The organism is Xanthomonas sp. XNM01 (genome assembly GCF_014851915.1).
Lineage (GTDB): Bacteria > Pseudomonadota > Gammaproteobacteria > Xanthomonadales > Xanthomonadaceae > Pseudoxanthomonas.
On sequence record NZ_JACVAP010000004.1, the window covers coordinates 512,563 to 569,785 of the forward strand.

Below are 57,223 nucleotides of genomic sequence, written 5' to 3' on the forward strand. Positions count from 1 at the left end.
CGACGATCACCTGCGCAGCGCCGATTTCTTCGACGCCGGCAAGTTCCCGAGCGCCACCTTCAAGAGCACCAGCGTGCAGGCTGCCGGCGCCAACAAGCTCACCGTCACCGGCGACCTGACCGTCAAGGACATCACCAAGCCGGTGACCCTGGACGTGACCCTGAACGGTGCCGGCGAGCACCCGATGAAGAAGGTGCCGGCGATCGGCTTCGACGCCACCGCCACCATCCTGCGCAGCGACTTCGGCGTCGGTGCGTACGCGCCGAACGTCAGCGACGAGGTCAAGCTGCGCATCACCACCGAGGCGACCGCGGCGAAGGCCGAGTAAGCCGACGCGATCGACCGATGTGCCAGGACGCCGGTTCCGCATGGAGCCGGCGTCTTCGTTTACGGCGCTGGAAATGCCCGGCGCTGCTAGAATCCGTCCCAGCTTCCCGCCACGAACGACCCGCCATGACTGCCACCGCCACCGCGCCCGCCAATGCCGAAAAGCGCTACACCGTGCACCGCGCGGACCTGCCGCTGAGCTGCCCGACCCCGGAGATGGCGCTGTGGAACTCGCATCCGCGGGTCTACCTGCCGATCCAGGACGAGCCCAACGGCGAAGCGCTGTGCCCGTACTGCGGCGCGGTCTACGTGCTGGTCGACTGAGACCGCGCCTGGTGTCTGGCGGCGCCTGCCAGCCGGCTTCCGGGCGGTCCCCGACCGTCGCGTCCACCGTGTACGCGTCACGCCGCGCGCGGGCGCATGCCGCAGGCCCGGACCTGATCGTGGCCGTGGCCGGTCGATGCGCCGCCTGACCGTGGTGCAGCTGCTGCCGGCGCTGGACGCCGGTGGTGTCGAGAAATCCACCATCGAGATCGCCGCCGCGCTGGTCGCGGCCGGCCATCGCGCGATCGTGGTGTCCGCGGGCGGCCGCCTGCTTCCGGTCCTGCAGGCCACCGGCGCCGAACACCTGGCCCTGGACATCGGCCGCAAGTCGCTGCTGACGCTGCGGCATGTGCCGGCCCTGCGCCGGCTGCTGCGGCAGGTCGATGCCGACATCGTCCACGCACGCTCGCGCCAGCCGGCCTGGCTGGCGCGGCTGGCGTTGCGCGGCCGCCCCGCCGGCGCGCGGCCGCATCTGGTCACCACCGTGCACGGGCTCAACTCGCCCAGCCGCTACAGCGCGGTGATGGCCAGCGGCGAGCGCGTGATCTGCGTGTCGCAGACCGTCCACGACTACGTGCTGGCGCATTACCCGCGGACCGACCCGGCCCGGCTGCAGGTGATCGCGCGCGGCATCGATCCGGCCCGCTTCCCGCGGCACGCCTGGCCCGATGCGGGCGCGCGCGCGGCGGTCGCCGCGCGCCATCCTGCGCTGGCCGGGCAGGGGCCGCTGCTGCTGCTGCCCGGGCGTGGCACCCGGCTCAAGGGACATGCCGACGCGCTGGCGCTGCTGGCACGGCTGCGCGATGCCGGCAGCGATGCGCGGCTGTGGTTGCCGGGCGCGCGCCAGTCCGGGCGCGAGCGCTACATCGATGAACTGGAACGGCAGGCGGTGCGTCTGGGCGTCGCGCAGGCAGTGGCGTTCACCGAGCCGACCGCGGCCATCGTCGAGGCCTACGCCGCCAGCGACCTGGTCCTGCAGCTGTCACGCAAGCCGGAGGCGTTCGGGCGGACCGTGATCGAGGCGCTGGCGGTCGGCCGTCCGGTGCTGGGCTGGCGCCATGGCGGCGTCGGCGAACTGCTCGACGCACTGCAGCCGGCGGGTGCGGTGGCGCCGTTCGATGCGGATGCGCTGGCGGTCACGGCCACCACCCTGCTGCGACACCCGCCGGCGCTGCCGCCGGCCATCCCCCATACGCTGCAGGCGATGCAGCAGGCCACCCTCGATCTGTATGACCAGCTCGCCCGCCGCTGAACCACGCAGCCCTGCGCCGCGCTGGCTGCCCTGGTGGCTGCTGGCGATGGTCGCGCTGTGGCCGGTGCCGGGCATCGCCGAAGGCGTGCTGGCGCTGGGCGCGCTGGCGCTGGCGCTGCAGTTGGGCGTGCGGCGCCTGCGCGGCTGCCCCGCCACGCTGGGTGCGGGGCTGGCGCTGCTGACACTGGCGCTGTTCCTGGCGTACTGGCTGCCGCAGCTGCTGTCGGCGCCCGATGCGCTCGACGCGCGCCGCGCCTGGGGCGAGGTCGCCGGCGACCTGCGCTATCTGCCGTTCCTGTGGGCGGTGGCGCTGGCGGTCTCGGAACCGCAGGGCCGCGCCCGCGTGTTCACCGGCCTGGCGCTCATCGTCGCGGCCTGGGCGCTGGATGCGCTGGTGCAGGCGCTGTCCGGCACCAGTCCCTGGTTCTGGGCGCTGGATGCACTCGGCCGCGGGCTGGGATCGGATCCGTTGTGTCCGCTGCGGGAGGCCACGGCCGGCCGGCTCGGCGGCGCGCTCGGCGACTGCAATCCCAAGCTGGGGCAGGTCCTGGCCAGCCTGTCGCCGTTCGCGCTGTGGGTGGCGGGGCGGCGGCACGGCGCGGTCGCCTGGCTGGCCATGGCCCTCGCGGTCGGCGTGGTGATCCTGCTGGCGGGCGCGCGCGCGGCCTGGGTGACCTATGCCCTGGTCCTGCTCTGCAGCGGCTGGCAGCGGTTCGGTGCGCGCCGGACCCTGCTGCTGGCCGCGGCCGGCGCGCTGGCCGCCACCGCGCTGGCGCTCGCCTCGCCACAGATGCAGCAGCGGCTCGAGCGGACCGCGCAGGGATTGTCCGGCGATGCGGCCGGCCTGGATGCGGCGCTGTCCGGGCGCATGCGCATCTGGCAGGCGTCGCTGTGCATGGTCCGCGAACATCCGCTCAACGGCGTCGGCGTGCGCGGCTTCCGCGTCGCCTGGCCGGCCTGCGATCCGGCGGCGGAGCAGGCGCCTGCCTGGGGGGCGGGCGGCGCGTTCCATGCGCACCAGCTGGTTCTGGAGATCCTCGCCGAAACCGGCATCCTCGGCCTGCTGCTGTGGCTGGCCGGCGCGGCCACGGCCTGGCGCGCGTGGCGCCGGTCGGCGCCCGCGCAGCGCGAGCAGGCCCATCCGGCGATGCTGGCGCTGGGGCTGACCCTGTTTCCGTTCAATACGCACCTGGCGGTCTATTCGACCTTCTGGGGCGGCGTGGTGCTGTTGCTGGCCGGCCTCTATGCCGGCAGCCTGCTCGGGCCGCGCCATGCTCCGCTGCGGGACGCGCGCTGATGGCCTGCCTGCATGCCCGCTCGATGCGCGTGGTCGGCCGCCTGCTGGCCCGGCTGTCGCCGCGCGCGACCGTGCGCCTGGGCCGGCTGCTGTCGCGGATCCCGATGTTGAACGCCCGCCGCCGCCGGATCGCGGCGGCCAACATCGCCGCCTGCTTCCCGGCGCTGGACGCGGCAGGCCGACGCGACCTGGTCGCGCGCACGCTGGCATCCAACACCACCGGCGTGCTGGAAACACTGCAGGCCTGGTTCGCGCCGCCGGGACGGCTGGCCGGGCGCGCACGCATCGACGGTCTCGAGCACCTGCACGCGGCGCTGGCCGACGGGCACGGTGCGGTCCTGGTCTGTGCGCATTACGACGGCGTCGAACTGGCGGGACGCCATGTCGCCGAGGCATCGGGGGTACGGATGGTCGCGCTGGTGCGCCGCTACAACGATCCGTGCATCGAGGCCGAGGTGTCGGCCGGACGCAGCAGCTACGGCGGTGCCACCTACGACAAGAAGGACATCGCCGGCTTCGCCGACGAGGTCAGGGCCGGGCACGCGGCCTTCTACGTGCCAGACCAGGATGCCGCGCGGCGGACGGTGTTCGTGCCGTTCTTCGGCGTGCAGGCCGCGACGCTGGGAGCCATCGGCGGCGTGCTGCGCCGCAGTGGCGGCCGCGTGCTGCTGATGTGGTGCCACCGCGAGGACGACGGCCGGCAGCGGATCGCGCTGCAGCCGGCGCCTGCGACGTGGCCCTGCGACGACGATGCGGCCACCGCCGCCGGCTACATGGCCTGGGTGGAATCCTGCGTGCGGCAGGCGCCGGAGCAGTACCTGTGGGTCCATCGCCGGTTCAAGACGCGGCCGCCCGGCGAGCCGCCGTTCTACCGGTAGAGCGCGTTGTCGTCCTGGTCGGGCTGGCGCTTGAAGCGCCGGTGCAGCCAGAGGTACTGCTCGGGTGCGGCCCTGACCATGTCTTCGATCGCGGCCATCACCCGTGCGGTGTCGGCGGTCGCGTCTTTGGACGGAAACCCGGGGAAGGCCGGCGACAGGGTCAGTGTGTAGCTGCCGTCGTCGTGGCGGACGTGGGCGAAGCTCATCACCGCCGCGCCCGACAGCCGCGCCAGCTGGTGGGTGGAGGTGAGGCTGTAGGCCGGCCTGCCGAAGAACGGCACGTAGACGCTGTCGCCGCGCCGCGTGTCCTGGTCGGGCGCGAACCACAGCAGGCCGCCCTGCTTGAGATGCTTGAGCGCCGGGCGCAGCTCCTCGCGGGTGAACATCGCGGTGGCGTAGCGCAGGCGGCCGTGCAGCACGGCCCACTCCATCGCGCCGGTCTCGTGCGGGCGGTACATGCCGGCCAGCGGCGCGTGGTCGCACATCAGCCGTGCGGCCAGTTCCAGGGTCACGAAGTGCCCGGAGATGATGATCACGCCGCGGCCGCCGGCCCGCGCCGCGGCCAGGTGTTCCAGGCCTTCGACCTTGACCCGCCCCCGCATCGGCTCGACCGAGCCCCACCAGGCGCGCGCGAACTCGAACAGACCGATGCCGAACTGCTCGAAATTGCGCCGCAGCATGCGCTGCTGCTGGTCCGCGTCGAGGTCGGGATAGCACAGTTCGATGTTGCGCAGCGCCACCTTGCGGCGGCTGCCGAGCAGGCGCATCAGGACGATGCCGATGCCGCGTCCCAGCCCCTGCTGCACCGGCCATGGCAGCCGTGCGAGCAGGGCGCCCAGGCCGATGCCCAGCCAGGTCGGCCATTCGCGGGGCCCCAGCGGTGGGCGGGAGCCGGACAGGTGCTGATCGTTCGCCATGGTCCCGATTTTAGAGGCTGCGACGCGCGATGAGGTGAGTGCGCGGCGCCGGCACCGCCAGATCCCCACCCGCGACCGCCGACCACGGCATCGGCGTGGGTGCATGCACGGCGCCATGCCGGGCTCCGCTATGCTTCCCCGATGCGAAACGACATTGCCGAAAACGTACTGCGCGATCTCTATTCGGCGATGCTCTATGTGCTGTCGCCGCTGACCCTGTACCACCTGGTCTCGCGCGGTTTCCGGGTGCGCGAGTATTTCCGCCGCTGGGACGAGCGCTACGCCGCCTATGGTTCGGCCTGCCGCCCGCCCTGCGTGTGGCTGCATGCGGTCTCGGTCGGGGAGGTCAACGCCGCCGCGCCGCTGGTCAACGCGCTGCGCGCGCAGCGTCCCGACATCCGCTGGGTCATCACCACGATCACCCCGACCGGCTCGGAGCGGGTGCGCGCGCTGTGGGGCGACAAGGTCCGCCACGTCTATCTGCCCTACGACCTGCCGGGCAGCGTCGGCCGGTTCCTGCGGCATTTCCAGCCGAGCCTGGCGCTGATCATGGAAACCGAGCTGTGGCCCAACATGCTGTTCGGCTGCCGCGACCTGCGCATCCCGGTGTACATCATCAATGCGCGGCTCTCGGCGCGTTCCCTGCGCGGCTACCGGATCCTGCGGCCGCTGATCAAGCGCGCGCTGCGCACGGTCAAGCGCGTGGCCGCGCAGTCGGTCGCCGATGGGCGCCGCTTCCAGAAACTGGGTGCCGCGCCCGAGCAGGTGGAGGTGCTGGGCAACCTGAAGTACGACATCGACGTCCCCGACGGGCTGGCGGCGCTGCGGACCGCGTTCGGCGCTTCGCTCGGCGGTCCGCGCCCGGTCTGGATCGCCGCGAGCACGCACGAGGGCGAGGAAGCGGCGGTGATCGCGCTGCATCGGCGGCTGCGCACGCGCTGGCCCGACCTGCTGCTGCTGTGGGCGCCGCGGCATCCGGAGCGTTTTCCGCGGGCGCGGGCGCTGGCCGCCGATGCCGGCTGGCAGGTCGCCACGCGCCAGCGCGAGGGCTGGCCTTCCGCACGCAGCGACGTCTTCGTGGTGGACACCCTCGGCGAACTGATGGGCTTCTACGCCTGTGCCGATGTCGCCTTCGTCGGTGGCAGCCTGCAGGCGATCGGCGGGCACAACCTGCTGGAGCCGGCCGCGGTCGGCACGCCGGCGGTGACCGGGCCGCATCTGCACAATTTCGCGGAGATATCGCGGCGGATGGACGAAGCCGGGGCGGTGTCGATCAAGGCCGACGTGCAGGCGGTCGGCGATGCGCTCGAGCACCTGCTGGCCGATCCGGAGGCGCGCGCGCGCATGACCGGGGCCGGCAAGGCGTTGATCGACCAGGGCCGTGGCGCGCTGCAGCGCACGCTGGCGCTGATCGATGCGGACCTGCCGCCACCGCTGGCCGCGCCAGACCCCGGAGCCAGCGACGCGGACGCGCCGGCTGGCGCATGAAAAAACGGGCGCGCATCGCTGCGCGCCCGTCCTCGATTGCTCGTGGTGCCGGACCCGCCCGCGACGCGGGCCGGAACCGGCTGCACCGATGCCTTACTGCTGCGTGGCGCCGTTGCTCAGCTGCGATTCGGCGTCGACCGTCAGCAGCTGGTTGACCTCGCGCAGCTGGTCCACGCCCAGATCGCCGGTCGCCTGGCCGAGCAGAAGCCGGTTGAGCAGGAAGCTGTACTTGGCGCGGGCGTACTCGACCTGCGCCGAGAACAGCGTGCGCTGGTTCTGCACCACGTCCAGCACCGTGCGGGTACCGACTTCCAGGCCGACCTGCGATGCGTCGTAGGCGCTCTGCGCGGACACCACCGCCAGGCGACGCGCCTCGACCTCGCTGATACCGGCGACCAGCGCCTGGTAGATGTTGCGGGTATTGCGGTCCAGCAGGCGGCGCTGCTGCTCGTAGCGGTCCTGCGCGATGTCGCGCTGGGCGATCGCCTGGCGCACGCGCGACTGGGTCGCGCCGCCGGAGAAGATCGGCACGCTCAGCGACAGGCCGATGCTCGAGCCGGTGGTGTCGCCCGCGCCGCTGCCGGTGCTGACGGTGTCGCCCCAGGCCGCGTCCTTGCCGTAGCTGCCGCTCAGCGACAGCGTCGGCAGGTGGCCGGCGCGTGCGGTCTGCACGCTGGTGTTGGCGGCATCGGCCTGCAGCTGGATCGCGCGCAGGGCCGGGTTGTTGTCGATCGCGGTGGCGACCCAGGCGTTGGCTTCGGTGTGCAGGGCCGGCAGCTCGGGGCGGAAGTCCTCCGGCAGCGCACGCAGGTTGCGGACCGGCTGGCCGGTCAGCGACGCCAGCGCCTGGTAGGCATCCTCCAGCGCGTTGCGGGCGAGGATGGTGTTGGCGCGCGCGTCGTCGTACTGGGCGCGGGCCTCGTGCACGTCGGTGATCGGGGCCAGGCCCACTTCCAGGCGCTTGTCGGCATAGTCGAACTGGCGCTTGCCGGCCGCTTCGTTGGTCTCGGCGGCGGCCAGCGATTCGATCGCCACCAGCACGTCGAAGTACGCGCTCGCGGTGCGCACCATCAGGTCGTCGTTGGCGGCATCCAGGGTGAAGTCGGCGGCCTGGCTCAGCGAACGCTGCGCGCGCAGGGTCGAGAACTGGCCCCAGTTGAACAGGGTCTGGCTGGCGCCGACGCTGTAGTTACGGCTGGTGCTGGTGCGGGTGCCGGAAAGCCCTTCGAACTCGGTGCGGCTGCGGCGGAGGGTCGCATCGCCGGACACCTGCGGCAGCAGTGCCGCGCGGGCCTGCACGGCACCTTCCTTGTCGTTGAGCGAAGTCGACTCGGCGATCGCCAGTTCGGGGTCGCCGCTGCGGGCCATCTCGTAGGTCTGCAGCAGGTCGGCGGCGCTCGCGTAGGCGGGGACCAGGGCGGCCGCCAGGGCCAGGACGAGGGAACGGCGGATCATTGCGGCTTCCTTTCTAGGAGATGCGGCCCGGCAGCGGGGCGCCGGGATGGGGACGGGACGCGACCGGCGCTGCGCCGGCCTCAGAAGCGGAACTGCGGCACCGGCTCGGCGCCCTGCAGGTAATCCAGTTCGGTTTCGAACAACGATTCGACGGCCGCCGCGTTGACATCGCCGCCGTGGCGGACCAGCACCGCTTCCATCACCGGCGCCTGGCCGCGGACCACGAACAGGCGGCCACCCGGGCGCAGCCACTGCAGGAAACGGGCCGGCAGCTGGGCGACCGCAGCGGTCACGCAGACCACGTCGAACTGGCGGTCGGTCGTATACTGCAGCGCGTCGGCGACCTCGACCCGGACATTGGTGCCCAGGCCGGTGGCGTCGAGGCGCGCGCGCGCGGCGGCGGCCAGTTCGGGATGGATCTCGAGGCTGACGACCTCGCGTGCGAGCGCGCCCAGGCAGGCGCTGAGATAGCCGCTGCCGGTGCCGATCTCGAGCACGCTCTCGCCGCCCTCGACCTTCAGCGCCTGCAGGGTGCGGCCCTCGATCACCGGCTTCATCATGCGCACGCCGTGACCCAGCGGCAGTTCGATGTCGGTGTAGGCCAGCGCGCGGTGCGCGTCCGGCACGAAGGCTTCGCGCGGCAGGCGTGCGAGCACGTCCAGCACGCTCATGTCCAGCACGTCCCACGGGCGGATCTGCTGTTCCACCATCAGTTCGCGGGCGTGGGCGTAATCGATCGTCATGGCAAGGGTCATCCAACGCGGGAGGCCGGGCATTTTACCGGGGCCGGGCCCGTCTGTACGGATACAGCATGGCCGCCGCGACGGGCGGCCACGGAGTGCCGGAAGTCACCGCGACCAGGGGCAGGGCGCTCAGCCGGCATGGGCGCGCAGGAAGAAGTCCACCGTGGCGTCGATATGCCGCGCCACCTGCTCCGGGCCATGGTCGATGCACAGGCCGCAGGTCAGCATCGGATGCAGTTCGCCCTTGAGCAGGCAGAAGAACTGCGAGGAGGCCAGCGGCACGTCGTCGATCCGCAGCTGGCCCTGCTCGACCCGGTCCTGCAGGAAGCGCGCGAACACCTCCTGGGTGCGGCGCGGGCCGGCCTCCCAGAACAGCTCGCGCAGGCCGTTCTCGGCGGTGCCGGGCATGCTCATCATGCGGTGCATGCTGATCGCCTCGTCGCTGGTGATCAGCATGAAGAAGGCATGGCCGATCGCCTTGAGCTGGTCGCGCAGCGAGCCGGTGGGCGATGGCAGGAACAGGTCGTCCGGCAGCACTTCCTGGCATTTGGCGACGATCGCCGCCGAAAACAGCGAATCCTTGTCGCCATAATGGCTGTAGACGGTGAGTTTGGAGACCCCGGCCGCGGCCGCGATCTGGTCCATGCTGACGCCCTGGTAGCCCTGCTCGAGGAAAAGGCGCTTGGCCGCTTCCAGGATCGCGGCGCGCTTGCCCATGTCCTTCGGGCGGCCCGGGCCTGCCTGCCTGGCAGGCGTGCTGGCGTCGTTGGAGGTCGGCTGGCGAGTCATTCCGCTAATACTAGACTGTTTGGTTTTCTATTTATACCATACCGGCCGGTTCAAATATTAACCCCGCCCAAGGTGGCTCGTCATGAACAAGGGATTTCAGTCGGGTGGCAGGATGCTGGTCCTGCTCGGTGTCGCGCTGCTGGCCGCCTGCGGTGGTGAGGCGCCGCAGGCCGAGGAGCCGCGTCCGGTGTGGGTGGTGCAGCCGCAGGACGGCGTCGGGGCCGGCGAACTGGCGTTCCCGGGCGAGGTGCATGCACGCGAGGAAAGCCCGCTGGCGTTCCGGGTCGGCGGCAAGCTGGTGCGCCGTCTGGTCGACGCCGGCGCGCGCGTGACCGAAGGCCAGCTGTTGGCTGAACTCGATCCGCAGGACCAGGCGCTGCAGGCGCAGGCTGCGCAGGCGCAACTGGCGGCGGCCGAGGCCGAGCGCGTGCGCACCCAGGGCGATCTGGAGCGCTACCGCACGCTGGCCGCCCAGCAACTGGTCAGCCAGTCGGCGCTGGCCGCGCAGAAGACCGCCTACGAGGCCGCGCTGGGCCAGGAGCGTGCGGCCCGCGCGCAGTGGGAAGTCAGCCGCAACCAGTCCGGCTACACCGCGCTGCGTGCACCGACTGCGGGCGTGATCGCCAGCCGCGAGGCCGAGGCCGGGCAGGTCGTGGCTGCGGGGCAGACCGTGTTCACCCTGGCGGCCGATGGCGGCCGCGAGGTCGCGATCCACCTGCCGGAAGACCGGATCGAGACGTTCAAGGTGGGGCAGGCGGCGCAGATCGAGATCTGGGGCCGCGCCGGCGGGCGCCTGGCAGGCACGGTGCGCGAGATCGCGCCGGCGGCCGATCCGCAGACCCGCAGCTATCCGGCCCGGGTCGCGTTCGACGATGCGTCCGAGGCGGGCGACGAACTCGGCCGCAGCGCGCGCGTGCACCTCCAGGCGAGCACCGCGCCCGGCAGCCTGTCGGTGCCGCTGGCCGCGGTGCAGCGCGGCCAGGGCGATGCGACGGCCGCGGTGTGGGTGGTGCGGCAGGGGCGCCTGATTTCCGTGCCGATCACCGTGGGCACCTACGGCAGCAGCACCGTGCCGGTGGTCGGTGGACTGACCCAGGATGACTGGGTGGTCGCCGCCGGTGGCCATCTGCTGCGCGCCGACCAGGCGGTGACGCCGGTCGACCGAGACAACCGCCCGGTCGCCGCGGCGGCCGCACCGGCGAAGGCGGACTGAGCCATGCGCGGCTTCAATCTCTCCGAATGGGCGCTGCACAACCGCGGCCTAGTCCTGTACACGATGATCGCGCTGGCGCTGATCGGCTTCTGGTCGTACCGCGACCTGGGCCAGAGCGAGGACCCGCCGTTCACCTTCAAGGCGATGGTGGTGCGCACGATGTGGCCGGGCGCGACGGCCGAGGAAGTCTCGCGCCAGGTGACCGAGCGCATCGAGAAGGCGGTGATGAACACCGGGCAGTACGAGTTCGTGCGCTCGTACTCGCGCCCGGGCGAATCGCAGGTGATCTTCATGGCGCGCGATTCGATGCATTCCAAGGACGTGCCCGCGCTCTGGTACCAGGTGCGCAAGAAGGTCGGCGACATCCACGCGACCCTGCCCGAGGGCGTGATCGGCCCGTTCTTCAACGACGAGTTCGGCGACACCTACGGCAACATCTACGCGCTGACCGGGCCGGGCTTCGACTACGCCGCGCTGAAGGACTACGCCGACCGCATCCAGCTGGAACTGCAGCGGGTCAAGGACGTCGGCAAGATCGAGCTGATCGGCCTGCAGGACGAAAAGGTCTGGGTCGAGATCTCCAACGCGCGGCTGGCGACGCTGGGCATTCCGCTGGCGGCGGTGCAGCAGGCGCTGTCCGAGCAGAACGCGGTGTCGCCGGCCGGCTACTTCGAGACCGAAGGCGAGCGCGTGCAGCTGCGGGTCAGCGGCGAGTTCGCCTCTGTCGAGCAGATCCGCGAATTCCCGATCCGCGCCAACGGCCGCACGATCCGGCTCGGCGATATCGCGCAGGTGCATCGCGGCTTCGCCGATCCGGCCGGCCCGCGCATGCGCTTCATGGGCGAGGACGCGGTCGGCATCTCGGTGGCGATGAAGGACGGCGGCAACATCATCAGGCTCGGCGAGGCGCTGCAGGTCGAGTTCGACCGCCTGCAGAAGACGCTGCCGGCCGGCATGGAGCTGCGCAAGGTCTCCGACCAGCCGCATGCGGTGCGTGAGTCGGTCGGCGAGTTCGTCAAGGTGCTGGCCGAGGCGGTGACCATCGTGCTGCTGGTCAGCTTCTTCTCGCTGGGCTGGCGCACCGGCATGGTGGTGGCGGTGTCGATCCCGCTGGTGCTGGCGATGACCTTCGCGCTGATGCACTACTTCAACATCGGCCTGCACAAGATCTCGCTGGGTGCGCTGGTGCTGGCGCTGGGCCTGATGGTCGACGACGCGATCATCGCGGTGGAAATGATGGCCATCAAGATGGAGCAGGGCTTCGACCGCCTGCGCGCGGCCAGCTTCGCCTGGACCTCGACCGCGTTCCCGATGCTGACCGGCACCCTGATCACCGCGGCCGGGTTCCTGCCGATCGCCACCGCGGCGTCGAGCACCGGCGAGTACACGCGCTCGCTGTTCCAGGTGGTGACCATCGCGCTGCTGGTGTCGTGGGTGGCCGCGGTGCTGTTCATCCCGTACCTGGGCGACAAGATGCTGCCCGACCTGGCCCATCCGCAGCCGCCGAAGCCCGGCAGCCTGGCCGCACGCCGCCGCGCCTGGCGCGAGCGGCTGGCCGACCGCTGGCCGCAGTACGCGTCGGTGCTGGCGCCGGCGCCGGTCGGCCATCACCATGATCCGTACCAGACCCCGTTCTACCAGCGCTTCCGCGGCCTGCTCGACGCCTGCCTGCGCCATCGCTGGCTGGTGATCGCAGCCACGGTCGGCCTGTTCGTGCTGTCGCTGCTGATGTTCCGCTTCGTGCCGCAGCAGTTCTTCCCCGATTCGACCCGGCCCGAGCTGATGGTCGACATGGAACTGGCCGAAGGCGTGTCGCTGCGCGCGACCGAAGCGCAGGCGAAGAAGCTCGAGGCGCTGCTGCAGGACCGCCCGGGCATCACCAACTACGTGGCCTACGTCGGCACCGGTTCGCCGCGCTTCTATCTGCCGCTGGACCAGCAGCTGCCGGCGACCAATTTCAGCCAGTTCGTGGTGCTGGCCGACGACATCCAGGCGCGCGAGGAACTGCGCAACTGGCTGCTGCGCGAGGTCGCCCCGCAGTTCCCCGAACTGCAGATGCGGGTGACGCGCCTGGAGAACGGCCCGCCGGTCGGCTACCCGGTGCAGTTCCGCGTGTCAGGCGAGCACATCGAGCAGGTCCGCGCGATCGCCCACCGCGTCGCCGAGCAGGTCCGCGCCAATCCGCATACCACCAACGTCAATCTGGACTGGGACGAGCCCAGCAAGGTGGTGCGGCTGGAGCTGGACCAGGACCGCGCCCGCGCGCTGGGCGTGAGCACCGCGCAGCTCTCGCAGCTGCTGACCGCGCAGCTGACCGGCTACGGCGTCAGCACGTTCCGCGACGACAACGAGCTGGTCCAGATCCTGCTGCGCGGCGATGCCGACGACCGCGGTCGGCTGGAAGCGCTGGGCAGCCTGGCGGTGCCGACCGGCGATGGCGGCAGCGTGCCGCTGTCGCAGGTCGCGCGGCTGGAGCAGGGCTTCGAGGACGGGATCATCTGGCACCGCGACCGGCTGCCGACGGTGACGGTACGCGCCGATCTCGGCGACACCCTGCTGCCGGCCGCGGTGACCGCGCAGATCGACCCGACCCTGGACGCGATCCGCGACACCCTGCCGGACGGCTACCGGCTGGAGGTCGGCGGCTCGGTCGAGGACTCCAAGCGTGGCCAGGATTCGATCGGCGCCGGCATGCCGCTGTTCCTGCTGGTGGTGACCACGCTGCTGATGCTGCAGCTGCGCAGCTTCTCGCGTACCGCGCTGGTGCTGGTCACCGCCCCGCTGGGCCTGATCGGCGCGACCTGGTTCCTGCTGCTGTTCCGGATGCCATTCGGCTTCGTGGCGATGCTGGGCACGATCGCGCTGGCCGGCATGATCATGCGCAACTCGGTGATCCTGGTGGACCAGATCGAGCAGGACATCGCCGCCGGCCACGACCGCTGGCACGCGATCATCGACGCCACCGTGCGCCGCTTCCGCCCGATCGTGCTGACCGCGCTGACCGCGGTGCTGGCGATGATCCCGCTGTCGCGCAGCGCGTTCTACGGCTCGATGGCGGTGGCGATCATGGGCGGCCTGATCGTGGCGACCGCGCTGACCCTGCTGTTCCTGCCGGCCCTCTACGCGACCTGGTTCCGGGTGCGGCCGACGGAGGCCACGCCGGGCTGAGCCGGCCCGTGGGAACGGACGACGCGTGCCGCCGCAGGCACGCGTCGTCATGTGACCGGTGCCCCGTTTTTGGCATCATTGCCGGACCTGATCCGGGGGTCCGGTGTCCCGTCCTGCCTGTCGAACCGTCCGCCTGACGCTGCGCCGCCTGTTGGGGCTGGCGCTGCTGTGCCTGTCGCCGGCCGCGCTCGCGCTCGATCCGCAGCGCAGCGTCGACGAGTACACGGTGACCGCCTGGACGATGGAGGACGGGCTGCCGCACAACCTGGTCCATTCGATCGGCCAGGACCAGGCCGGCCTGCTGTGGATCGGCACCTGGGAAGGCGCGGCGCGCTTCAACGGCCGCCAGTTCAGCGCCTTCGACGCCACCACCGTGCCCGGCATGCAGATCGCCGGCGTGCGCAGCATCCTGCCCGAGGCCGATGGGAGCGTGCTGTTCGGCACCGCCCAGTTCGGCGTGCTGCAGCGTAAGGCCGGCCGCTGGACGCGAGTCGCCGAAGCCGCGCTCGGCGGACTGGCGGTGTCCACCCTGCACCGGGACCGCGCGGGCGAGCTGTGGATCGGCACCGAGAGCTCGCTGTTCCGGCTCGATGCCCAGGGGCGGGTGCAGGAACCCGGACAGGATCCGCGCCTGAACGGGGCGCTGACCTACGTCCTGCTGCAGGACACCGACGGCGCGATGCTGGTCGGCAACAGCCGCGGCCTGTTCCGGATGACCGCCGGCGGCATCGAGGATCTCGGGCGCCGCGTCGGCCTGCCTGCCGAGGCCGTGCGCGGTCTGGTCCGCGCCCGCGATGGCGGCCTGTGGGTCGCCGGCGATGGCGGCGTCTGGCACCTGCACGACGGGCGGGCGGTGCCGCTGCTGCGCGAGCGCGTGGAAGCGGTGCTCGACGACCGCGACGGCAACCTGTGGATGCTGCGCGCGGCCGGCGGTCTGGTCCGCCGCGGCGCCGACGGGCTGCAGGTGCTCGGTGAGCGCCACGGCCTGGTCGGACGCGGTTCGCCGGCGCTGTTCGAGGACCGCGAGGGCCTGATCTGGGCCGGTACCACCAACGGCCTGTTCCGGATCTCGGACGGCGCGGTCTATGGCATCGGTACCGCCGGCGGGCTCGGCGACGATTACGTGCGCACCATCCTGCAGGCGCGCGATGGCGGGATCTGGATCGGCCATGCCAGCGGGCTCGACCTGTGGCGCGACGGGCAGCCGCAGCGCGTGCGCCTGGCCGCCGACGGGCAGCCGCAGCCATCGGTGATGGCCTTGGCCGAGGACGCCGGCGGCCGCATCCTGGTCGGCACCTACGACCAGGGCGTGCTGGGCGTGCTCGCCGGCGACGGGGTGCGGACCCGGATCGACAAGGCATCCGGGCTGCCGTCCGACCATGTCCGCGCGATCCTGCAGGACCGCGATGGCAGCGTCTGGATCGGCACCGGCGGCGGCCTGGTGCGCTGGCGGGACGGACGTCCGGAACGGATCTATGGCGAGGCCGACGGCCTGCCCGCGCGGTTCGTGCGCACCCTGTACCAGGCCCGCGACGGCACGGTGTGGATCGGGACGTCCGGCGGCATCGCCGCGTTGCGGCGCGACGGCACGCTGCGTGGCTGGCGTCCGGCGGATGGGTTTCCCGCGGTCGGCAGCTTCGATTTCCTCGAGGACGCCGACGGCACGCTGTGGATCGCCAGCGACCGCGGCGTGCTGCGGATGCGCGACGGGCGCTTCAGCCAGTACGACCATCGCGTCGGCCTGCCGCGCGACACGGTGCTGCGGATCCTCGACGACGGTGCGGGCAACCTGTGGCTGTCAAGCAACTACGGCGTGTTCCGGATCCCGCGCGCAGGCTTCGACGAGGTCGACCGCGGGACGCGGACGCAGCTGGTGGTCGAGGTGTTCGACCACAACGACGGCATGCCCAGCAGCCAGGCCAACGGCAGCAGCGCACCGGCCGGCTGGCGCATGCGCGATGGCCGGCTTTGGTTTCCCACCGCGCGCGGCGTGGTGGTGATCGACCCGACGGTGGCCAGCCGCCAGCGCGCCCGCGACACGCCGCTGTTGATCGAGGCGGCCGAGGTCGACGGCCAGCCGCTGCCGCTGGACGTCACCCCGGTGCTGCCGCCGGACGCGCGCCGCCTGACCGTGCATTACGCCGCGATCAGCCTGCGTGCGCCCGGCAAGCTGCGCTACCGCTATCGGCTGTCCGGGTTCGAGCACGCCTGGGTCGACGCCGGCGGCGGTACCGAGGCCGCCTACACCAACCTGCCGCCGGGCCGGTTCCGCTTCGAGGTGCAGGCGACCAACGCGCCGGCCGACTGGAGCGGTACCGTGGCCAGCGCCGGCTTCGACCTCCAGGTCGAGCCGCCGTTCTGGTACCGCTTCTGGTTCCTGCTGTCGTGCGCGGCGGGCCTGGCGGTGCTGGCGGTACTGGTCCATCTGGGCATGACCGCGCGCCAGCGCGCGCACCGCCGCCGTCTGCGCGCGCTGGTCGAGCAGGGCACGCGCGAACTGCGGCTAAAGAACGAGGCGCTGGAACGCTCCGACCGCGAGCGCGAGGCGCTGATGCAGCAGCTGGCCTGGCAGGCCACCCACGACACCCTGACCGGGCTGCCGAACCGGCGCGCCGGCGACCAGCGGCTGGACCAGGCGATCGCCGCGGCGGAGGCCACCGGCGCACCGCTGTGCGTGGCCTTGATCGACATCGACCACTTCAAGCGGGTCAACGACCGCCATGGTCACGCCGCCGGCGATGCGGTGCTGTGCCGGGTCGCGGCGACGATGGGCGAGTTCGCGGAGCGGCAGGCGATCTTCATCTCGCGCCATGGCGGCGAGGAATTCCTGGCCTGCATGCCCGGCCGGCACCTGGCGCAGGCGGAGGCGGCGATGGCCATGCTGGCCGCCGCGATCGCCGGCCAGCAGCTGCGCCTGGACGACGGCGCCAGCCTGCACTGCACGGTCAGCGCCGGCGTGGCGGCACTGGTTCCCGGCCAGAGCGCGCACGCGCTGCTGGCGGTGGCCGACCAGCGCCTGCACGAGGCCAAGCAGCAGGGGCGTGACCGGATCGTCGCCGGCTGAGGCGTCGCTCAGGCGCCGTGATCCGGTGCGCTGCCCGGTGCCGGATCGGCATGCGCGTGCAGCAGCGCGGCGAACGCCACGGCCGCGCGCGACAGCGTGCGCCCGCCATGCACGACCACACCCAGTTTCCGTTCCAGCGCCACGCCGGGAACGGCCAGCACCCGGACCTGCGTGTCGACCATGGTGTCCGGCAGCGCGCTCCACGCCAGCCCGACCGAAACCATCATCTTGATCGTCTCCAGGTAGTTGGTCGTCATCCGCAACTGCAGCGACAGGCCGCGGCGGGCGAAGGTGTCGGCGACGATGCGGTGGGTGAAGGTGCCCGGGTCGGGCAGCACCGCCGGATGCGCGGCGATGTCGGCCAGACCCACCTTCGCGCGGCGCGCCAGCGGATGGTCGGGCGCCACCACGAAGCGCAGCGGATCGTTCCACAGCGGTGTCGCCTGCAGCGGCGGCTCGGTCGGTCCCAGCGTGGTCACCGCCAGTTCGGCCTCGCCCTGCAGCACCTGCGCATAGGCCTGCTCGGAATCCATGAAGCGGATGTCCAGCGCCACCTGCGGATGCGCGCCGCTGAACCGGCGCAGCAGGTCGGGCAGCCGGTGCAGGCCGACATGATGGCTGGTGGCCACCCGCAGGCGGCCGCCGATGTCCTGGCCGAGATCCTGCAACGCGCGCCGGGCCGCGTCGGCCTCGGCCAGCATCCGCTGCGCGCGCGGCAGCAGCAGGCGACCGGCCTCGGTCAGCACGATCTGGCGGCCGAGCCGGTCGAACAGGCGCTGCTCGAGCGACTGCTCCAGCAGGGCGATGCGCTTGCTCACCGCCGGCTGGGTCAGGTGCAGGTGCTCGGCCGCGGCGGAGAAACCGCCGTGCTCGGCGACGGCGACGAAGGCGGTCAGGCCGGTCCAGTCCATCCGGATTCCAGTTGGGAATCGAATGGATGAAAAATATGCATTTGAGTAATCGAAGGCAAGCCGGCAGGATGGCCGTCCAGCTGGCGGGAAGCGCTCCCGCGCGCCAGACACGCACCGAGGCAGCACGATGGCCGGCAAGACCCTGTACGACAAGCTGTGGGAGATGCACGAGGTGAGCCGTCGCGACGATGGCTCCTCGCTGATCTACATCGACCGGCACATCCTCCACGAAGTGACCTCGCCGCAGGCGTTCGAAGGCCTGCGTCTGGCCGGCCGCGCGCCGTGGCGGATCGACGCCAACATCGCTACTCCCGACCACAACGTGCCGACCACCCGCGCCGAGCGTCAGGGCGGGCTGGAGGCGATCGTCGACGAGGTCTCGCGGCTGCAGGTGCAGACGCTGGACGAGAACTGCGACGCCTTCGGCATCCTCGAGTTCAAGATGAACGATGCGCGCCAGGGCATCGTCCACGTGGTCGGCCCGGAGCAGGGCGCCACGCTGCCGGGCATGACCGTGGTCTGCGGCGACTCGCATACCTCCACGCATGGCGCGTTCGGGGCGCTGGCGCACGGCATCGGCACCTCCGAGGTCGAGCACGTGCTGGCCACCCAGTGCCTGATCGCCAAGAAGATGAAGAACATGCAGGTGCGTGTCGAGGGCACGCTGCCGTTTGGCGTCACCGCCAAGGACATCGTGCTGGCGGTCATCGGCCGCATCGGCACCGCCGGCGGCAACGGCCATGCGCTGGAGTTCGCCGGCAGCGCGATCCGCGATTTGTCGGTCGAAGGCCGGATGACGATCTGCAACATGGCGATCGAGGCCGGCGCGCGTGTCGGCATGGTCGCGGTGGACGAGAAGACCATCGACTACGTGCGCGGCCGTCCGTTCTCGCCGAAGGGCGCGGACTGGGACGCGGCCGTGGTCCAGTGGCGCGACCTGGTCTCCGACCCGGACGCGCACTTCGACACCGTGGTCGAGCTGAAGGCCGAGGACATCCGGCCGCAGGTCAGCTGGGGCACCTCGCCGGAGATGGTGCTGGCAGTGGACCAGAACGTGCCGGACCCGGCACGGGAATCCGATCCGGTGAGGAAGGATTCGATCACCCGCGCGCTGAAGTACATGGGCTTGCAGGCCAACCAGCCGATCACCGCGATCCGGCTGGACCGCGTGTTCATCGGCTCGTGCACCAACTCGCGGATCGAGGATCTGCGTGCCGCCGCCGAGGTGGCCAGGGGCCGCAGGGTCGCGGCGAGCGTGAAGCAGGCGCTGGTGGTGCCGGGCTCGGGTCTGGTCAAGGCGCAGGCCGAGGCCGAGGGCCTGGACAAGGTGTTCCTCGAGGCCGGTTTCGAGTGGCGCGAGCCGGGTTGCTCGATGTGCCTGGCGATGAACCCGGACAAGCTCGGCAGCGGCGAACACTGCGCGTCGACCTCGAACCGCAACTTCGAAGGCCGCCAGGGCGCCGGTGGCCGCACCCACCTGGTCAGCCCGGCGATGGCGGCCGCCGCGGCGGTGGCGGGCCACTTCGTCGATGTGCGCGAACTGATGCAGGCCTGAGGAGCAGACCATGAAAGCCTTCACCACCCACACCGGCCTGGTCGCCCCGCTGGACCGCGCCAACGTCGATACCGACCAGATCATTCCCAAGCAGTTCCTGAAGTCGATCAAGCGCACAGGCTTCGGTCCGAACCTGTTCGACGAATGGCGCTATCTCGATGTCGGCCAGCCCGGCCAGGACAGCAGCGCACGCCCGCTCAACCACGAGTTCGTGCTGAATTTCCCGCGCTATGCCGGCGCCAGCGTGCTGCTGGCACGCGAGAATTTCGGCTGCGGCTCCTCGCGCGAACACGCGCCGTGGGCGCTGGACGAATACGGCTTCCGCACCGTGATCGCGCCGAGCTTCGCCGACATCTTCTTCAACAACAGCTTCAAGAACGGGCTGCTGCCGATCGTGCTGGCCGATGCCGAGGTCGATGCGCTGTTCGCGCAGGCCGAGGCGACCGAGGGCTATACGCTGACCGTCGACCTGGCCACGCAGACCGTGACCCGCCCGGACGGCGTGCAGTACCGCTTCGAGATCGATGCCTTCCGCAAGCACTGCCTGCTGCACGGCCTGGACGACATCGGCCTGACCCTGCAGGAACGCGATGCCATCGCCGCGTTCGAAACCCGCCACAAGGCCGCCAGCCCCTGGCTGTTCGGCGCGATCCGCTGACAAGGAACACGTAGACAATGAGCAAGAAGATCCTGGTCCTGCCCGGCGACGGCATCGGTCCTGAAATCGTCGCCGAGGCGGTCAAGGTGCTGGAACTGGTCGACGCCCGCGACGGCCTCGGCCTGAGTCTGGAGTTCGACGACCTGGGCGGCGCGGCCTACGACCGTTACGGCACGCCGCTGGCCGACGAAACCCTGGCGCGCGCGCGCGCCGCCGATGCGGTGCTGCTCGGTGCGGTCGGTGGCCCGAAGTGGGACACGATCGACCCGGCGCTGCGCCCGGAGCGCGGTCTGCTGAAGATCCGCTCGCAGCTGGGCCTGTTCGCCAACCTGCGTCCGGCGCTGCTGTATCCGCAGCTGGCCGGCGCGTCCACGCTCAAGCCCGAGGTCGTGTCCGGCCTGGACATCCTGATCGTGCGCGAGCTCACCGGCGGCATCTACTTCGGCGCGCCGCGCGGGACCGAAGTGCTGCCCGACGGCCAGCGCAAGGCCTACGACACGCTGCCCTACACCGAGAGCGAGATCGCCCGCATCGCCCGGGTCGGCTTCGACATGGCGCGCGTGCGCGGGAAGAAGCTGTGCTCGGTCGACAAGGCCAACGTACTGGCGTCGAGCCAGCTGTGGCGCGCGGTGGTCGAGGAGGTCGCGAAGGACTATCCGGACGTGGCGCTGTCGCACATGTACGTCGACAACGCGGCGATGCAGCTGGTGCGCGCGCCCAAGCAGTTCGACGTGATCGTCACCGACAACATGTTCGGCGACATCCTGTCCGACCAGGCCTCGATGCTGACCGGCTCGATCGGCATGCTGCCGTCGGCGTCGCTGGATGCCGACAACAAGGGCATGTACGAGCCCTGCCACGGCTCGGCGCCGGACATCGCCGGCCAGGGCGTGGCCAACCCGCTGGCGACGATCCTGTCGGTGGCGATGCTGCTGCGCTACAGCCTGGGTGCGCCGGCCAGCGCCGATGCGATCGAACGCGCGGTCGGCCAGGTGCTGGATGCGGGCCTGCGCACCGCCGACATCTGGTCGGAAGGGACCCGCAAGGTCGGCACGGCGGAGATGGGCGCGGCGGTGGCCGCCGCGCTCTGATCGAACGGGAAACGGGTGCGCCGTGCCCGTGCGGGACGGCGCGGACCTCGCGCCGGCCGCCGCGTCGCCCGGCTACGGGCCAGCGCGTGGGACGGATGCTCGCACGCGACTGCCGCAGTGTGCCGGACATGCAGCAGCACGGCAGCCGGATGCGCGGATGCAGTCCGGTCGCGAACGGTGCGGAAGCGTACTTGCTGGCAGATGCGGTCGCGTGGCAGCACGCAGCCGCATCAGGGCAGCGTCAGGCCGGTGCGCCCACAGCGAACGATGCGGCGCTGGAGCCGGTGGACGCATCGCGGGCGTCCGCCACGTCGCCGGCCGTCGCGGCCGGGCGGAGGATCACGGTGGACCCGCTGTGCGGGTAGGGCGTATCGGACAGCCGGCGCGAGAGGGCACGGTGCACGGCCGCATCGAAACTGAGCGTGGCGGCCTGGGTACTTTCGGGGAGCGGCATCGACAACGATCCTCTGGACGGCCCCCTATGTAACCGGGTCCGCATGACAACGGCGTGGATGGATCCGCCCGCTGCGCAGGCCGCAGCGGCAACAGGAGGGAACGGCAACGCGCCCACGGCCGGATGACCGTGGGCGCGGAACAGCGGACTCAGGCGGTCGCGGCTTCCACCGCCACGCCGCGCCGCTGGCGCAGCAGGCGGTTGGCTACGTCCAGCCAGGCCAGCGCGCTGGCCTCGATGATGTCGCGGCTGGTGCCGGTGCCTTCGAATTCCTCGTCGCCCTGGCGCACGCTGAGGCTGGCCTCGCCGCGCGCGTCGGCACCGATGCCGACGCTGTGCACCTGGTAGCTTTCCAGGCTCAGCTGCACGCCGGTGGCCGAGGCCAGCGCGGCGAACAGCGCGTCGACCGGGCCGTCGCCTTCGGCCGTTTCCGACACGCGGCGGCCGTCCGGATCGGACAGTTCCACGGTGGCGCTGGCCTTCTGCCCGCGGTCGCTGACCGTCATCGACGCCAGCCGGTAGCCCTGGCCGTCCTGGCCATCCTGCATCAGCGTCTGCAGGTCGGCGTCGGTGACCACGCGCTGCTGCTCGCACAGCGCCTTGAAGTCGGCGAAGACCAGATCCAGGTCGCCTTCCTCCAGGTAGTAGCCGAGCGCGCGCAGGCGCGCCTCGACGGCGGCGCGGCCGCTGTGGCGGCCCAGCACCATCTGCGTGTCCGGCCAGCCCACGTCCTGCGGACGCATGATCTCGTAGGTGCCGCGGTGGCGCAGCATGCCGTGCTGGTGGATGCCCGACTCGTGCGCGAATGCATTGGCGCCGACCACGGCCTTGTTGCGCTGGACCGGCATGCCGACCAGACGCTGCAGCAGCTGCGAGGTCGGCACCAGGCGGCGGGTGTCGATGCCGCTGTCGGCATTGAAGAAGGCGCTGCGCACCTTCAGCGCCATCACGATCTCTTCCAGCGCGCAGTTGCCGGCGCGCTCGCCAATGCCGTTGATCGTGCACTCGACCTGGCGCGCGCCGCCTTCGATCGCGGCCAGGCTGTTGGCCACGGCCAGGCCCAGATCGTTGTGGCAGTGCGCGCTGAAGATCACCTTGTCCGCGCCCGGCACGTTGGCGATCAGGCGCTGGAACAGGCCGCGGATCTCCTCGGGCGTGGTGAAGCCGACGGTGTCGGGCACGTTGATCGTGGTCGCACCGGCGGCGATCGCCGCGGCGATGACCTCATGCAGGAAGTCTTCTTCGGTGCGCGTGCCGTCCTCGGTGGAGAACTCGATGTCGTCGATGTGGCGTTTGGCGTAGGCCACGCTCTCGACGATGCGGTCCAGCACCTGCTGCCGCGTCAGGCGCAGCTTGTGCTCGCGGTGCAGCGGGCTGGTCGACAGGAACACGTGCAGACGCGGGTTGGCGGCGGCTTCGAGCGCGCGCAGCGAGATGTCGATGTCCGACTGCAGGCAGCGCGACAGCACGGCCAGGGTCGGGCTGCGCACCTCGCGGGCGATCAGGGCCATCGCTTCGCGGTCGGACTGCGAACTGGCCGGGAAGCCGGTCTCGATGACGTCCACGCCCAGGTCGGCCAGGGCGCGGGCCATCACCAGCTTCTGCGGAGGGGTCATGCTGCAGCCGGGGGACTGTTCGCCATCGCGCAGCGTGGTGTCGAATACGCGGACGCGGGCCGGGGCTCCCCCCTCGGGGGTGGCGGTGTTAATGGGCGCGTTCACCAGGTGAGTTCCTCTTCGCTGACGGTCTGCGGGGCCGCTTGGGGCGCCGCGGGAATGACGGTGGAATGGGGGGATGGAGCGATGGTAGCCGCTTGCGGGGGCTTTGCCTTGGTCCCGGGTTCGAGCGGCTGCGGTCCGCTGGTCCGGCGGCGCGGTTTGCGCGGCGGCCGGGGCCGGACCTCGGACAGCAGGGTGGCCAGCGCGCCGGCGTCGATGTTGCCACCGGAGACCACCGCGCACTTGCGCTTGCCGTTCACGCGGCGGCCGGCGGCCAGGGCCAGGGCGCCGGCGCCCTCGGCGATCAGGTTCTCTTCCAGCGCCAGCCGCACCAGGGTTTCGCGCAGCTCGGCCTCGCGCACGATGACCACGTCGTCGAGCAGGCGCGCGCACAGGCGCCGGGTGATGAAACCGGGGACCTTCACGCGGACGCCGTCGGCCAGGGTCCGGGCCGGGTCCTGGGCACGGGTGTCGCCCTTGATCGCGCGGGCCATGGAGTCGACGCCCTCGACCTGGGCGCCGACCACGCGCACGCCCTGCGATTTCAGCGCCAGCGCCACGCCGGACGCCAAGCCGCCGCCGCCGATCGGAACGATCACCACGTCCGGGGCATGCGGGGCGATCTCGATCCCGATCGTGCCCTGGCCGGCGATCACGTCCGGGTCGTCGAACGCGGACAGGAAGCGGTAGTCGTTCTGTTCGGCGAGCGCCCGGGCGAACGCGTAGGCTTCGTCGTAGCTGTCGCCATGCTGGCGCACCGTCGCACCCCAGTGGGCGACGCCGGCGATCTTGGTCGCCGGTGCGCCATGCGGCATCACCGTGATCGCCGGCACGCCCAGCCGGTAGGCGGCCCAGGCCACGCCCTGGGCGTGGTTGCCCGCCGAGGCGCAGATGACCGGCCGCCGGTCGCCACGCTCGCGCGCGGCCAGCAGGGCATTGAGCGCGCCGCGCACCTTGTAGGAGCCGGTGCGCTGCAGGTTCTCGAGCTTGAGCCACACGCCGAAACGCTCGGCATGGTGCAGCGGGGTGACCGGCAGGTAGCGGCGCAGCCGCGCCTGCGCGGTCAGGACATCGGCGACACTGACGTCGACGTCGCCGACATCGGGGTCTCCGCTGGAGGCGCTGGACAGGCCGGCGTCAGGCATCGCCTGGTCCTCCTGCGCGATCGCGAAGAAGGCACCTCCGCACCCGTGCCGCGACCGGAGCCGGGCGACGCGGGAACGAGGGGCCGGCCGCAGGCAGACTCATGCCGCGGCTCCGCTGACGGCGTCGGCGTCGACCGCGACGATCTCGACCGCCTCGACGTCGTACACCTTCTGCAGCTGGCGCTTCAGGGTTTCGGCCGGGCGCACGCCATCGACCACCACCTGCAGGCGCCAGCGGCCATCGTCGCCGGCGAGCGCGCCGGACAGCGACCGGGCGGCGAAGCCGCGACGCTCGACCATGCCGAGCACGCGCACCAGGGCGCCTTCGGCCGGTTTCAGCACCAGGTCAAGCCGGTATCGCATGCTGGGCCTCCGCGCGCTGTTCGTTGGGATTGCTGTCCAGCATGGTGCTGTTGGCGTTGTTCGGCGGGACCAGCGGCCAGACGTTGGCGCGTGCATCGATGGTCACGTGCAGCAGGCCAGGGCCGGGCGATGCCAGCAGCGCGGCCAGCGCGTCCTCGACCTCGGCACGCTGCGTGACGTGGCGTGCGGGGATGCCGCAGACCTGGGCGAGCGCGGCGAAGTCCGGGTTGTCGGACAGGTCGATCTCGCTGTAGCGCTTGTCGAAGAACAGCTCCTGCCACTGGCGCACCATGCCCAGCGAACTGTTGTCCAGCAGCACCATCTTCACCGGCAGCTTGCAGCGGGCGATGGTCACCAGCTCCTGCACGTTCATCATGAAACCGCCATCGCCGTTGACCAGCACCACGGTGCGGTCCGGGCAGGCGAACTGCGCGCCCATCGCCGCCGGCAGGCCGAAACCCATCGTGCCCAGTGCACCGGAGGTCAGGTGGTTGCGCGGATGGTTGAAGCGGCAGTGCTGGGCGACCCACATCTGGTGCTGGCCGACGTCGCAGGCGATCACCGCATCGGGCGCCAGCTCGCTGACCCGCTTCAGCAGCGCGGGCGCGTAGATGTCGGTGCCCGGCGCGTCGTAACGGGCCGCGTGCTTCTCGCGCAGCGTCGTGCAGCGCCGGCGCCAGTCGTCCTGCGTGGCCGATGCGCTCGCCGACGGACCGGCAGCGACCAGTGCGCGCAGGCCGGCGGCGACGTCGCCGGGCAGGGCGATGTCGGCGGTGCGCAGCTTGGAGATCTCGTAGGCGTCGGCATCCAGGTGGATCACGCGCGCGAACGGGGCGAACTCGGCCAGCTTGCCGGTGGCGCGGTCGTCGAAGCGCGCGCCGACCACCAGCAGCAGGTCCGACTCCTGCACGGCGATGTTCGCCGCGCGGGTGCCGTGCATGCCGAGCATGCCCAGGTACTGCGGATGGTTGGCCGGCAGCGAACCCAGGCCCCGCAGGGTCAGCACGGTCGGGATGCGGGTGGCTTCGACGAACTGACGGAACTCCTCCACCGCATCCGCCAGGCCGATGCCGCCGCCACCGTAGACGACAGGCTTCTCGGCGGCGGCGATCGCGGCGACCGCCTCGGCCAGCGCGGCCTGCGGCGGCGCCGGTTCCGGATCGACCTGCGCCGGCACGTGCACCGGCAGGTGCGTGGCCGGACCGACCTGCACATCCTTCGGCAGGTCGATCAGCACCGGGCCGGGCCGGCCTTCGCGCGCGATGCGGAAGGCCTCGGACAGCACGCGCGGCAGGTCGTCGACGCTGCGCACCAGGAAGCTGTGCTTGACGATCGGCATGGTCATGCCGAACACGTCCAGTTCCTGGAAGGCATCGGTGCCCAGCAGCGGGGTGGCGACCTGGCCGGTGATGCAGACCATCGGCACCGAATCGAGCATCGCATCGGCGATGCCGGTGACCAGGTTCGACGCACCGGGACCGGAGGTGGCCACACACACGCCGACCCTGCCGCTGGCCCGCGCGTAGCCGTTCGCGGCCAGCGCCGCACCCTGCTCGTGACGGACCAGGATGTGGCGCAGCCCCGAATCCACCAGCGCGTCGTAGAACGGCATGATCGCGCCGCCCGGATAGCCGAAGAGCGTGTCCACGCCCTCCGCTTCCAGGGCGTGCGCGACCCAGGCCGCGCCATTGCGCGCCCCGGCCGTCACCGCGGTGGAGGCGTCGGCGTTCATGCGGCGGCTGTCTTGTCGGTATCGGCCTTGGCATTGGCCTGCAGCCACACCATCTTGGCGCGCAGTTCCTGGCCGACCTTCTCGATCGGGTGGTCCTTGTCGGCCTGCTGGAACTTCTTGTAATTCGGCAGGCCGGCGTCGTACTCGGCCTTCCAGTTGCGGGTGAAGGTGCCGTTCTGGATGTCGGTCAGCACGTCCTTCATGCGCGCCTTCACCGAGGCGTCGATCACGCGCGGGCCGCTGACGAAGTCGCCGTACTGCGCGGTCTCGGAGATGAACTCGAGCATGCGGGTGATGCCGCCTTCGTAGAACAGGTCGACGATCAGCTTCAGCTCGTGCAGCACTTCGTAGTAGGCGATTTCCGGCTGGTAGCCGGCCTCGACCAGGGTCTCGAAGCCGGCCTGGACCAGCGACGAAGCGCCGCCGCACAGCACGGCCTGCTCGCCGAACAGGTCGGTTTCGGTCTCTTCCTTGAAGGTGGTCTTGATGATGTTGGCGCGCGCGCCGCCCAGGCCGCCGGCATAGGCCAGCGCCAGCGCTTCGGCCTTGCCGCTCCTGTCCTGGTGCACAGCGTAGATGCAGGGCACGCCGCGGCCGATCTCGTACTCGCGGCGGACCAGTGCACCCGGGCCCTTCGGCGCGACCAGCACCACGTCCAGGTCCTCGCGCGGCTTGATCATGTCGAAGTGCACGTTCAGGCCGTGCGCGAACAGCAGGCAGGCGCCCTGTTTCAGGTTCGGGGCCAGCACGTCCTCGTACAGCTTCTGCTGGACCATGTCCGGGGTCAGCACCGCGACCAGGTCGGCGTCCTTCACCGCTTCGGCCGGTGCCTTGACCACGAAGCCGTCGGCCTGGGCCTTGGCTTCGGTCGGGCCGCCCGGGCGCAGGCCGACGATCACGTCGAAGCCGGAGTCGCGCAGGTTGAGCGCGTGCGCGCGGCCCTGGCTGCCATAGCCGATGACGGCGATGGTCTTGATGTCGGCGTGGGTGGAGGTGCTGCTGGTCATGGTGTGGTCCTGTGCGATGGGGCGGTTGGGAATGGAGTAGTGCTGGAAACCGGTCAAAAAAAACCCCGCTACCTTCCGGTGCGGGGTTTTTCGAATCTGCGTGGTTTGTTGCTTACACGCTGGTTCGTCCCGCACCTGTTGGCGAGGTAATAAGGACGAGGACGAGAACCGGTGCCGCGGCGATGCCGGCGGTCGAGAGGTTCATCAGGGGCGTGTGGCGCTGCAACATGGTCCGTAGAGAACCACGGTGATTTGGTGCTTGTCAAGCAGGTCCGTGACGGTGAGGATGATTGCACCTGAAACCGAGAAAACGCAGCACAATCGGCTGCTTTCGTACCCCCCCGCCAGCCGCGTTGTCCGCCAGCGCACAGTACGCTTTCCCCATGCCCGACTATCGCTCCAAGACCTCGACCCACGGCCGCAACATGGCCGGCGCCCGCGCCCTGTGGCGCGCCACCGGCATGAAGGACGACGACTTCCACAAGCCGATCATCGCGATCGCCAACTCGTTCACCCAGTTCGTGCCCGGGCATGTGCACCTGAAGGACCTCGGGCAACTGGTTGCGCGCGAAATCGAACGCGTCGGCGGCGTCGCCAAGGAGTTCAACACGATCGCGGTCGACGACGGCATCGCGATGGGCCATGACGGCATGCTGTATTCGCTGCCCTCACGCGAGATCATCGCCGACGCGGTCGAATACATGGTCAACGCGCACTGCGCCGATGCGCTGGTGTGCATCTCCAACTGCGACAAGATCACGCCCGGCATGCTGATGGCCGCGCTGCGGCTGAACATCCCGGTGGTGTTCGTGTCCGGCGGGCCGATGGAAGCGGGCAAGACGAAACTTTCCGAGCACGGGCTGGATCTGGTCGATGCGATGGTGGTCGCGGCCGACGACAGCGCGTCGGATGAAAAGGTCGCCGCCTACGAGCGCAGCGCCTGCCCGACCTGCGGCTCGTGCAGCGGCATGTTCACCGCCAACTCGATGAACTGCCTGACCGAGGCGCTGGGCCTGGCGCTGCCCGGCAACGGCTCGACCCTGGCCACACATGCCGACCGCGAGCAGCTGTTCCTGCGTGCGGGACGTCTGATCGTCGAGCTGTGCCACCGCTGGTACGGCGCCGAGGATCCGGCCGCGCTGCCGCGTGGCATCGCTACATTTGAAGCCTTTGAAAATGCGATGACGCTGGACATCGCGATGGGCGGTTCGACCAACACCATCCTGCATCTGCTGGCCGCGGCGCAGGAAGGCGAGGTGCCGTTCGACCTGCGCGACATCGACCGCCTGTCGCGCAGAGTGCCGCAGCTGTGCAAGGTCGCGCCGAACATCCAGAAGTACCACATGGAAGACGTGCATCGCGCCGGCGGCATCTTCTCGATCCTGGGCGAACTGGCGCGCGGCGGCCTGCTGCACACCGAGGTGCCGACCGTGCACAGCCGCACGCTGAGCGAGGGCATCGCGAAGTGGGACATCACCCAGACCGACGATGACGCGGTGCATACCTTCTTCAAGGCAGGCCCGGGCGGCGTGCCGACCCAGGTCGCCTTCAGCCAGGCCACGCGCTGGCCGACGCTGGATATCGATCGCGCAGGTGGCTGCATCCGCAGCGTCGAACATGCGTACTCGCAGGAAGGCGGCCTGGCCGTGCTGTACGGCAACCTCGCGCTGGACGGCTGCGTGGTCAAGACCGCGGGCGTGGACGAGTCGATCCACGTGTTCGAAGGCAACGCCAGGGTCTTCGAGAGCCAGGATGCAGCGGTGAAGGGCATCCTCGCCAACGAGGTCGTCGCCGGCGATGTGGTGGTGATCCGCTACGAAGGCCCGAAAGGCGGCCCCGGCATGCAGGAGATGCTGTACCCGACCTCGTACCTGAAGTCGAAAGGCCTGGGCAAGCAGTGCGCGCTGCTCACCGACGGCCGCTTCTCCGGAGGCACCTCGGGCCTGTCGATCGGCCACGCTTCGCCGGAAGCGGCCGGTGGCGGCACGATCGGCCTGGTCCGCGACGGCGACAGGATCCTGATCGACATCCCCAACCGCGGCATCAATCTGCTGGTCTCCGATGAGGAACTGGCAGTGCGCCGCGAGCAGCAGAACGCCATCGGCTGGAAGCCGGCGCAGGCGCGTCCGCGCAAGGTCAGTACCGCGCTGAAGGCCTATGCCCTGCTGGCGACCAGTGCCGACAAGGGCGCGGTGCGCGACAGGGCGTTGCTGGACGGGTGAGGTGCGCCCGTAGGACGGGCCGGCTGAGTGCTTCAGAATTCGTGAAAGCGGCGTGATGAGTTTTTGCCGCTTTGTGCGGTAACCCCTATGGGGAAACGGACGATGCGCTTCCCCCGGCCTGTCCAAAGGGGAACTTCATCATGCCGCAGTCGCATTCGCTCTTCGTCACCGAAGCGGCCTGCCAGACGCAGGACCGCACCATCGCCGTCCCGGCGGGCGCTTCCGCGCCCGCGATCCGCCTGCTTGGCGCGCGCCGCATGGGGTGCGGCACGCGCGAGGTCGCGCTCCAGTATCGCAAGGGCTGGGCGTTGCTGACCTACCTGGCGATCGAACGGCAGCGCCACCAGCGTGTCCAGTTGGCCAGCCTGCTCTGGCCCGAGCTCGGCGAAACCGCGGCGCTGACCAACCTGAGGCAGGTCCTGTCCGATCTGAACCGGGCCATGAGCGCGGCAGTGGGCGACGGCGTTCTGCAGGTCGATCGCGAGTCGGTCCGGCTGTGCCCGGTCCGGGCACACGGGCTGTTCGACATCGACCTGCTCGAATGCGGCATGGATGGAAGCAGGCCGGGGGAGGCGCAGTCCTGGTTGCACGATGCCGGAGAACTGCTGGAGGGCATGGCGCTGGACAGCTGCGCCTCGTACGCGGAGTGGCTGTCGTGCACGCGCGAATGGATCGGCCGGCGCCTGGCCGACGCGCTTGCGGTGCTGCGCGATGTCGCCGCCGCACGTGGCGCCCGGCGCGAGGCGCTGCTGGTGGCGCGCCGGCTGATCACCCAGGACCCGTTGAACGAACTCCACCACCGCGCACTGATGCGGCTGCACGCGCAGCTCGGCGAGGCCGGCATGGCCCTGGGCTGCTACCGTACCCTGGCACACCGGCTGCAGAGCGAACTGGGCGAACTGCCATCGCGGGAAACGCGCGACCTGGCCGAGAGCATCCGGGTGACGGCGCAGCATCGGGTGCCGACGGGCCAGGCTGCCAGCGCGCGCGTACGGCTGGCGCCGGCGCGGCAGAAGCTGGTGCTGGCGGCGGATGTCCTGGCGGGCTGACCATACAAGGCGGCTCGCCGGGACCGGATGTGTCATCGATGCCATAGGCTGCGCTTCCGGGGGAAGCGTCTGCGTTCCGGCGCCTGGACGATGTCCTGCAGCGCACTGCAGCCGCCATGACCACTTCCGTTCCCGTCGCATGCATACGTCGCTGCAGTCGGCGCCTGGCGAGCAACGTGATCACCCGAAGTGGTGGAGTTCGCGGTCACGTCCGTCTCAGGGCGTACTGCCGCCGTATTCGAAGGCGCGGGCAGTGTCGCGTGTGGCTGCGTCGGGGAAGCCGCCGAGAATATCTGCACGGCGTGCATCGGCCACGATCCCTCTTTCCACGTCTTTCGCCTTGCCGGGGAAGTAGGCGGCGAAGGTGTCGCGATGGCCTTGGGCAGTGCTCCAGTAGGTGGCGGCCGACGCCTTGGCGACACCCGCCGCGATGACGCTGCCGACCGCGGTGCCGATGCTGCCGCTGGCGATGCCCACGCGCCAGTTCCAGCCGCCATAGGTATCGAGCATTTCGGCGATGGTATCCAGCGTCTGCGCGGTGGTATTGACCATCTCTGCGGTCGCGTCGATCAACGCGACGGTGGCGTTGTGGTTGTTGGCATCACCCAGCGCCACCATGATGTCCAGCTGGATCTTGGTGTTCTCCATCACCGGCGTCGTCAGGCGTGCCGCCATCGCCACATTGGGATGCGCATACACCGCGGGGCCATAGCTGTCGCCGCAGCGCAGTCGCGTCCACAACTGGTCGATGCCCACCGCCAGCACCCGGTCGTTGTAGGGCGTGACGCCGCCCTGGCGTGGGCGGCGCGGCGAATGGAAGGCCAGCGAAGTGTCGGTATGCTCGGCAGTCGCGGTCAACGGATCGGTGATGGCCAACGCGTAGGCGACATTGCCAGCGATCCGTTCAGGCTCCAGTTCGCGCCGGGTATGCAGATGGTCCATGCTCGCCGGCAGCAGCGCAGCACTGCGGATCGCATGGCAGAAGTCCAGCGTGTTCAGCCACAGTGCGGGATTGTCGGCACAACTGGCACCGTCTGGCAGGTGCTGGCAATTGTTCCAGGGCCTGACCTCGTGCATCGGTGCGATGTTCTGCGAATTTCCGGTCACCTGGAGCGGCTGCGCACGATCCAGATTGCCCGCCGTCAGCACCGCCAGGTCCGCATCCAGTGGCGTATCGACGTTGATCACCCGTCCTGTCTCGCCACTCGCGGTCGCGCCGCGCCAACCCGCCAGCGGCACACTGCCGCTACGACGCAGCACGCCGTAGCGGATGCGTTGCGCGCGCGCGTCCGGCAGGCCCACGGTCAGGTAAGGCAAGGTGCCGATCGCACCGGAAGCGCAGTTCTCATGGCCGTCGGCATCTGTATCCGGGCAGGGCAGGCGCGACCGGATCGCCGCGAAGCCCATCACGGCATCGTCGGCGCGCTGCAGCAGGTCGCGCTGCGCCACCTGTTGCTGCTCTTCCTGCTGCAAGCCTATCCAGCGCACCAGCAGGATGCCGATGATGCCGAGGATCACCAGAGCCACGGCCAGTTCGACCAGCGAAAAGCCGCGCTGGCGGTCGGTGTGGGACCTGCTCATGGGTTCAATCCTGCATTGTCCATACGGATGGCGTGGCTGCTGGACTGGTCGTACAGCACTTGAATCCGGTTCCGCTGCGCCGTCACCAGGACCAGTCGCTCCCTGGCGTCGGCGACGCCCTGGATGGCTTCCTGCAGGCTCTTTTCGGCCTCCACCAGCGATTTGATCGCCTCGGCCATTGCTTTGACGGAGGTGACCAGCTGCTTGATGCCGGCGGAGATCGTCACGCCATCGGGCGGCCAGCCGGAGGCCATCAGGGTAATGGCGATGGCTTCATTGGTGATCGATTCGGCCAGCGCATACGCGGCCAGGTCGCGGGTGGTCCTGGCCAGGGCTTCGGTGGTCTGCGCGATCTTGATGTCGAAGTCGCGGAACTCGACGTTGAATTCGGTCAGGCGCAAAGCGCTGTGCGCGGCAAACGCTGCCTGTGCGCTGCCCTGGGCCCGCGCCAGGCGCTCGGGGCAGGACAGGCGCACCGACAGTTCACCGCTGCCGGCGGCGACCGCCGCATGTGCCGAGCGTTCACTGTCTCCGCGGCCCGGCATATGCTGACCCGATTCGACCCAGCCATCCTTGATCGCGACCAGATCGTGCCCTGCGACCCCGGCATGGCCCAGGTAATAGGCCACCGGCGTGCCCAGCCCTCCCAAGGTGATGTTGTCGCGCTGGTTCAGCAGCAGGCGCATGCAGAAGTCCAGCGTGTTCTGCACCGGCGTGTGCTGCGTATCGCCGGGCAGCAGCGGGTGGAACAGGCTGCCGGGGGCGGACGCCAGACCGGTCTGTACCTGGTAGCGGATCCGCATCCGCGATGGCAGGCCCAGATCGCTGACCGGTAGCCATGGCCCCAGCGCGCCGTCGTTGGCCTCGCCGTCGCCATCGCTGTCGGCGGCGGGCAGCCGGCCATGTGCGCGTGCGTAACCCAGCAGGGCCTGTTCGGCCTGCGCCAGCTCATGCAGTTGGCGCTCGCCTTCGACGACCCGGTTGCCAAGCGGCAACAGGGTGAAGAGCAGCACCCCCAGCAATGCAGCGATCACCAGCGCGACCGACAGTTCGACCAGCGACCAGCCCAGCTGACGACGGTATGCGTGGCTCATGGCGTCGTTCCCAGTTCCTGCGGACCGACCGAGCCGCGTGCGTCGGCCCGCTCGAGTGCGGGTTCGGCGCCGAAGCCGATGTCGATCTGGGCACCGCCGCTGGGATCGTTGTTCGCCCGCTTCAGATTTTCGTACTCGGCAAGCAGGTTCTCGTACTGCGTGTCGAGGTCGTCATAATTCCTGCGCGCCTCGTCGGCGCCGATCTTGGCCCGGCGCCAGTCCTCGAACGCACGGTTGAACGGATAGCGCTGGCAGTACAGGCCCATGCTGTAGGCCGAGCCCCAGCCCCAGGGATTGGGCCAGGTCCAGTTCGCGCCATTCCAGACGCGACCTGTCCAGAACGAGCAGAAGTCCTTGCTTGCAAGTTCGAGTTTGTCGGTGACCAGTATCGGCTGCGAGCCACTGCCCCCATAAGGCTCGGGTGCGTAGTAGGGCAGTTGGCGTGTCCGGGTCTGCCATTCGATGCGGGTGGTCGGCGGGTCCGTGCTGTCGTCGGTGATTTCTACCTGGACCTGGTAGCTCTCCCAGAAATACGCGCTGGAGGTAGCCGCTTTCCAGTCGTAGCTGAGTGGGTTGCCGTCGGCATCCTCGGTCACTTCGATCGCATGGGTGAACCAGCCGTCCGGATACTGGATAAACGGTGAAGGCATCCCGCCATAGGCATCTGCTGCGGCGCTGCGGTTTCCCGCCAGTGCGCTCTGCTCATTCCGCAGCTCATCCAGCTGGCTCTGCATGTAGGGCTTGCAGGCCGCTTTCAGGTTGCTCTCCATTTCGTACTGGAGCACGCCGCCCGCGTACACCGGTGCACCACTGGCATCGGTCATGGGCTTCCTGCATTCCTCGACGTAGATCACCGCCTGCCTGGCGTTCTCGCACTTCTGTTCGGTCGTGGCGGTTCTCGGCGAGGCACCACAGTGCTGCGCGTCGTCCCGCTGGCCCTGCATCTTGCTGAGGATCGAACTGCTGCCCACGAACCAGGAGTCGAAGTTCTCCTCGGCCAGATTGATCTCACGCTCAAGCTCCTCTTCGCGCAGGTTGTAGCCAGCCCATTCCTGGGCCTTGTTGCGGCGTGCGATCGCATCGGCGACTGCCAGCTCGCGGTTGAATTCGATTCTCCTGCGCTCCACGCGGTGGTAGGCGCCGAGCTTTGTGGTAACCGGCTGCTCATCGACGATGTCGGTGCGGCTGCCGACGTACACGCAGTCACTTCCACGGTGGTCATACTCGCCGTTGCCCTGGCCGACATGGTTGCAGTCGATGTAGAGCACCTCCTTCGCATAGCGCCCGCCCTCGATGGTCTGGTAACCGGTGTCGAGGACACGCTCGTTGATCCGACCGTTCTCGACCAGACTGTCGACCGTGTTGCCGTTCGCGTCGGCATTGCTGTTGACGCTGATGCCCCAGGGTGCCAGCCGATGCTGCTCGAGCAGGTCCACCTGCTCCTGCAGGATGTCCCACTGGGTCTTGGCGTCGCGCCGACGCTGCTCCAGGCTGGTCGGGGTCGCGCCGGCCTTGTAAGCGACCTGCCAGATTTCATCTCCATTGCTGTCGACCAGTTGCCGACCATCGCTGCCGAGCACCGGGATCCGGTTACCGGACTCATCCAGTTCGTAGACGACCCGGTACTTCTTGGACGGGTCGTCGATACCCTCGCGGTAGTCGGGGTTCTCTTCGGTCAGCACCGTGCTTTCGTCGGTGCAGTTGCGGGCGAACAACGTGCATTCCATCTGTGCGATGGCATCATCCAGGCTCGCCGCCGGAGGCAAGCTCGCCTTCCTGGCCATGTCGCGCGCCTTTATCGAGGCATCCAGTGCCAGGGCTGCGGGCACCAGTGCGGCGGCCTTCTGCGCCAGGGTCACGCCCTTTGTGCCGAGGCCGGCGATCGAGGTCCCCAGGGCAGCTGCCTTGACGGCCACCTCGGCGCACGAGGCACCGAGCGAGGCGATGCAGGTGATGATCGCCCGGGTCAGGCTGACCGCGGTGGTGACCACGGTCGTGATCTGGTCGGACAGGCTGGCGGCCGTGGTCACCAGCTTGAACACGATCGAGATCTGCGCGTTGCGCGCGCTGTCCACGGCTGATTCCGCCGCTTTGAGGTTGCTGGCCTGCAGTTCCTCCAGGGCATCGTGCAGGGTGATGGACGCGGCCAGCACGTCCATCGCGGCCAGTGACACGTTGTAGGGCGTGGTGTCGACGGCGAGCGTGGACGCGCCCGAGAAGGGAGCCACCGCCAGCGAAGCGCTGGCGGTATCGCCGCTGGCAGCCTGCAGCCTGCAGCCCAGGCTCTGCGCCATCGCATCGAAACTGCGGACCCGCACCCGGTCGTCGTAGCCCGAGGTCCACTCGCGCCAAGGTGCCTCGAGGGTGCCGGCGGTGCCGGCATTGGCATCGTCCAGGCGCCTGCTGCCCGCGTCCGGGCCTGCTGCGGCGATGCCATAGGCGACATTCTGCCTCACGCCGTTCTGCGTGGTGACGTTGGCCAGGGCGGCCGCGCCGCCCGCTGTTTCGGCCAGCTCGAGCGCATGGCACAGGTCCAGGCCATTGATCGCCTCGAACCGGCGCCGGCCGGTCTCCTCGCCATCGCTGTCCCTGCTGATGATCTCGCGGATGCTGCCATCCAGCATCGGCGGCTGATAGGCATTGCCCGGGCGGGTCAGGTCCAGGTGGGCCGATTCGCTGCCGCGGTAGACCATGTAGGCCATCGGCCCCACCTGTGGCGCATTGCCCGAGGCGCCAGCCAGACTGCGCAGCGGCAACCAGCCTTGGGCGCCGACGCTGCAGTCCTCCTCGCCGTGCACGCTGGATGCCGGACAGGGCAGGCGTGCGTTGGACGAAGCGAATGCGGCAATCGCTTCGTCGGCCCAGCGCAGCCCCTGCTCCTGGCTGACTGCCTGCGCGGGTGCGCGCTTGGCCTGGAGCAGTAACGCGCCGGCGGCCAGCGCACTGGCGACGAGCAGCAGGATCAGCAGGGCCTGGACCAGTCCGATGCCGGCCTGGCCTCGATGGGGCGACGGAACCGGGTGAATGGAAGCAACGCGATGCGTCATGCTCATGACCGATGTCCTGTGCAGGCGTGGATTCCGACCGGTGGAATCACTGGTTCATCCTGATGTAGGCGGACACCGTGGGGATCACGGCATCCGGCGCTTCGCTGATCTGGCGTTCGTTGCGGCTCCAGGGACCCTCGGTCGGCGGGCTGCCGGGACCACCGGTGAAGTTCTGGCTGTCGACTTCGCGGAGACGACCGAAACGCGCGTCCACCCGACCGTCGATGCGCGTGTCGAGCTGATGCGCCAGCTCCGGGCTCAATCCTCTCAACAGCATGACGTTGCGGCTGCGCAGCGCGTAGGTCGTGCCACTGGACGGCTCCGCCCAGTTATCGACATTGACGAAGCAGACCTCCAGCTCCTGCGGCTGGCCGTTGCTGTCCTGGTAGACGTAGCGGGTCTCCAGGCCTTCGGCACGGCCTTGCGGCAGGCTGATGCCGCGGGTCAGCATCATCTCGCGCAGGTCGTTGTTGCACAGCTCGGTATTGGCCGCGTTGCGCACGCGGCCGCTCGGGTCCACGAGGCTGTCGCCGGGCACTACGCCGACCTGGGCGACATAACGGTCGTAGGCGACCATCCAGCCCTGGACGAACTCGCTGCCGATGCGTTCTGCCACCGCGCTGCGGTAGAGGTCGCGGCCCACGCTGACCGCGCCGATGATCAGGGCGATCACCACCAGCACCACGGACATCTCGAGGATGGTGAAGCCGGTCTGCCGGTGAGAGACAAGGGGATTGCTGTACATCGCACTCATTCCTAGAAGGTCGGCGAAGTGATCGCCTGCTGCACCAGGTCGTATACCGGCAGCAGCAGGGCCACGATCAGGAACACGAACATGCCGCCGGCCAGCAGCACGACCACCGGCTTGATGACCTCCGACAGGTTGGTGATCAGGCGTTGCAGGCGGGTGCTGTACTCGCCGGACAGGCGTGAGAACTGGGCATCCAGGGTGCCGGTCTCTTCACCGACCCCGACCATGCGCACCATCATCGAGGGAAAGCCGCCGACCTGGCGCATGGCGGCGGAGAAGCGGTCGCCGCGCTCCAGCACCTGGCGGATCGCGATGATGCGGTCGCGGTAGTACTCGTCGCGCATCGCCCGCTCCATCACCTGCAGGCTGCTGACCATGTCCACGCCGGCCTTGATCAGCAGCGACATGTACTCGGTGAAGAACGCCAGGCCGGACGAGACCATGATCGTTCTGGCGATCGGCAGCTTGTGCATGGTGTAGTGCACGGTCCGCCGGAACGTACGGCTGTAGCGCCAGGTCACCCACAGCGCGAACGCGGCCACGACCAGGCCGATCAGGATCATGCCGATATGACCGATCAGCCATTCCGAACCGGCCATCACTGCGATCGTCAGCGGCGGCAGCTTGGCGTTCATCTGCTTGAACAGGTCCGACAGGTTCGGGATCACGTAGTAGATCCAGAAGCCGCCGGCGGCGAAGATCGCCGAAAACACGAAGGCCGGGTAGATCAGTGCCTGCCGGGTGTCGGCGGTCATTTTCGAGATGCGCTCGATGTGGTCGGCCGCCTCCATCAGCATCCGGTCCATCGTGCCGGTCTCGTCGCCGATCAGCACGAGGTTGCGCACGGTCTCCGGGAACGCATCCGGGTAGCGCGAGAACGCGTCGCTGAGCGAGGCGCCGGCGTCAAGTTCGTCGAGCAGGCGCCGGGCGAGCTTGGCCGGGTTGGAGGTGCGTCCCTGCCCGACCTCGTTGGCGACCGCACGCAGCGCCTCCATCACCGGGATGCCGCTGCTGGTCATCACCCCGAGGTCGCGCAGCATGCCGGCCAGTTCGATCGGTCGGATGCTGGGCTTGACCAGGTGGCTGAGCGAGCGCTGGGTCTCGGCCAGCCAGCCCGGCAGCCGGTACAGCGTCAGCACCACGGCATCGAAGTTCTTTTCCAGCCACATCCTGGCGGAGGCGTCCTGCTCGACGGCGAGCTGGGCGACGCCGCTGGTCACGCGCCCGCTGGAGAGCAGCAGCCGGTAGTAGTAGACGTTCATGGCGTTGGCCCCACGCCGACCACGCGCAGCACTTCCTCGGTCGTGGTCTGGCCATTGACGATGCGGGTCCTGGCGATCTGCTCGATGCTGCGGAAGCCGGCGTTCATCGCCATGTTGCGCTGCGCCTCACGGCCGGCGTCGTCGGCGATGCTGTTGGCCAGCGCCTCGTCGACCAGCATGATGTCGTAGACCGGAAGGCGGCCGTAGTAGCCGCTGCCACGGCAGCGCTCGCAACCCTGGCCACGACAGCCGGTGGCTCCGGGTGCGAGTTCCAGCCAGATCCGCTCGTTCTCGGTGAACGGCACCTCGATGCTGCAGAAGGGACAGTTCTGCCGGACCAGACGCTGGTTGACAACCGCCAGCAGGTTGTCGGCGATCACTTGCGCTTCCAGACCGAGCGGACGCAGGCGGGGGACCACGCCGAACACGCTGGTCACGTGCAGGGTCGACAGCACGAGATGGCCGGTCGCCGCCGCCTCCAGCGCGGCCTGCGCGGTTTCGGCATCGCGCATTTCGCCCAGCAGGATCACGTCCGGGTCATGACGCAGGAAATGGCGCAGGGCCGAGCCGAACTCGTAGCCGGCGCGGCGGTTGACCTCGGTCTGGCCGGCGCCGGGGACGCGGTACTCGATCGGATCCTCGACGGTCAGCACGTTGCGTTCGATCAGGGACTGCATGCGCAGCGCCGCATGCAGCGACGAACTTTTGCCCGAACCGGTCGGACCGGTGATCAGGACCAGGCCGGCCGGCTTGGCGAACAGCCGCTCCAGCACGGCGACGTCTTCCGGGAAGAAACCGAGTTCGGCCAGCCCGGCCAGGTCGCTGTGTTCGGGGAGCAGTCGCATCACCGTGCGCTCGCCGGCGTCGGTGATGATCGTGGACACGCGTACCGTCAGCGCCGAGTCCAGCACCACCGCGCGGAAGCTGCCGTCCTGCGGCCGGCGCTGCTCGGAGATGTCCATTTCCGCGGCCAGCTTGATATAGCCGAGCAGGCGGGTCAGCTGGGTCGGCATCGCGAACATCGGCCGCAGAACGCCGTCGACCCGGAACAGCACATGCAGGCTCTTCTCGGACGGCGAGATGTGGATGTCGGTGGTGCGTTCGCGCACCGCGTAGTGCAGCAGGTAGTCGAGCAGCTTCTCCGGGCTGTAGGCGTGGTCGCTGTCGGACGACAGCCGCTTGATCTCGCGTTCCAGCAGGCTTTCGACCGGATTCTGCGCGAAGTAGTAGGTATGGCGGATCAGCCGCGCGACCTTGCCGTACTCGCCCTGCAGGAAGCGGCAGCGCAGTCCGCAGCGCTGCAGCACCAGCTGGGCCACGGTGGGAGGGTCGGCATCGCCGAGCAGCACTTCCAGCGCGTCGTCGGCGCGCCGCAGCGGCAGGAACTGGCGCAGCTGGCACAGCTCCCGGTTGAACATCGCCAGCACCTGCGGCTCGGCCACCGGCAAGGTGTCGACCGCCACGTAGGCGATGTCGTTCATTTCCGACAGCACCTGGACGATGTCGGACTCGTTGGCCAGGCCGTGGTTGATCAGGATGCGGCCCAGGCGCTGATGCTCGACCTCGTTCTTCTGCAGCGCGTACTGCAGCTGGGTCTGGTCGATGAGCCTGCGCTCGAGCAGGCGCTCGCCCAGCCGGAGCGTGGGCGCATTGCCGTTTGTACCGGCGGGGGATACGCGTGGATCAACCGTTGCCATGGGCGTCGTGCCGTGTCGCGGTGTGGGGGGTGGCGGCATCGGGCGATGCCGCCAGGGTGTCGAGCAGCAAGAGCGTGGCCGGGTCCGGCGAGCCGGTCGCGGACAGGCCGTTGCGCTGCTGGAAGCGGGCGATCGCCGCATGCATGCGGGGCCCGTACAGGCCGTCGAGCTGGCCGTCGTAGTCGCCGTGCCGCAACAGCGTGGACTGCAGGCCGCGGACCAGGTCGTCCCGTCCGGCCAGCGGCAGGAAGTCCTGTGCGGCGATCGGTGCCGACCAGGCCGCGGTCCAGTGACCTGCCTCCTCGCGCAGGCACACATCACCGCGCGCGGTGATCCGCGCCGCCAGGCCGGCATCGACCTGCTGCAGATGGGTCGGTCGTCCGGCAAGGCGCTGCAGGCAGCGTTCCCAGCCGGATGCGGACGCGGCGACGGCGGCCGTGTCAGCGGCGGCCGGCATGGTGGCCGGCGGGGTGGAGATGCGGGGCTCGGCCGCCTCGGCCTGCGGGACCGGACTGTGCAGCGCAAGCCCGATCATGCCCGCGCCGAGCGCCAGCCCCAGCGAGGCGGCGACGGCCCAGCCGCGGCGTGGCGCCGCCCGCCGCACCGGGTGTGCGCCGGACTCGGCCGCCGCCCGCCGGACCAGTGACGCGCCGATCACCCGGCGGCCTTCCGGTGCGTGGTAGAGACCGTACAGGCAGCGGTCCATGATCAGGTGGATGCGGCGGGCGTTGCCGTCACTGGCCGCATGCAGTGCGGCGGCGCCGGTGTCGTCCAGGCGGATGCGGCCGGCGGCTCCGGCGACCGCCAGCCTGAAGTCGACGTAGCGCTGCGCCTGGCCGGCATCCATCGGCGACAGGCGCACGTGCTTGCAGATCCGGCTGGTGAGCTGGCGGATACGCGGCTGATCCAGGGTCTCGCGCAGCTCCGGCTGGCCGGCCAGCACGATCTGCAGCAGCTTCTCCTGTCCGGTTTCCAGATTGGTCAGCAGGCGCAGCAGTTCCAGGCTCTCGAACGTCAGGTTCTGGGCGTCGTCGATGACCAGCACGCAGGGCGTGTGCGCCTGCCAGCGCTGGACGAGAAACCGGTTCAGGGCTTCGATGTCGGCGGCGGGATTTCCCTGCGGCGCCAGGCCGAAGTCGCGCAGCACGGCAGCCAGCAGGTCGCCGCCTTGCAGGAAGGTGTTGAACACCAGCGATACCACCATGCCGTCGGCATCCAGCACCTGCAGCAGACGCCGCAGGAAGGTGCTCTTGCCGGTACCGACTTCGCCGGTCAGCAGCACGAATCCGGCCCGCGTACGCAGGCAGTGCGCGGTCTCGACGAGCTCCCGCTCCAGTGAGGGCGTCTGGAACCAGGCTTCGGCGTCGGGCGTGGGCGGGAACGGAACCCGTCCCAGGCCGAGCGTGGCCAGGTGCTGGGACAGCGCGGGATTCATCGTGCCTGCGCCTCGATGTCGGCCAGCGCGCGGGCGACCAGTGCCGACCGGTTGTGGCGGCCGGCGAGACGGGTCAGGCGCAGGCGTGCATCCTCGACGTCGCCACGTCCGGCCGAGAGCAGGGCGATGTTGACGCCGGCGTTCTCGTCGTCCGGCACGCGTTCGGCGATGCGCAGGTACAACTGCTCTGCCGAGGTCATGTCGCCGCCACGATGCGCGACCCAGGCCTGCATCCGCAGCAGGGTCAGGCTGCTCGACGGCAGCAGCGCTTCGAGTTCGGTCAGGGCCTGCCGGGCCCGCGCGGTGTCGCCGTCGGCGATCGCGGCTTCGATGGCGGAAATGGTGGCCGGCACCGACGTGTCGTCCGGCGCGGGTGCGGCGGTCCGGGCTCCGTCGCCGCGGCGCTCGACCTTGATGCTGATCGGCTGCGGCTCTTCCTGTGTCTGCCCCATTGTCGCCATCGGCGCGGGCGTCGGCGCTGCCGGAGGCATGGTGTCGGGCGTGGCCGCGGGTGCGGGCAGTGCGACCGGCATGCTGGCCTGCACCTGCACCTGCATCGGTGCAGGTGGTGCGGCGGCAACGGCCGGCGTCGGCGGTGCCGCGGTTGCCACCGTCGCGACCAGTATGTTCGCCGGTTCGATGCTCCCGGGAGCCGGCATGCCGATTGCCACCGGCATGGAGGGCGGGTCCATGGACACCGTGGGTGCATCGGCTGAGGCAGGGGCGGGCGCCACAGGGGGACGCGCCGCCGCGACCTCGGTGACCGGCGCTGAGGCCACGCGCCCTGACTGGCCCGCTGCCAGGAAGGCCAGCGGCGCGGCGATCAGCGCGCCAGCAGCCACCAGCATGCCGTTGCGATGCTGCAGGGACTGCCGCGACCACCACGACGCGCGCGGGGTCGCGGCCGGTGCCATCGCAACGGGACCGGACTGCCGGCTGAGCGCGTCGTAGATCAGGCTCATATCACCTTCACCCGCAGGACCAGCACCAGCTCGCGCGTGTTCTGGGTCGTGCCGCGCGAACCGAACAGCTTGCCCAGGCCGGGGATGTCGGACAGGCCGGGGATGCCGGCGTCGCTGAGGCTGGAGTTCTGGTCGATCAGGCCGCCGAGCACGACGGTGTCGCCATCGCGCAGGTTCAGCGTGGTGGTGATGCCCTTGACGTTGATCGTCGGCAGGGTCACTGCGTTGCCGTTCGGGAACTCCACCAGCCGCAGCGTGCCGGGCTCGACCTCGGTCTGCATCGGATGCACCAGCAGTTCCACCGAGCCGTTCTCATGGATGATCGGCGCCACGCCGATCACCACGCCGGAGAACAGCGAGTCGGTCTGGATGTCGGACGAGGTGTTGAAGCCACTGCCCGCGCTGGAGAAATTGGTGGTGGACTTGGTGACGTAGCGGATGTTGGAACCGACACTGAGATACGCAGGCGCACCGTTGCGCACGCGGACGCTGGGATTGGACAGCACCTTGACGTTGCCGAAGCCGCGCAGTGCGTTGACCGCGGCCGAGAAGGTGTCGCTGACGTAGCTCAGGCCCGCGGCGCGGCCGAGGGCCGAACCCAGGGTCTGGTTGGGGAACAGGATCGAACGGTCCTGGTTGCCGTAGCGGTTGCCGGCAAAGTTGCTGCCCTGGCCGTTGTATCCAAGCAGGTTGGGGTTGGTGTCGGTGCCGGGGATGGGCGCGATGGTGGCCGGCGAATCGCCGTAGAGGCCGGCGACGCGGTTGCGCAGCAGGTTCCAGTCGACGCCGTACTGGAAGTTGTCGTTGAGCGACACGTCGAGGATCTGCGCCTCCACCAGCACCTGGCGGCGCATCTTGGAGGTGGTGCGCTCGATCAGTTCCTCGACCGCACGGACCTGCGAGGGCCGGGCCCGGACGAACAGCGTGCCCGACGACGGATCCAGGCTGTGGCGCGGCTGCTCCGGTTCGGGTGCCGCGTCCGGGCCCCGCGCGGCCTGGCCGGCCTTGTCGGGTGCCAGGATGACCTGCAACGCGGCCTCGAGCTGCTTGTACGGGTCGTTGTCCTTGCCCACGCTGCCGCTCATGGTCAGCGTGCCGCGCAGCGACTGGCCGCCGCCGCCACCGCCCTGCATACCGGCGCCGAACACGTCGCCGCCGGTGGTCAGGTCGAACGAGGTGTTGGAGTTGAGCAGGTCGACGTTGAAGATGCGCTCGCGCAGCTGGCTCACCACCAGCGCGCCGCCCCGGGTCTCGCCGTGCAGGTCGAAGGCGTCGAGGATGTGGTTGTAGACCTCGCGTGCGCTGACGTTGCGCAGGTGCATGCTGGTGCGCTGGCGCTGCTCGAGCACGCGTGGGTCGACGATCAGGTTCATCTTCAGCTCGTCCGCCAGCGCCCACAGCAGCTGGCCGACATCGGCATTGAACATGCTGATGCTGACCACGCTGTTCTCCAGCGGGTCGTATGCGGGCGCCACCGGTGCGGCGGCCGCGGCCAGCGCCATCGAGCGTTCGATCTGGCTGCGCAGACGCTCGTTCTGTGCGGCCAGCTTCGCCGACTCCTCGATGATCGCACCGCCGGTCTTCTCCAGCGCGGCGTGCTCGACCGGAGGCAGATCCTTCACGCTGCGCGGCGGCATGTTGGCGCAGGCCGCCAGCGACAGCGCGCAGGCGGCGGCGAGGAGGCCGGCCACGGGGCGACGCATGCGCAGGCCAGTGGTGTTGAGGTTCGGATTCATCTCGTTCTGTGCCTTGGAAGGATTCATGGGAACTGCGGCGTTCAACGTGTGGTCGCGGTCAGCCAGCCGAGCAGGGCGGTTGGACTTTCGGCAACGACGACGTCGTCGTTGCCGCTTGCCTGTGGTTGATCGGGCGACGCCACGCACTTGCTGGCGCCGGCGGCGAAGGCCTGATGGATGCCATCGAAACCCGCGTGGAGGCTGCCCATCCCATCGCGGTCGGTGGCGGGCGCCACCAGCACGAACGCGGGGTTGATGAGAGTGATGCCGGTGCCGGGACTGGAGCCCGCGTCGCAACTGTTCTCGACGCTGCGGCCGGTGACGTAGTACGGCCGCGCGCTGGAGGCGACTGCGGACGCGGCGCCGGTCAGCGCCGTGCTGAAGCCGCCGAGGCCATCGATGTCGATACTGTCGGCGGCGCCGTGCCGGGGCGCGACGAGATCGGTTGCGGCTGCGCCGCGATATACGCCGTAGCGCAACCGCGACGCACGCACCGGGATCGCCAGGCCCAGGCTTTCGTATGGCAGCCAGCCGACATCGACGCCGGCGCCACAGGCGGCACCGGCACCTTCACGGCCGCTGTCGCCATGGGTGGAGGTGTCCGGGCAGGGCAGACGCTTGTTGCGCAGGGCGAATGCGCGCAGCGCCTGCCGGGCCGACTCCGCATCGGCGCGGGCGCCATTGTGTGCGCGTGCCTGCTGGAGACCGTCGAAGGACGACGTCATGGCAACGGCAAGCAGGCCGATCACGCCCAGCACCGTGGCCAGCTCGACCAGGGTGAAACCGTCCTGCCGCCCTCCTTGCGTTGCATGTCGGCTGCGGATGCGATGCATGTCATTGCGCCTTCGCCGGTATCACGGACCCCGCTGCGCCCGGGCCAAGGTCGTAACGCAGCTGTCCTTGGAGCGTCTGCAGTTCATTGATGATCGCGTCGTGGCGTTGCCTCTGCTCAGGCGTATCGGCCCGTTGCGCGGTCTCGGCCAGTTCCAGCGCGAGGACCTGCGCGCGCCGGGCGATGGCCAGATTGCTGCGCAGCGCTTCGAGATTGATGTCGGGCGGGACCTGTCCCGAGCGCTCGGCCTGGTCGAGGTCCCGGAGCAGCCCATCGATCCTGGCGGTGTTCTGCTGGGCCTGCAGGCGCACGCCGGCAACGGTCTGGTCCACGGCAGCCTGCGCGGTCACAGGCCCGGTGCCGCGGGGAGCCTGCACCGAAGACAGGCTGCTGGTGGTGCCGGCGACAGCAGGTGCCTGCGCCCAGGGGGGGGGGGCGTCGCTTCCCGTACCGGTCGCGGCGGGGATGTCGTTGCCGGCACCGGGTCGTGCCGGTGCCGGCTGCGCGCCATGGACCTGTGGCGACGATGCAGCATCCGTTCCTGTCGCCAGACTGCGGACGGCCAGGATCACGAGAACACCGACGGCGATCGCCGCGGCAGTCCACAGCAGGGGCTTGTAGCGCGGGTTCATTGCGCGGTCCTTCCGGCCTGGTCGTGCTGCTGGAACGGCGAGCGCACCTGGTGCACGGTGGGGACACCGTCGAGGCCGATGATCCGGACCCAGTCCGGACCGATCGCCTGGATCAGGGAACCATCGGCGAGGCGCATGCCCGCACGTGCCCGCTGGCCGTCGATGACCGCGGTGCGACGGCCGTCGGCGATCATCACCAGCGACACAGCGTGTTCGCCCTGGAGCGCGTTTCCGGCGGCGGTACCTGCGCCGGAGACCGGCTGGCCGACCGGTGCGGCCACCGCGATCAGCTGCGTGCCGATGCCGACCATCGCACTGTGGCGCAGCGGTGCGATCAGTTCCTGTGCCTTGGCGTTGCGCGCGATCGCGTTGCGCAGTTCGGCCATCGCGGCGGTCTCCTCGGCCTGATTGCCCAGGTGCAGGACGGCCGGCTTGGCGATGACCATCGTCGCCAGCCAGCCGGTGACGGCCAGCCAGGCGATCAGGGCGACGATGGCGGTGTACTTCATCTTCATGGCGCGGCTCCCGGTGCCGATGCCGGCGTGCGCTTGAGCAGGTAGGAGAAGAAGCCGCTGGACGCGCGCGCGCCCGCGCCTGCCTGCGGATCCAGCGGGACCGGGTCATAGCCCGCGCGGCGCAGGCGTTCCACGAAGCCCGGCACCTGCATGCCGGGAGTTCCGCGACCGGGATCGACGATTCCGTCTACGCGCAGCGTCGGTTCGGCGAGTTCCGGTCCTGCATTGGCCGTCTGCTGCCGCCGCTGGGTGGTGGGTTCCTCGATCCGCACGCGCAGGATCCGGACCTCGCCGGCGGCGGCATCCCGCACCAGCGCCAGGCCTTCGACAGGGTCGATGCCATGGTTCATGCTTTCTGCGCGCTCGACGAAGGCCAGGGTGGCGGCGAAGCCATCCGGCACAGCCTGTTTGCCCTGCAGGCCGGCAATGCGCTCCTCGATCGCGCTGATCTGGCTGTCGAGCTGTGCCGAGCGCTGGTCGGCCTCGTTGGCGCTCAGCGTCCAGCGCGCGCCCAGCGTGCCAAGGGCCACCGCGAACAGCAGCGACGCCGCACTGGCCAGGGGCAGGCCCCATTCGGCCATGTAGGCGGCCCGGCTGAGCGGCGGATTCACCGCGATCGTGGGCGCCACCACCGATTCGATCCAGGCGATGCCGCTGCGGTACTCCTGGCCAGCCTCGTCACGGACCAGGCGGGTGGGGACGGACGTGACCTGCAGGCCGCTGCGTGCCGAGAAGATCTCCCGCAGCGTGTCGTCGGCCCAGGGCAGACCCTCGGCCGGGCGCGGTACCAGCACCGGGCACCAGCGCATGCTGAGCGGGTCCAGATTGTCCTGCCCACGGCCCAGATCGTCGGCGACCTGTTCGGCCAGCGCGCCGACGGTCATCGCCAGATCGTCGGGGTCGTCGCTGTAGGCCAGTGAGGAGCGGTAGAGGATGTCGTGCTTGAGCAGGGCCAGCACACTGACCCGCCGGCCCGCCTGCAGGACCACACCCTGGCCGGTGGCCAGCGCATGCCACAGCAGGGAGGTGGCCGGGATCAGCAGGCAGTGGTCCGGCTGCGCCTCGGCCCAGGCGTAGGCCTGCTGCCAGGTCTCCAGCGGCACCGCGGTGAACAGGGTCTGGTAACCCGCGCCGACGGTACGGGTCTTGTGGACCAGGATCTTGCTTTCGCTGTCGATCAGGCCATCGGCGCGCAGGCGGCGTTCGATCAGGGCGACCGCGTGGGCGGCACTGCCTTCCAGCGCGATCACGTCGCTGACCGCGCCGTCGAAATCGCTGATCACCGCCGCCGCACGCTGCGGCTTCGGCCGTGCGCTGCTGATCTCGACCATCGCGCCGTCGAAGCTCAGCCACTGGCCCTGTTGCTGGATCAGATGGAGCAGGCTCATGGCAGCACTCCGCTGGCATCAGGACTCGACACGGCGCCGGTGCGGAACACCAGGCTGCCGCGCAGGGTGAGGGACAGGGGGGCGGGCCGGCGGTCCAGCATGTTCGGGACGTCGAACAGACCTTCCTCCTGCTGGGTGACCGACAGTTCGAACGCCTCCGCGCCGAACAGCAGATCGCTGCTGCGCGTGACCGTACCGACCATGGCCGCCGCTTCCTCGCGGCTCATCTGGCTTTGGCGTAGATTGATCAGCCGCTCGCCCCAGGCGTTGGGCTGCAGGCCATGGGCATGCGCGTTGCTTAGAAGCTGCCGGGCGGACTCGGCGTAGTCGACGCGCAGCCTCGCTTCCTGTTCGCGCACCTGGGCCTCGGAGAGCATCTGGGTGCGGGTGCCGAGCCGGGCATAGGCATCGGCCAGTCCGGAGCGCGCACTGACGAACCAGGCCGCGGCCACCACCAGCGTAGCCAGCGTGCCGGCGAACAGCAGCAGCGAGGTGCGCCGCGATTGCCGCAGGTGAACGAACAGGAGCGAGGGTTTCATGGTGTGCTTACTGGTTCATCTTGTAGTGGGCGACCAGGGTCATCACCTGCTCGATGTCCGAGGTGGAGTCGTCGTTCAGATCGGCGGTGCCGGCGGCGCCGCCGGTGCCGGTCAGGCGCTGGGTGTTGTTGCCTTCCCACTCCAGACCGACGCTGTTGGCATCGGCAGCAGAGCCGGTACGGGCCTGGATGCCTTCCTGGCGGAAGGCGCCGTTCTGGGCGTCGGGCTTGCCATCGATCATCTGGTCCAGGGCGCGCGCCAGGTCCGGGGTCAGGCCGCTGATGACCATCACGTTGCCCGAGCCGGAGCCGGTGCCTGGCGGATTCCACTGGAAGCAGATCTGGATTTCCTGCGGGTTGCCGTTGGTGTCCAGGTAGACGTAGCGGTCTTCCATGCCGTCGCCGCGGCCGGGCGGCATGGTGATGCCGGAGCGGCGCATCATCAGGCGCAGGTCGAACTGCTCGCCGGCCTCGAAGCTGCCGCGCTGCATGCCGGGGCCGAGGTTGCCGCGGCAGATCGCCGCAGGGCCGGTCTCACCGGACATGTCACCACCGGACAGCGTGCCGGCGTTGCCGTTGTAGTTGGCGCCATTGACCATCAGGCGCGGTGCGCTCTGGTTGTCGCCGACCGGCGAGCCCATGCGCTGGTTGTAGGTGTTGTATGCCACCACCCACTGGTCCATGAACTTCTGCTTGATGCGCGTGTATTCGGCGTTGCGCTGGACATCGCGGCCGATCATGACCGCGCCGATGATGACGCCGATGATGACCAGGACCACGGCCATCTCGACCAGCGTGAAGCCGCCCTGGCGGCGAGTGCGATGAGCTTGCATCTTGAACCCCTGATGTGTGCGGTGGACACGGAACGGACGACGGACCGACCCCTCGATCCGCGTGACTGGCGAGATAGATACGGGGCGACCGTAAGCGGGTCGTAAGAGAACGTAAGAAGCCGCATGCGCCCGGGTACGGAGCAGGCACTCCGGTGCGCCGGAGTCCCTGCTGGATGCGCATGCGTTAAGGTTCGGACTCCTGCCGCCGCATCGACCGTCCATGAAGCCTCGCGCCACCCTGCTCCTGCTCTCCGGTCTGCTGATCGGCACCTGCCTGCCCGCACCGGCCGCCGCGGCCGACCGCATCACCGGGCACACCTTCGCCACCCGCTCCGAGGTGATCGCGCCGAAGGCGATGGCCGCCACCTCGCAGCCGCTGGCCACCCAGATCGCGCTGAACGTGATGAAGTCAGGCGGCACCGCGGTGGATGCGGCGATCGCCGCGAACGCCGCACTGGGCCTGATGGAGCCGACAGGCAACGGCATCGGCGGCGACCTGTTCGCCATCGTCTGGGACCCGAAGACGCAGAAGCTGTACGGCTACAACGGATCGGGGCGTTCGCCGAAGTCGCTGACCCTGGCCGAGTTCCGCCGTCGCGGCTTGACCGAGATCCCGGCCACCGGCCCGCTGCCGGTGTCGGTGCCGGGTGCGGTCGATGGCTGGTTCGCGCTGCACGAACGGTTCGGCCGCAAGCCGATGGCGGAGAACCTCGCGCCGACCATCCGCTACGCGCGCGACGGGCATCCGGTCTCCGAGGTGATCGCCTACTACTGGGACCGCTCGGTGCCGCGACTGTCGCCGCAGCCGGGATTCAAGGAACAGTTCACCATCGATGGTCGCGCGCCGCGCAAGGGCGAGCTGTGGCGCAATCCCGGCCTGGCCGACACGCTGCAGAAGATCGCCGATGGCGGTCGCGACGCGTTCTACACCGGCGAGATCGCGCGCACCATCGACGCGTTCTTCAAGGCCAATGGCGGCTTCCTCAGCTACGAGGACATGGCCAGCCACCACGGCGAGTGGGTCGAGCCGGTCAGCAGCAACTACCGCGGCTACGACGTGTGGGAGCTGCCGCCCAACAGCCAGGGCATCGCCGCGCTGCAGATCCTCAACGTGCTGGAGGGATACGACTTCTCGAAGATCCCGTTCGGCTCGGCCGAGCACGTGCACCTGTTCGTCGAGGCCAAGAAGCTGGCCTTCGCCGACCGCGCACGCTTCTATGCCGACATGGCCTTCCAGCCGGCGCCGGTGGAGCGACTGATCTCCAAGGAGTACGCGGCGCAGCGGCGCGCGCTGATCTCGATGGGCACGGCGATGAAGACCGTGCAGCCCGGCACGCCGAAGCAGCTGGAAGAGGGCGACACGATCTACATGACCGTCGCCGACGCCGACGGGATGATGGTGTCGCTGATCCAGTCCAACTACCGCGGCATGGGCAGCGGCATGGCGCCGCCGGGGCTGGGCTTCATCCTGCAGGACCGCGGCGAGATGTTCGTGCTGCAGAAGGACCACCCGAACGGCTATGCGCCGGGCAAGCGCCCGTTCCAGACCATCATCCCGGCGTTCATCACCCGCGACGGCAAGCCATGGCTGTCGTTCGGCGTGATGGGCGGGGCGATGCAGCCGCAGGGCCATGCGCAGATCGTGATGAACCTGATCGACTTCGGCATGAACCTGCAGGAGGCCGGCGACGCGCCGAGGATCCAGCACGAGGGCTCGACCGAGCCGACCGGGCAGAACACCGCGATGACCGACGGTGGCGAGGTCAACCTCGAGACCGGCTTCCCGTACGAGACCGTGCGTGCGCTGATGCGCAAGGGCCATCGCGTGGTGTTCGCCGATGGCCCGTACGGCGGCTATCAGGCGATCCTGCGCGACCCGGAGACCGGCGTTTACTACGGCGCCTCCGAGAGCCGCAAGGACGGGCAGGCCGCCGGCTACTGAGTGGCGTCCGGCGGCGAGGGCGGCGGCCTCGCCCTCGCGCGTGCGTCGGCAGGTGCCGTGAGCCGATGCGGCGGGCGGGCATCGCCGTCGCGGTCGTCTCGACGGAGGCGCCCGTGTCGGCGCGGCCTTCACTGCAGGAGCGTGCCTGCACGACCCCGCCGCTTTCGTCGTGCGCTTCCGTCGCGGCGCCTGGCTGCCGCGTGACGGCATCGGTTCCATGTCATTCGGCCCGGTGGTCCGGCGCCCCGGGTCCGTCATCGCAGAGGGCGGTTGCCAGCAGTGCGTTGGCGACACTTTGCGCTCAACGCGCGCCGCCCTTCCGCAGGGATGCGACCACATTCGTCCCACACCTCAGCACCCGGCAGCGCCCCACGTGCCGCCAGCCGCGGTTCAATCCCAGACCCGGCCGGCCGATAACGACGGTGGGAGAAAGGGAGGGGACGCTGCGATGCAGCCGTGTTTCGAAGTACCGTCCGGACAGGACGGGATCGGGCCGATGCTGCCCGACGCACCGGTCGCGCTGCTGCGGCTGGACCAGGCGCGGCGCATCGTCGCGGTCAACCGCGCCGCGCTGGATCTGCTCGGCAGCGAGCCGGCCCTGATCAATGCCGGCTGCGAGCGGCTGTGGGGCATGCCGCCGGAAGCGCTCGGCGATGCCGAGGGGGTGTGGTGCGCGGCTGGCGACGATCCGGCCTGCCGGGTCCGCCACCAGCGCGACCGTGATGGCGACGGCTGGCTGCTGTCGCTGCCGCATCCGGAAACGGCACAGCTGCTGCGCGATCCGCCCCCGTCCGCGCCCGCACCGCTGGATGCCGCGTCCGCCCAGGCCTCGGACGATGCGGCATTGCTGGCCCATGTCGGTGCGCTGCTTGGTGGCTGCGACCTGGATCTGGTGCTGCCCGAGCAACAGCGCGACAGCGCGATCGGGCGTCGCCTGGGCGCCGGGTTCGGCAATCTGGCCGAGGCCATCCGCCAGGCGGTCGCACTGTCGGTGCAGATCGCCCAGGCGGTGCCGCAGGTGGTCGAGGAGAACGGCGAGCTCGCCCGCCAGGCGCAGGCCCAGGCCGATGCGCTGCAGTCCGTCCTGGAAGCCACCCAGCGCCTGCTGCAGGGGCTGCAGGCGGTCGGCGGCGACCTCGATGCGGTCAAGGGCGTGGCCGCCAGTGCCGACGAGAGCGCACGCGAGGGCGGTCAGGCGGCGCGGGCGCTGGCCGAGGCCATGCAGGAAGTCGAGCGCCGGGCCACCCGCGCGCACGACGTGATCGAGGTGATCGACGCGGTCGCGTTCCAGACCAACATCCTGTCGATCAACGCCAGCATCGAAGCCGCGCGTGCCGGGCCCGCCGGCCGCGGGTTCGCGGTGGTGGCCAACGAGATCCGCAGCCTCGCCGACCGCGCAGGCACGGCCGCGCGCGATGTCCGCGGCATCATCGGCGAAACCGTGCAGGCGCTCGGCGACGGCGCCGCATCGGCGCGGCGGACCGAACAGGTGCTCGACGGCATCGGCGTGCTGCTGGCACGCGCAGGATCGGCGATGGAGTCGGTCGCCGGCCGCGTGGCGGGCCAGGGCGAGGAGATCCTGGCGATCGACCGTGCGGTCGAGCGCGCGGCGGAACTCGGGCGCAGCAATCTGGAGCACGCCGCGCACGTGGCCGAGCGCAGCCAGGCGCTGGGTGAGGCGGCGGGCACGCTGGCCGATTGCGTCGGCCTGTTCCGTCTGCCCGATGCGCCGCTGCAGCAGCCGCGGCACGCGCGCGTGCATGCGCTGGCCACCGCGACGGCCGGACGCATCGGCGCGCTGTTCGAGGATGCGCTGGCGCAGCGGCGGATCACGCCCGACGCGCTGTTCTCGCAGGAGTACCGCCAGATTCCGGGCATCGATCCGCCCAAGTACCGCACTCCGTTCGACGCGCTCTGCGACGAACTGCTGCCGCCGCTGCAGGAGCCGCTGGCGGCGGCGGAGGACTGGATCGTGTTCGCGATCTGCGCCAATCCCGACGGTTACGTGCCGACCCACAACCTGCGTTTCAGCCAGCCGATGACCGGCGACCGCGCGCGCGACCTGGTCGGCAACCGCACCAAGCGGATCTTCGGCGACCGGGTCGGGCGCAGCGTGGGCGCGCACACCGATCCGTACCGGTTGCAGGTCTACCGGCGCGATACCGGGCAGATCATGTTCGACCTGTCGGTCCCCGTGTACGTCGGTGGCGAGCACTGGGGCGGATTGCGCGTCGGCTACACGCTGGAATGATGACACCACGGCCGGTGCCGATGCCGGCCGGTCATCGTGTATCGCCCCGATCCGGCGCGGCATCGGACCGGGCCGGGCCGGGCCGGGCGGGTGCATCGCGCCATGCCGCGGAAGCCGCTCAGCGCAGCGGCGAGCGGCCGTCGCGGAGCGCGGCAGACCAGGTCGTGGTCCAGAGCGCCATCGGCGTCGGGCAGGCTGGCGTGGAATGCCGCGCGCGCCTGCCCGGCGTCCCTCCCGGCCCGCAAGTCGCGTCCGATACGGGCTGCCCTCCGGCAGCTTCACCACGTTGGACACCGGCGCGACGAGGCCGGCCTCCACGTTGCCGTGGAAATCGAAGAAGTGCCGATCCTCGAACAGCGCGTCGAGCCGTGCGGTGCCGAGGCATCCGAAGATGCGGTCGCAGAATGACGTGCCGGTCAGGATCCGGCAGTCGAGGTCGCCGAACACGCGGACGGTGCCGTTGGCGATCACCACGCGGGCGCGCAGGTTGCCGCTGACGATCAGGCTGGCGATGTCGTCGACGAACAGGCTGGCGCAGGTCAGGTCGCCGATGACGACCAGGACGTTCACGTCGAACATCAGCTCCCGTCCATGATGATCGGACCGTCGCAGGCATGGAATCCGTCGGGAGCCTCCAGGAAGCGCAGATGATCCCGGCCCCCGGGCAGCGCGTCTGCAGGGCGGCAGCCTCCGCGTCGGTGGGCGGGCGGCGGGTGATCGTGGATGCCATGCCAGGTGAACTCCGTTCGATGCAGGGCCATCGCGTGCGTGGCCGCGGCCGTTCCCGGATCGATCACCCGTGTCACCGAGCGCGATGCCCGGATGCATGCGGGCCGGGCGTTGGGCGCCGGGCGGGTTTCGTGCTCTAATCCGCGCCGAAGCGGGGGTACCTGCGGCCATGCGGCCAGCCGGTTGAGACAGTCCCTTCGAACCTGACGCGGCTCATACCGCCGTAGGGAAGCTTCGCAGCCGTGCCACCGCGTACCCGTGTTCCGGGTGCGTGCGTGCGTGGTGTGCGCCGCCGCTTCGTCCCGCCCGCCAGGGCCAGCCCAGGACGAAGTCGATGAATGCAGTGCCCAGTACCCTGATCCAGCAGACCGAGCAGCTTTCCGAGTCGGTGACGCGGCCGATTCCCGGTTCGCGCAAGATCCATGTCGCCGGCTCGCGTCCGGACCTGCGGGTGCCGATGCGCGAGATCGCGCAGACCCGCACGCCGACCATCTTCGGTGGCGAGGACAACCCGCCGATCACCGTCTACGACACCTCCGGCCCGTACACCGATCCCGATGCGCGCATCGATCTGTCCGCCGGCCTGGCGGCACTGCGCGCGCAGTGGATCGCCGAACGCGGCGATACCGAGGTGCTGGCGGGGCTGAGTTCGGAGTTCGGCCGCGCCCGCGAGCACGATCCGAAGCTCGCCTCCGTGCGCTTCCCGGGCCGGATCCTGCCGCGCCGGGCGAAGGCGGGCGCCAACGTCACCCAGATGCACTACGCGCGCCGCGGCATCGTCACGCCGGAGATGGAGTACGTGGCGATCCGTGAGAACCAGCGGCTGGACGCGGTCCGCGATGCCGGCCTGCTGATGCAGCATCCCGGTGAATCCTTCGGCGCCTCGATCCAGAACATCATCACCCCCGAGTTCGTGCGCGAGGAGATCGCCCGCGGCCGCGCGATCCTGCCCAACAACATCAACCACCCCGAAAGCGAGCCGATGATCATCGGTCGCAACTTCCTGACCAAGATCAACGCCAACATCGGCAACTCGGCGGTGTCGTCGGGCATCGCCGAAGAAGTGGAGAAGCTGGTCTGGGCGATCCGCTGGGGTGGCGACACGGTGATGGACCTGTCCACCGGCAAGCACATCCACGAGACCCGCGAGTGGATCGTGCGCAACTCGCCGGTGCCGATCGGCACGGTGCCGATCTACCAGGCGCTGGAAAAGGTCGACGGCCGCGCCGAGGAACTGACCTGGGAGATCTTCCGCGACACCCTGATCGAGCAGGCCGAACAGGGCGTGGACTACTTCACCATCCACGCCGGCGTGCTGCTGCGCTACGTGCCGCTGACCGCCAAGCGGGTCACCGGCATCGTCTCGCGCGGCGGCTCGATCATGGCCAAGTGGTGCCTGGCGCACCACCGCGAGAGCTTCCTGTACACGCATTTCGAGGAGATCTGCGAGATCATGAAGGCCTACGACGTGGCCTTTTCGCTGGGCGACGGCCTGCGCCCGGGCAGCATCGCCGACGCCAATGACGCCGCGCAGTTCGGCGAGCTGGAGACGCTGGGCGAGCTGACGAAGATCGCGTGGAAGCACGATGTGCAGACCATGATCGAAGGCCCCGGCCATGTGCCGATGCAGCTGATCAAGGAGAACATGGACAAGCAGCTGCGCGAGTGCGGCGAGGCGCCGTTCTACACGCTCGGCCCGCTGACCACCGACATCGCGCCCGGTTACGACCACATCACCAGCGCCATTGGTGCCGCGATGATCGGCTGGTTCGGCACCGCGATGCTCTGCTACGTGACCCCCAAGGAGCACCTGGGCCTGCCCAATCGCCAGGATGTGCGCGACGGCATCATGACCTACAAGATCGCCGCGCATGCCGCCGACCTGGCCAAGGGCCATCCCGGTGCGCAGGTGCGCGACAACGCGTTGAGCAAGGCGCGGTTCGAGTTCCGCTGGGAGGACCAGTTCCACCTCGGCCTGGATCCGGAGAAGGCCAAGGAGTTCCACGACGAGACCCTGCCCAAGGACGCGCACAAGCTGGCCCACTTCTGCTCGATGTGCGGCCCGCATTTCTGCTCGATGAAGATCACCCAGGATGTGCGCGACTTCGCCGCCGAGCATGGGGTCGACGAAGCAGCTGCGCTGGAGGCCGGCATGGCCGAGAAATCCGCGCAGTTCCTGGCCGAAGGCGCGCAGGTGTACCGGCCGGAATGAACCGGCAAGGTGGTGCCGGGGTGGCTGCACGCCGCCCCGGCAACCACCGTGCTAGCGTCGGGCCGGGTTTCCACATCGGGAGTTCCGCCATGACTGCATCCCTCTTCCTGCGCGGCCTGGTCATGGTCGCCGTCCTGTCCCTGCTGGCTGCCTGCGCCACCGGCCCGCGGATCACCGCCGAGGCCGATCCGCAGGCCGACTTCAGCCGCTACCGGACCTTCGCGTTCTACTCCCCGCTGGCGCTGGAGGCGCGCGGCTACGCCACGCCCACCAGCGAGCGGGTCAAGGCGGCGGCGCGTGCCCAGCTCGAGGCGCGCGGCTACCGCTACCAGGAGCGCGATCCGGACCTGCTGGTCAACCTCAACGGCTACCTGCAGGAGCGCACCGACGTGCACGTGATGCCGGAAGTCGACTACGCCTACTACTACAGTTACCGCGCGCGGGCCTATGTCGCCTCGCCGTACTGGCGCGACCGGACCAGCGTGCACCGCTACACCGAGGGCACGCTCAACGTCGACATCGTCGACCGGGCCCGCAACCAGCTGGTCTGGGAGGGCGTGGCGGTCGGTCGGGTCGGACGGATGCCGGCGGAGGAGCGGCTGGCCAGGATCGACGGCGTGGTCGCCGATATCATGGCCCGCTATCCCGCCCGCGCCGGCGCGCCCTGACCCGGGCCCGGCCAGCCCAGGAGCTACGGCCAGCGATGAACCGGACGCGTATCGAACGCCTGCGCTGGCTGGTCCGCGCACGCAGGAATCCCTCGGCGCTGCTGCTGGCGGTGCAGCTGCTCGGCGTACTGCTGTATCCGGTGATGGACGAGGCCGCCGCCGGGCGCGCGCTGTTCGGCGCGTTCGGCATCGTGGTGCTGATGCTGGCCGTGTGGGTGGTCAAGCGCAGCCCGGCGCTGAGCTGGATCGCCTGGTGCCTGGCGCTGCCATCGGTGCTGCTGTCGGTGGCCGCGGCGCT

General features: G+C 69.8%; 46 protein-coding genes and 1 riboswitch (2 of these 47 running past the window's edge). Of the genes, 20 read left to right on the forward strand and 26 right to left on the reverse strand.

The window, feature by feature from the left end; translation table 11 throughout:
- The 5 genes from IB242_RS16370 to IB242_RS16390 form a co-directional block, all read left to right on the forward strand.
- Positions 1 to 328, forward strand: the 3' portion of a protein-coding gene (locus IB242_RS16370) for a YceI family protein (protein WP_192281924.1). Its footprint begins 368 nt before the window's first position; the window shows 328 of its 696 coding nt (coding positions 369–696); its start codon lies beyond the left edge, outside the window; it ends in the stop codon at positions 326 to 328.
- A gap of 125 nt (positions 329 to 453) precedes the next feature.
- On the forward strand, positions 454 to 651 hold the full coding sequence (locus IB242_RS16375; protein WP_192281927.1) for a zinc-finger domain-containing protein: 198 nt from the start codon (positions 454 to 456) through the stop codon (positions 649 to 651).
- 136 nt (positions 652 to 787) lie between these two features.
- Positions 788 to 1,903 carry a glycosyltransferase gene (locus tag IB242_RS16380; protein ID WP_192281930.1) on the forward strand — a complete coding sequence of 372 codons (1,116 nt, stop codon included), beginning with the start codon at positions 788 to 790 and terminating at the stop codon, positions 1,901 to 1,903.
- Complete coding sequence (locus IB242_RS16385; RefSeq protein ID WP_192281933.1) at positions 1,881 to 3,200, forward strand: O-antigen ligase family protein; 1,320 nt, start codon at positions 1,881 to 1,883, stop codon at positions 3,198 to 3,200. Before IB242_RS16380 ends, IB242_RS16385 begins: the two co-directional genes overlap by 23 nt.
- Positions 3,200 to 4,078, forward strand: coding sequence for a lipid A biosynthesis lauroyl acyltransferase (locus IB242_RS16390; protein ID WP_192281936.1), 879 nt, complete (start codon positions 3,200 to 3,202; stop codon positions 4,076 to 4,078). The genes IB242_RS16385 and IB242_RS16390 overlap by 1 nt, the downstream gene beginning before the upstream one ends.
- On the opposite strand, the gene lpxL is transcribed toward IB242_RS16390, so the two are convergent.
- Positions 4,069 to 4,995 (reverse strand): LpxL/LpxP family Kdo(2)-lipid IV(A) lauroyl/palmitoleoyl acyltransferase, encoded by a 927-nt coding sequence (lpxL, locus tag IB242_RS16395; protein WP_192281939.1) that lies wholly within the window; start codon positions 4,993 to 4,995, stop codon positions 4,069 to 4,071. The two genes, IB242_RS16390 and lpxL, sit on opposite strands and share 10 nt — an antisense overlap.
- A 141-nt stretch (positions 4,996 to 5,136) precedes the next feature.
- On the opposite strand from lpxL, the gene waaA reads away from it, so the two are divergent.
- Positions 5,137 to 6,483 carry a lipid IV(A) 3-deoxy-D-manno-octulosonic acid transferase gene (waaA, locus tag IB242_RS16400; RefSeq protein WP_192281942.1) on the forward strand — a complete coding sequence of 449 codons (1,347 nt, stop codon included), beginning with the start codon at positions 5,137 to 5,139 and terminating at the stop codon, positions 6,481 to 6,483.
- Between the two features lie 93 nt (positions 6,484 to 6,576).
- On the opposite strand, the gene IB242_RS16405 is transcribed toward waaA, so the two are convergent.
- The 3 genes from IB242_RS16405 to IB242_RS16415 all read right to left on the reverse strand — a co-directional run bounded on the left by IB242_RS16405 (position 6,577) and on the right by IB242_RS16415 (position 9,470).
- Positions 6,577 to 7,938 (reverse strand): TolC family outer membrane protein, encoded by a 1,362-nt coding sequence (locus tag IB242_RS16405; protein WP_192281947.1) that lies wholly within the window; start codon positions 7,936 to 7,938, stop codon positions 6,577 to 6,579.
- Positions 7,939 to 8,018: 80 nt separating this feature from the next.
- Positions 8,019 to 8,681: a protein-L-isoaspartate O-methyltransferase gene (locus IB242_RS16410; protein ID WP_192281950.1), complete on the reverse strand. Its 663-nt coding sequence runs from the start codon at positions 8,679 to 8,681 to the stop codon at positions 8,019 to 8,021.
- Between the two features lie 129 nt (positions 8,682 to 8,810).
- Positions 8,811 to 9,470: a TetR/AcrR family transcriptional regulator gene (locus IB242_RS16415; RefSeq protein ID WP_192281953.1), complete on the reverse strand. Its 660-nt coding sequence runs from the start codon at positions 9,468 to 9,470 to the stop codon at positions 8,811 to 8,813.
- An 82-nt stretch (positions 9,471 to 9,552) separates the two neighbouring features.
- Between IB242_RS16415 and IB242_RS16420 the strand changes: the two genes are divergently transcribed.
- The 3 genes from IB242_RS16420 (at position 9,553) to IB242_RS16430 (ending at position 16,915) form a co-directional block, all read left to right on the forward strand.
- Positions 9,553 to 10,683, forward strand: a complete 1,131-nt coding sequence (locus IB242_RS16420) for an efflux RND transporter periplasmic adaptor subunit (RefSeq protein WP_225540730.1) — start codon at positions 9,553 to 9,555, stop codon at positions 10,681 to 10,683.
- Between the two features lie 3 nt (positions 10,684 to 10,686).
- Positions 10,687 to 13,851 carry an efflux RND transporter permease subunit gene (locus tag IB242_RS16425; protein WP_192281956.1) on the forward strand — a complete coding sequence of 1,055 codons (3,165 nt, stop codon included), beginning with the start codon at positions 10,687 to 10,689 and terminating at the stop codon, positions 13,849 to 13,851.
- A gap of 103 nt (positions 13,852 to 13,954) precedes the next feature.
- The gene (locus IB242_RS16430; RefSeq protein WP_192281959.1) at positions 13,955 to 16,915 is read left to right on the forward strand and encodes a ligand-binding sensor domain-containing diguanylate cyclase; all 2,961 of its coding nucleotides are present in this window, start codon (positions 13,955 to 13,957) and stop codon (positions 16,913 to 16,915) included.
- A gap of 8 nt (positions 16,916 to 16,923) precedes the next feature.
- On the opposite strand, the gene IB242_RS16435 is transcribed toward IB242_RS16430, so the two are convergent.
- A complete protein-coding gene (locus IB242_RS16435; protein WP_192281962.1) occupies positions 16,924 to 17,826 on the reverse strand; it encodes a LysR family transcriptional regulator in 903 nt (300 codons plus the stop codon).
- Positions 17,827 to 17,953: 127 nt separating this feature from the next.
- Here IB242_RS16435 and leuC point away from each other — a divergent pair, with 127 nt between their 5' ends.
- Genes leuC through leuB form a run of 3 tightly spaced genes read left to right on the forward strand, consistent with a single transcriptional unit; the run spans position 17,954 to position 21,130 of the window.
- The gene (leuC, locus tag IB242_RS16440; RefSeq protein ID WP_192281965.1) at positions 17,954 to 19,381 is read left to right on the forward strand and encodes a 3-isopropylmalate dehydratase large subunit; all 1,428 of its coding nucleotides are present in this window, start codon (positions 17,954 to 17,956) and stop codon (positions 19,379 to 19,381) included.
- Between the two features lie 10 nt (positions 19,382 to 19,391).
- Complete coding sequence (gene leuD / locus IB242_RS16445) at positions 19,392 to 20,039, forward strand: 3-isopropylmalate dehydratase small subunit (protein WP_192281967.1); 648 nt, start codon at positions 19,392 to 19,394, stop codon at positions 20,037 to 20,039.
- A gap of 17 nt (positions 20,040 to 20,056) precedes the next feature.
- A complete protein-coding gene (leuB, locus tag IB242_RS16450) occupies positions 20,057 to 21,130 on the forward strand; it encodes a 3-isopropylmalate dehydrogenase (protein ID WP_192281971.1) in 1,074 nt (357 codons plus the stop codon).
- 241 nt (positions 21,131 to 21,371) lie between these two features.
- Here the strand turns inward: leuB and IB242_RS16455 are convergent, their stop codons facing one another.
- The 6 genes from IB242_RS16455 to ilvC all read right to left on the reverse strand — a co-directional run bounded on the left by IB242_RS16455 (position 21,372) and on the right by ilvC (position 27,549).
- Positions 21,372 to 21,584, reverse strand: coding sequence for a hypothetical protein (locus IB242_RS16455; RefSeq protein WP_192281974.1), 213 nt, complete (start codon positions 21,582 to 21,584; stop codon positions 21,372 to 21,374).
- Between the two features lie 149 nt (positions 21,585 to 21,733).
- Positions 21,734 to 23,293 (reverse strand): 2-isopropylmalate synthase, encoded by a 1,560-nt coding sequence (locus IB242_RS16460; protein ID WP_192282223.1) that lies wholly within the window; start codon positions 23,291 to 23,293, stop codon positions 21,734 to 21,736.
- 8 nt (positions 23,294 to 23,301) lie between these two features.
- Positions 23,302 to 24,447: a threonine dehydratase gene (locus IB242_RS16465; RefSeq protein ID WP_192281977.1), complete on the reverse strand. Its 1,146-nt coding sequence runs from the start codon at positions 24,445 to 24,447 to the stop codon at positions 23,302 to 23,304.
- Positions 24,448 to 24,546: 99 nt separating this feature from the next.
- A complete protein-coding gene (locus IB242_RS16470) occupies positions 24,547 to 24,810 on the reverse strand; it encodes an ACT domain-containing protein (protein ID WP_192281980.1) in 264 nt (87 codons plus the stop codon).
- A complete protein-coding gene (gene ilvG / locus IB242_RS16475) occupies positions 24,794 to 26,542 on the reverse strand; it encodes an acetolactate synthase 2 catalytic subunit (protein ID WP_192281983.1) in 1,749 nt (582 codons plus the stop codon). Before ilvG ends, IB242_RS16470 begins: the two co-directional genes overlap by 17 nt.
- A complete protein-coding gene (gene ilvC, locus IB242_RS16480) occupies positions 26,539 to 27,549 on the reverse strand; it encodes a ketol-acid reductoisomerase (RefSeq protein WP_192281986.1) in 1,011 nt (336 codons plus the stop codon). The genes ilvG and ilvC overlap by 4 nt, the downstream gene beginning before the upstream one ends.
- A gap of 383 nt (positions 27,550 to 27,932) precedes the next feature.
- Between ilvC and ilvD the strand changes: the two genes are divergently transcribed.
- Positions 27,933 to 29,771 (forward strand): dihydroxy-acid dehydratase, encoded by a 1,839-nt coding sequence (gene ilvD, locus IB242_RS16485; protein ID WP_192281989.1) that lies wholly within the window; start codon positions 27,933 to 27,935, stop codon positions 29,769 to 29,771.
- Positions 29,772 to 29,842: 71 nt separating this feature from the next.
- Positions 29,843 to 30,820 carry a BTAD domain-containing putative transcriptional regulator gene (locus tag IB242_RS16490; protein ID WP_192281992.1) on the forward strand — a complete coding sequence of 326 codons (978 nt, stop codon included), beginning with the start codon at positions 29,843 to 29,845 and terminating at the stop codon, positions 30,818 to 30,820.
- A gap of 216 nt (positions 30,821 to 31,036) precedes the next feature.
- Here IB242_RS16490 and IB242_RS16495 read toward each other — a convergent pair whose 3' ends face one another.
- From IB242_RS16495 to IB242_RS16530, 8 genes are all read right to left on the reverse strand, one after another.
- Positions 31,037 to 32,401, reverse strand: coding sequence for a prepilin-type N-terminal cleavage/methylation domain-containing protein (locus IB242_RS16495; RefSeq protein WP_192281995.1), 1,365 nt, complete (start codon positions 32,399 to 32,401; stop codon positions 31,037 to 31,039).
- Positions 32,398 to 33,423 (reverse strand): hypothetical protein, encoded by a 1,026-nt coding sequence (locus IB242_RS16500; protein ID WP_192281998.1) that lies wholly within the window; start codon positions 33,421 to 33,423, stop codon positions 32,398 to 32,400. Before IB242_RS16500 ends, IB242_RS16495 begins: the two co-directional genes overlap by 4 nt.
- 68 nt (positions 33,424 to 33,491) lie before the next feature.
- A complete protein-coding gene (locus IB242_RS16505) occupies positions 33,492 to 36,548 on the reverse strand; it encodes a hypothetical protein (RefSeq protein ID WP_192282001.1) in 3,057 nt (1,018 codons plus the stop codon).
- Between the two features lie 40 nt (positions 36,549 to 36,588).
- Entirely contained in the window at positions 36,589 to 37,287 is a 699-nt protein-coding gene (locus tag IB242_RS16510) for a prepilin-type N-terminal cleavage/methylation domain-containing protein (protein ID WP_225540732.1), read from the reverse strand.
- An 11-nt stretch (positions 37,288 to 37,298) separates the two neighbouring features.
- On the reverse strand, positions 37,299 to 38,555 hold the full coding sequence (locus IB242_RS16515; RefSeq protein WP_192282006.1) for a type II secretion system F family protein: 1,257 nt from the start codon (positions 38,553 to 38,555) through the stop codon (positions 37,299 to 37,301).
- A complete protein-coding gene (locus IB242_RS16520; RefSeq protein WP_225540734.1) occupies positions 38,552 to 40,252 on the reverse strand; it encodes a type II/IV secretion system protein in 1,701 nt (566 codons plus the stop codon). The genes IB242_RS16515 and IB242_RS16520 overlap by 4 nt, the downstream gene beginning before the upstream one ends.
- Positions 40,239 to 41,687, reverse strand: a complete 1,449-nt coding sequence (locus tag IB242_RS16525; protein WP_192282009.1) for an ExeA family protein — start codon at positions 41,685 to 41,687, stop codon at positions 40,239 to 40,241. Before IB242_RS16525 ends, IB242_RS16520 begins: the two co-directional genes overlap by 14 nt.
- Positions 41,684 to 42,040 carry a hypothetical protein gene (locus IB242_RS16530; RefSeq protein ID WP_192282012.1) on the reverse strand — a complete coding sequence of 119 codons (357 nt, stop codon included), beginning with the start codon at positions 42,038 to 42,040 and terminating at the stop codon, positions 41,684 to 41,686. The genes IB242_RS16525 and IB242_RS16530 overlap by 4 nt, the downstream gene beginning before the upstream one ends.
- On the opposite strand from IB242_RS16530, the gene IB242_RS16535 reads away from it, so the two are divergent.
- Positions 42,027 to 42,638, forward strand: coding sequence for a hypothetical protein (locus IB242_RS16535; RefSeq protein ID WP_192282015.1), 612 nt, complete (start codon positions 42,027 to 42,029; stop codon positions 42,636 to 42,638). The genes IB242_RS16530 and IB242_RS16535 overlap by 14 nt on opposite strands.
- A 7-nt stretch (positions 42,639 to 42,645) precedes the next feature.
- On the opposite strand, the gene mshL is transcribed toward IB242_RS16535, so the two are convergent.
- The 7 genes from mshL to IB242_RS16570 are packed head-to-tail and all read right to left on the reverse strand — an operon-like array spanning position 42,646 to position 49,123.
- Positions 42,646 to 44,412, reverse strand: a complete 1,767-nt coding sequence (gene mshL, locus IB242_RS16540) for a pilus (MSHA type) biogenesis protein MshL (RefSeq protein ID WP_225540736.1) — start codon at positions 44,410 to 44,412, stop codon at positions 42,646 to 42,648.
- A 14-nt stretch (positions 44,413 to 44,426) separates the two neighbouring features.
- On the reverse strand, positions 44,427 to 45,218 hold the full coding sequence (locus tag IB242_RS16545; RefSeq protein WP_192282018.1) for a type II secretion system protein: 792 nt from the start codon (positions 45,216 to 45,218) through the stop codon (positions 44,427 to 44,429).
- A gap of 1 nt (position 45,219) precedes the next feature.
- Positions 45,220 to 45,849, reverse strand: coding sequence for a hypothetical protein (locus tag IB242_RS16550; protein WP_192282021.1), 630 nt, complete (start codon positions 45,847 to 45,849; stop codon positions 45,220 to 45,222).
- Positions 45,846 to 46,364, reverse strand: a complete 519-nt coding sequence (locus tag IB242_RS16555) for a hypothetical protein (RefSeq protein WP_192282024.1) — start codon at positions 46,362 to 46,364, stop codon at positions 45,846 to 45,848. Before IB242_RS16555 ends, IB242_RS16550 begins: the two co-directional genes overlap by 4 nt.
- Positions 46,361 to 47,752, reverse strand: coding sequence for a hypothetical protein (locus IB242_RS16560; protein ID WP_192282027.1), 1,392 nt, complete (start codon positions 47,750 to 47,752; stop codon positions 46,361 to 46,363). The genes IB242_RS16555 and IB242_RS16560 overlap by 4 nt, the downstream gene beginning before the upstream one ends.
- Complete coding sequence (locus tag IB242_RS16565; protein ID WP_192282030.1) at positions 47,749 to 48,291, reverse strand: hypothetical protein; 543 nt, start codon at positions 48,289 to 48,291, stop codon at positions 47,749 to 47,751. Before IB242_RS16565 ends, IB242_RS16560 begins: the two co-directional genes overlap by 4 nt.
- Before the next feature lie 7 nt (positions 48,292 to 48,298).
- Positions 48,299 to 49,123, reverse strand: coding sequence for a prepilin-type N-terminal cleavage/methylation domain-containing protein (locus tag IB242_RS16570; RefSeq protein ID WP_192282033.1), 825 nt, complete (start codon positions 49,121 to 49,123; stop codon positions 48,299 to 48,301).
- 220 nt (positions 49,124 to 49,343) lie between these two features.
- On the opposite strand from IB242_RS16570, the gene ggt reads away from it, so the two are divergent.
- The 5 genes from ggt to IB242_RS16595 all read left to right on the forward strand — a co-directional run.
- Entirely contained in the window at positions 49,344 to 51,065 is a 1,722-nt protein-coding gene (gene ggt / locus IB242_RS16575; protein ID WP_192282036.1) for a gamma-glutamyltransferase, read from the forward strand.
- A gap of 448 nt (positions 51,066 to 51,513) precedes the next feature.
- The gene (locus tag IB242_RS16580) at positions 51,514 to 53,316 is read left to right on the forward strand and encodes a methyl-accepting chemotaxis protein (RefSeq protein ID WP_192282039.1); all 1,803 of its coding nucleotides are present in this window, start codon (positions 51,514 to 51,516) and stop codon (positions 53,314 to 53,316) included.
- Positions 53,317 to 54,188: 872 nt separating this feature from the next.
- Positions 54,189 to 54,293, forward strand: a riboswitch (TPP riboswitch).
- An 86-nt stretch (positions 54,294 to 54,379) separates the two neighbouring features.
- Positions 54,380 to 56,257, forward strand: coding sequence for a phosphomethylpyrimidine synthase ThiC (gene thiC / locus IB242_RS16585; RefSeq protein ID WP_192282042.1), 1,878 nt, complete (start codon positions 54,380 to 54,382; stop codon positions 56,255 to 56,257).
- 89 nt (positions 56,258 to 56,346) lie between these two features.
- Positions 56,347 to 56,925, forward strand: coding sequence for a DUF4136 domain-containing protein (locus IB242_RS16590; RefSeq protein ID WP_192282045.1), 579 nt, complete (start codon positions 56,347 to 56,349; stop codon positions 56,923 to 56,925).
- A gap of 35 nt (positions 56,926 to 56,960) precedes the next feature.
- Positions 56,961 to 57,223: the beginning of an ion channel gene (locus IB242_RS16595; RefSeq protein ID WP_192282048.1), read on the forward strand. Its footprint extends 424 nt past the window's final position; only the first 263 of its 687 coding nucleotides appear in the window; its start codon is at positions 56,961 to 56,963; its stop codon lies off the right edge, out of view.

Excerpts from the sequence above, each read along its gene's own strand:
- IB242_RS16390 (WP_192281936.1), top strand. The coding sequence starts at position 3,200 with ATGGCCTGCCTGCATGCCCGCTCGATGCGCGTGGTCGGCCGCCTGCTG.
- IB242_RS16455 (WP_192281974.1), bottom strand. The coding sequence starts at position 21,584 with ATGCCGCTCCCCGAAAGTACCCAGGCCGCCACGCTCAGTTTCGATGCG.
- IB242_RS16425 (WP_192281956.1), top strand. The coding sequence starts at position 10,687 with ATGCGCGGCTTCAATCTCTCCGAATGGGCGCTGCACAACCGCGGCCTA.
- IB242_RS16415 (WP_192281953.1), bottom strand. The coding sequence starts at position 9,470 with ATGACTCGCCAGCCGACCTCCAACGACGCCAGCACGCCTGCCAGGCAG.
- leuD (WP_192281967.1), top strand. The coding sequence starts at position 19,392 with ATGAAAGCCTTCACCACCCACACCGGCCTGGTCGCCCCGCTGGACCGC.
- IB242_RS16545 (WP_192282018.1), bottom strand. The coding sequence starts at position 45,218 with ATGCATCGCATCCGCAGCCGACATGCAACGCAAGGAGGGCGGCAGGAC.
- IB242_RS16590 (WP_192282045.1), top strand. The coding sequence starts at position 56,347 with ATGACTGCATCCCTCTTCCTGCGCGGCCTGGTCATGGTCGCCGTCCTG.
- ilvD (WP_192281989.1), top strand. The coding sequence starts at position 27,933 with ATGCCCGACTATCGCTCCAAGACCTCGACCCACGGCCGCAACATGGCC.
- ilvG (WP_192281983.1), bottom strand. The coding sequence starts at position 26,542 with ATGAACGCCGACGCCTCCACCGCGGTGACGGCCGGGGCGCGCAATGGC.
- IB242_RS16375 (WP_192281927.1), top strand. The coding sequence starts at position 454 with ATGACTGCCACCGCCACCGCGCCCGCCAATGCCGAAAAGCGCTACACC.
- IB242_RS16520 (WP_225540734.1), bottom strand. The coding sequence starts at position 40,252 with ATGGCAACGGTTGATCCACGCGTATCCCCCGCCGGTACAAACGGCAAT.
- IB242_RS16515 (WP_192282006.1), bottom strand. The coding sequence starts at position 38,555 with ATGAACGTCTACTACTACCGGCTGCTGCTCTCCAGCGGGCGCGTGACC.
- leuC (WP_192281965.1), top strand. The coding sequence starts at position 17,954 with ATGGCCGGCAAGACCCTGTACGACAAGCTGTGGGAGATGCACGAGGTG.
- IB242_RS16405 (WP_192281947.1), bottom strand. The coding sequence starts at position 7,938 with ATGATCCGCCGTTCCCTCGTCCTGGCCCTGGCGGCCGCCCTGGTCCCC.
- IB242_RS16580 (WP_192282039.1), top strand. The coding sequence starts at position 51,514 with ATGCAGCCGTGTTTCGAAGTACCGTCCGGACAGGACGGGATCGGGCCG.
- IB242_RS16565 (WP_192282030.1), bottom strand. The coding sequence starts at position 48,291 with ATGAAACCCTCGCTCCTGTTCGTTCACCTGCGGCAATCGCGGCGCACC.
- IB242_RS16535 (WP_192282015.1), top strand. The coding sequence starts at position 42,027 with ATGGTGGCCGGCACCGACGTGTCGTCCGGCGCGGGTGCGGCGGTCCGG.
- IB242_RS16470 (WP_192281980.1), bottom strand. The coding sequence starts at position 24,810 with ATGCGATACCGGCTTGACCTGGTGCTGAAACCGGCCGAAGGCGCCCTG.
- IB242_RS16465 (WP_192281977.1), bottom strand. The coding sequence starts at position 24,447 with ATGCCTGACGCCGGCCTGTCCAGCGCCTCCAGCGGAGACCCCGATGTC.
- mshL (WP_225540736.1), bottom strand. The coding sequence starts at position 44,412 with ATGAATCCTTCCAAGGCACAGAACGAGATGAATCCGAACCTCAACACC.
- ggt (WP_192282036.1), top strand. The coding sequence starts at position 49,344 with ATGAAGCCTCGCGCCACCCTGCTCCTGCTCTCCGGTCTGCTGATCGGC.
- IB242_RS16570 (WP_192282033.1), bottom strand. The coding sequence starts at position 49,123 with ATGCAAGCTCATCGCACTCGCCGCCAGGGCGGCTTCACGCTGGTCGAG.
- IB242_RS16410 (WP_192281950.1), bottom strand. The coding sequence starts at position 8,681 with ATGACGATCGATTACGCCCACGCCCGCGAACTGATGGTGGAACAGCAG.
- IB242_RS16525 (WP_192282009.1), bottom strand. The coding sequence starts at position 41,687 with ATGAATCCCGCGCTGTCCCAGCACCTGGCCACGCTCGGCCTGGGACGG.
- lpxL (WP_192281939.1), bottom strand. The coding sequence starts at position 4,995 with ATGGCGAACGATCAGCACCTGTCCGGCTCCCGCCCACCGCTGGGGCCC.
- IB242_RS16505 (WP_192282001.1), bottom strand. The coding sequence starts at position 36,548 with ATGAGCATGACGCATCGCGTTGCTTCCATTCACCCGGTTCCGTCGCCC.
- ilvC (WP_192281986.1), bottom strand. The coding sequence starts at position 27,549 with ATGACCAGCAGCACCTCCACCCACGCCGACATCAAGACCATCGCCGTC.
- IB242_RS16420 (WP_225540730.1), top strand. The coding sequence starts at position 9,553 with ATGAACAAGGGATTTCAGTCGGGTGGCAGGATGCTGGTCCTGCTCGGT.
- IB242_RS16495 (WP_192281995.1), bottom strand. The coding sequence starts at position 32,401 with ATGAGCAGGTCCCACACCGACCGCCAGCGCGGCTTTTCGCTGGTCGAA.
- IB242_RS16435 (WP_192281962.1), bottom strand. The coding sequence starts at position 17,826 with ATGGACTGGACCGGCCTGACCGCCTTCGTCGCCGTCGCCGAGCACGGC.
- IB242_RS16550 (WP_192282021.1), bottom strand. The coding sequence starts at position 45,849 with ATGAACCCGCGCTACAAGCCCCTGCTGTGGACTGCCGCGGCGATCGCC.
- IB242_RS16385 (WP_192281933.1), top strand. The coding sequence starts at position 1,881 with ATGACCAGCTCGCCCGCCGCTGAACCACGCAGCCCTGCGCCGCGCTGG.
- waaA (WP_192281942.1), top strand. The coding sequence starts at position 5,137 with ATGCGAAACGACATTGCCGAAAACGTACTGCGCGATCTCTATTCGGCG.
- leuB (WP_192281971.1), top strand. The coding sequence starts at position 20,057 with ATGAGCAAGAAGATCCTGGTCCTGCCCGGCGACGGCATCGGTCCTGAA.
- IB242_RS16380 (WP_192281930.1), top strand. The coding sequence starts at position 788 with ATGCGCCGCCTGACCGTGGTGCAGCTGCTGCCGGCGCTGGACGCCGGT.
- IB242_RS16555 (WP_192282024.1), bottom strand. The coding sequence starts at position 46,364 with ATGAAGATGAAGTACACCGCCATCGTCGCCCTGATCGCCTGGCTGGCC.
- thiC (WP_192282042.1), top strand. The coding sequence starts at position 54,380 with ATGAATGCAGTGCCCAGTACCCTGATCCAGCAGACCGAGCAGCTTTCC.
- IB242_RS16560 (WP_192282027.1), bottom strand. The coding sequence starts at position 47,752 with ATGAGCCTGCTCCATCTGATCCAGCAACAGGGCCAGTGGCTGAGCTTC.
- IB242_RS16510 (WP_225540732.1), bottom strand. The coding sequence starts at position 37,287 with ATGTACAGCAATCCCCTTGTCTCTCACCGGCAGACCGGCTTCACCATC.